Raw genomic sequence first — 54,923 nt, 5'->3', positions numbered from 1 at the left:
TGTTCGGCCTGGCGGGTGTTGCCGGCACATTGGCGGCAGCGCGCGCCGGTCGCCTGGCCGACCAGGGGCTGGGGGGGCGCACCACCGGTCTGGCGCTGGTTCTGCTGGTGCTGTCATGGCTGCCCACGGCCTTCGTCGGGCATTCACTGATGGCCTTCGGGTTGGGTGTGCTGATGCTGGACTTTGCCGTGCAGGCGGTGCATGTCACCAACCAGAGCCTGCTGCTGGCCGGGCGTGGTGCAATGGCCAGCCGGTTGATCGGCGCCTACATGTGCTGCTATTCGCTTGGCAGTGGAGTGGGGGCAGTGCTGGCGAGCTGGGTGTATGCCCATTGGGGTTGGGCAGCGGTGTGTGGGCTTGGGATGGGCATCAGCGCGGTGGCGCTGGGGTACTGGCTATTGCTGCAACGCGCGAGGGCGGCCGAAGCCGCCCTGCAGTGTTCAGGTCAGAACTTGTAACCAAGGCCGACCATGTACACCCACGGGTCGACATCGACGTCGACCTTGGTCTTGCTGTAGCCCAGTGCGCTCGGGCCGTTGACGCTGGCCTTGGTGTCGATGTCGACGTACCAGACCGATGCGTTGACCAGCAAGTTGTCGGTGATCATGTAGTCCATGCCCAGCTGACCGGCGATGCCGACCGAGTCTTGCAGCTTCAGGTTGCTGAAGCCCTGCTGCTTGCGTGCACTACTGAGGTCTTCGTCGAAGAACAGGGTGTAGTTGATGCCGACGCCGGCATACGGCTGGAACTTGGAAGTCGGTTCCATCGGGTAGTACTGCAACGACAGGGTCGGTGGCAGCTGCTTGATGTCGGCGAGCTTGCCGTCCAGGCCGCCGCCCAGGCCTTTGACGCCGACGGTGTGCTTGAACGGGGTGGCAGCCAGCAGCTCGAGGCCGATGTGGTCGGTGAGCATATAGGCGAAGGTCAGGCCCAGTTGGGTGTCGCTGTCCAGAGTCGCCTTGGTGCCCGAGACTTTGTTGCCGTCGAATTTCAGGTCGCCGCTGCTTTCGTTGGGAGCTGTGGTAATGGCACCTGCGCGGACGATGATATCGCCTGCCTGGTGGGCGTGGGCGACAGGGGCAGCGAGCGCCAGGGCCGCGAGGGCGGCGCTGAGCAAGGACTTGTTCATGGAAGCTCCCAGAGGACGTGAGTAATCGAGTAGTCCAATGGTACGGATGCCGTTAAACAGAAAGTTTGACCCAGCTCAAAGAAGCGTCGTCACGAATTCGAAACAGTTCTCATCTCAGCTCATAAGCGTATATTTTCTCGGCTTCCATCTGGTAGCCGGCATCGGCCAGTTCGCTGCTGGAGGCTCTAACCTGCAGCTTTCCCTCGATCCAGTAGGGCTGGTAGAGGTCTTCTACGCGCACGCCCATTTCGCTGAAGATGTGCACGATCTGGTTCGAGGGTGGTGGTGGCACGTGGATGCACGCGCCGTAGTAGGGGACCAGCAGGAATTCGGTGGTGCGGCCTTCTTCGCTCACCTCCAGCGGCACGATGTAGCCGGGCAGTTTGATCTGCTGGCCGTCGAGGCTTTTTACCACCGGGGCGTCGGGTGCCTGCTGGCGCGCCGGTGGGGCGGACTCGGCGGACAGGGCATTGCTGAGCTGCGACATGTCGTGCAGCGGCGCGAGTTGGGGCGGGATGACCGGGGCGCCTTCGGGGATGAGGGCGGGCCAGTCAAGTTCGCGGGGTTCCGAGGCCCACAGAGGCATCGCTACTGTCAGCAGCAGGATCAGCAGCGTATGCAGTGCTGGCCTCTTCGCGGGCATGCCCGCTCCCACAGGGTTCACCACAGGCTTCGAACCTTGTGAAAGCCCTGTGGGAGCGGGCGCGCCCGCGAAGAAGGCAGTGAGGTATTGGATCATTGCACGCCCTCAGAGGTGAATGGACAAGCCATCGGCCAACGACTGCCGATAGGCCCGCCACGCCGGCACGCTGCCCATCAACAGCGCAGCTCCCAGGATGATAGCCAGCAACGTCCATTCATGAGCGCTCGGCATGGCCAGCGGCAAATACAAACCATAGTTGGCTTGCACATACCCCTGCGCCAGGGCGATTCCCGCATACAGCAAGCCAAGCCCGGCAGCGATCCCGATCGCCGCCAGCGACAGTGCCTCCAGCACCAGAAGCCCTGCGATATGCCACGGCCTGGCGCCAACCGAGCGCAATATCGCCATCTCCCTACGGCGTTCGTTGAGGCTGGTGAGAATCGCCGTAAGCATGCCGATCAGGCCGGTCAGCACCACGAACAGCGACACCACGAACAACGCCTGCTCCGCGGTGCCCATCAGGCTCCACAGCTCCTGCAGGGCTACCCCGGGCAGGATCGCCAGCAACGGCTCGCTGCGGTATTCATTGATCTCCCGCTGCAGGCTGAATGTCGCGATCTTGCTGTTCAGGCCGAGCATGAACGCAGTGATGGCGGCAGGCTGCAGGTCCATGGTCCGTGCCTGCTCGGCGCTGATACGCCCGGCGCCACGGGCCGGCACACCGTTGTGCCAGTCGATGTGGATGGCTTCCATGCCGCCCAGGCTGATATGCAGCGTGCGGTCGACCGGCGTACCGGTGCGCTTGAGCACACCGACCACGGTGAACGGTTTGTCATCGTGCTTGACCAGGCTGATCGCGGCCACGCCGTGGGCAAGCACCAGCTTGTCGCCCAGCTTGTAGTGCAACGCCTCGGCCACTTCGGCACCCAGCACTACCTCGAACGGATCATCGGCAAACGCGCGGCCCTGGTTCAATTCCAGGTGCTGGCGGCGGCCGTACTGGTAATGGCTGAAGTAGTCGCCGGTAGTGCCCATCACTCGATAACCACGGTGCGAGTCGCCCAGCGAGATGGGGATGGCCCATTTCACCCGCGGGTCCTTGGCGTAGTGCTCATAGCTGTCCCAACGGATGTTGTTGGTGGCGTTGCCGATGCGGAACACCGAGTACAGCAGCAGGTTCACCGAGCCGGAGCGGGCGCCGACGATCAGGTCGGTACCGCTGATGGTGCTGGCGAAACTGGCCCGGGCCTCGGTACGGACCCGTTCCACGGCCAGCAGCAGGCACACCGACAGGGCGATGGCGAAGGCGGTGAGGAATGCGGTGAAGCGGCGGTTGGCCAGGCTGGCCAGGGCAAGGCGGAGCAGGTACATCAGGCCTCCCGGGGCTTGGCGGCACGGTTGAGTTCGGCCAGCGACAGGTGGCGGTCGAACAGCGGCGCCAGGCTCTGGTCGTGGCTGACGAACAGCAGGCTGGCACCGGCGGCGCGGCATTCATCGAACAGCAGGCGGATGAACGCTTCGCGGGTGTCGGCATCCAGCGCCGAGGTCGGTTCGTCGGCGATCACCAGTTCGGGTTGGCCGATCAGTGCGCGGGCGGCAGCGACCCGTTGCTGCTGGCCGATCGACAGGCTGTCGGCGCGGCGGGCGAGCAGGGTGGGGTCGTCCAGGCCCAGGTGGGCCAGCAGCGTGCCGGCTGCCTGGTCGACACTGCCATGGCGCTGCTCGGCGCGGGCCTTGCGGCTGCGCGAGAAGCGGCAGGGCAGCTCGACGTTTTCGCGTACCGAGAGGAACGGCAGCAGGTTGAACTGCTGGAAGATATAACCGGTGTGGTCGACCCGGAAGCGGTCACGGGCGCCTTGGCCCAGGCGGCCGAGGTCCTGGCCGAGCAATTGGATGCGGCCCTGGCCCGGTACGTTCACCCCGCCCAGCAGGCCCAGCAATGTGGTCTTGCCACTGCCGCTGGGGCCCTTGAGAAACAGGGCCTCGCCAACCTCCAGGCGGAATGCCGGAATATCCAGCAGCGCTGGCTGGCCGGGCCAGGCGAACACCAGGTCATGCAGTTCGATCAACGGCTGGCGCATTCAGAACGCGACCGCGGCCTTGGCCGGTGTGGTTTCCACGCCTTTCTGGCCATTGGGGCCGATCAGTTGAACGGTGATTTTCTGGGTAGCCGGGAATGCCTTGAACAGCGGAGCGAGGTCCACCTGCGTCAATTTGTCGGGGTTGGCGCAGGTCAGCTGGTAATGGGCGCCGATGTCGCTGTGCTGGTGCTCGTGCTCGTCACCATCGTCGTCGGCTTTCGGGGCATCACCGAACAGCGGGCTTTCCAGTTCCTGCTGGTCTTCCTTGCAGCCAGCGGCAGCGGGCAGGCCGAACAGCTTCAGTGGCTGCCCCAGCTGCTGGCGCACAGCCGCGACCTTGGCCTTGTCGGCGTCGCTGTTGGCGGCGTGTTCGAAGCCGACCAGGTTCATTGCCGGGCTGTCCAGCTCCAGCTCCAGGGTGTTGCCATCGAGCACGGCGTTGAGCTTGGCCACGCCATGCTCGTGGGCGCCGAGGGTGCCGTGGGCGTGGTCGTGATCATGGTCATCATCGTGGGCTTGGGCCACGGCCAGGGGCAGCAGGGCGAAGGGCAGGGCGAGCAACAGGCGACGCATGGACGACTCCGGAGCGGGCGGGAAGATTGGGTTATGTTATAACAACTTTTCCGGATGCTGCCAGCCTGCGTGGCGCAGGTTTCATGTTGGGGTAGGATGGTGGCATTGACTTGGGTTCAGGGAATGCAGCATGAGAATTCGTGGACAGATTGGTGACTGGCCTGTGGATCTGACCATCGAGCTGGCGCCTGAAGAGTGGGCGCAACTGGGGCGGCAGATCGAATTGCCCGCGGTGGCACAGACCGCAACAACGGAAACCGTGGCGACAACTCGTCAGGATGACGGGCAATGGACTGCTGCACGTGAGGTGTTGCGCCTGGCAGGGCAGATGAACGGGCCGGAATTGCTGGATCGGTTGGAGGGGCTGGCGGGGAGTACGGCGGCGGGTAAACGGCTGCTGGTGCGCTTGCGGCATAGCAGTGAAGTTAAGGTGGAAAGTGGCGTGGACGCGCCGGTGTATCACTGGGTTGGGTGAAGGCTTTCAGAATTTTGGGGCTGCTTTGCAGCCCATTCGCAGCACAAGGCTGCTCCTACAGGGACTGCGCAAAAATGGCGGCCACTTGATCTCTGTAGGAGCAGCCTTGTGCTGCGAATGGGCCGCAAAGCGGCCCCAAAATTCTCAGAACATCGCCGCCGACAGCTTGCGACGATATACGCCAACCAGCGGGTGATCCCCACCCAGCAACTCGAACACCTGCAGCAACGCTTTCTGCGGCAGCCCGTTCTCATAACCACGGTTACGCTGGAACAGCTTCAGCAACCCTTCCAGCGCCGCTTCATACTGCTGGCGCGCCAGTTGCTGGATGCTCAACTGATAGGCCGCCTCGTCATCCTGAGGGTTCTGTGCCAGGCGGCTTTTCAGGTCGGCCACTTCCGGCAGGCTGGCAGCCTGGCGCAGGAAGGTCAGCTGGGCCTTGGCGCCGGCCAGCGCGGCCTTGTGCTCGTCGGTCTTGACCGCATCCAGCACCACCTGGGCTTCACCCAGTTCCCCGCGCTCGGCCAGGCAACGGGCATACAGGATCAGCGCCTCGGCATTGCTGTTGTCCTCACCCAGCAGTGCCTGCAACAGTGCTTCGGCCTCGGCAAAACGGCTTTCGGCAAACAGCCCCTTGGCCTGCTCCAGCGGCGATGCGCTGGGTGCGGCGGGCAGTTGCACGTGTGGTTCGAGCATGGCGCGGATCGCCGATTCTGGCTGTGCACCGGCAAAGCCGTCCACCGGCTGGCCGTCCTTGAACAGCACCACGGTCGGCAGGCTGCGGATGCCGAACTGGGCAACCACCTGTTGCTCCACGTCACAGTTGATCTTGGCCAGCAGCAGCTCGCCCTGGTAACCCTCGGCGATCTTCGCCAGCAGTGGCATCAGTGCCTTGCACGGTGCGCACCACTCGGCCCAGAAGTCCACCAGCACCGGTTTGTGGAAGGAGTTCTCGATAACCAGTTGCTGGAAGGTGGCATCGGTAGCGTCGAAAATGTAAGGCGTGTCTTGGGTCATCGCGACTCTCGCAAACTCGTGGATAACACCACTATAAGGTGTCGCGGCTGGCGTGGTACAGGCTGACCCGGCGGAATTCGTGCGGCTCGGCCAGGTCCGGCAGGGTCAGCGCTTCCAGCACGCCCAGCTGCTGGTACAGCGGGTGGCTGAAGTCGCGTACCCGCGAGTCGGCCACCAGCGCCTGGCGCCCGCGGCCGAGGAAGGCATCCAGCAGCGGCAGGTTGGCGCGGTCGTACAGCACGTCGGCAACCAGGATCAGATCGAAGCGATCGTCTTCGGCGAAGAAATCGCTGCTGTAACCCAGTTCCACCCCGTTCAGCGCGGCATTCGCGCGGCAGGCATCGAGTGCCAGCGGGTCGAGGTCGCAGGCCACCACTTCCAGCGCACCGGCGCGGGCGGCAGCAATACCGGCGATACCGGAGCCGGCGCCAAAGTCCAGCACGCGCTTGCCGGCTACCCATTCCGGGTGCTCGGCCAGGTAACGGGCCATGGCCAGGCCGCTGGCCCAGCAGAAGCTCCAGTAGGGCGGTTCTTCAAGAATGCGCCGGGTCTCTTCGCTGCTGAAGGCGCGGTCCATGTTCTGGTCGTCGATCAGCCACAGCTTGAGGTCGCAGCCGGGCAGCGCGCTGACCACAAGACGCGCTTCGCCGATCAGGCCGCTGAGGGCCTGTTGCAGGGGCTGTTGTAGGGAGACTGGCGCCACTTACGGCGCCTTCTCGAAACGCAGCGGGCCGATGGCCTGGGTCTGGGCCTGGGTAATTCGCACCGGCGGCAGGTGCATGATCAGCTGGCCAGAGCTGCTGGCGCGGCCGCGCAGCTCGACCCGGGCACCGGCGGGGAAGGCCTCGGGGTTGAAGCGCAGTTGGTAGGGCAGGGCCTGGCCGGTGCCGGTCAGGTTGCTGCTGGCCAGCAGGCGTTGTGGGCGGTCGCGTTCATCGATGACCAGCAAGGCCAGCTCCACGTCGGCACCGGCCGGGATTGCCAGCAAGGTGCCGCTCAGCTCGCGCTGGTAGGCCGGCAGCGGGCCCAGTACTGCGGCCGGCTTGGCCGTGCGGGCTGGCGTGGGTGCCGGAGGGGTGTCGGGCTTCGGCCTGTCGCTGCCGCAGGCGGCGAGCAGGGCGGCGCAGCACAGCACGACTAGCGCTCGGTAGTGCATGGGGTAGTCCTTCACGGGCAGATTTCCCATGGATGTTAACCCCTTTGGCTTGTCTTGCCAGTGGGATGCGCTACCATGGCCCTCCCTTTTTTTGTTGCCTGCCACCATGCACTGTCCCTTTTGCGGTGCCAACGACACCAAGGTCATCGACTCTCGCCTCGTCGCCGAGGGCGAGCAGGTGCGCCGCCGCCGCGAATGCGTCGCCTGCGGCGAGCGCTTCACCACCTTCGAAACCGCCGAGCTGGTGCTGCCCCGGCTGATCAAGCAGGACGGCACGCGCCAACCCTTCGACGAAGAAAAACTGCGCGCCGGCATGCAGCGGGCACTGGAAAAACGCCCGGTCAGCGTCGAGCGCCTGGAAGCTGCGCTGGCGCATATCAAGAGCCGCCTGCGTGCCACCGGCGAGCGTGAAGTCAAATCGCTGGTGGTGGGTGAGATGGTCATGGCCGAGCTGCGCAAGCTCGACGAAGTGGCCTATATCCGTTTTGCCTCGGTTTACCGCCGCTTCCAGGACCTCGACGAGTTCCGCGAAGAAATCGACCGCCTGGCTCGCGAGCCAGCTAAAGAGTGACCATGCCCAGCCAAGCTGCCATCCTCGACGCCCACTACATGGCCCGCGCGCTGGAGCTGGCGCGCAAGGGCCTGTACACCACTCATCCGAACCCGCGCGTGGGCTGCGTGATCGTGCGCGATGGCGAGGTGGTCGGCGAAGGCTGGCATGTGCGCGCTGGCGAGCCGCATGCCGAAGTGCATGCCCTGCGACAGGCTGGTGAGCGTGCCCGTGGCGCCTGTGCCTATGTCACCCTCGAGCCGTGCAGCCACCATGGCCGCACGCCGCCGTGCGCCGAAGCGCTGGTCATGGCCGGGGTAGCACGGGTGGTAGCCGCCATGCAGGATCCCAACCCGCAAGTGGCGGGGCAGGGCCTGCGGCGCCTGGCCGAGGCCGGTATCGAAGTGGCCAGCGGCGTGCTCGAGGCCGAGGCCCGCGCACTCAACCCCGGTTTCCTCAAACGCATGGAGCACGGCCTGCCGTTCGTTCGCGCCAAGCTGGCCATGAGCCTGGATGGCCGCACCGCCATGGCCAGTGGCGAAAGCCAGTGGATCACCGGCCCGGCCGCCCGTTCGGCGGTGCAGCGCCTGCGCGCCCGCTCCAGCGTGGTACTGACCAGCGCCGCCAGCGTGTTGGCCGATAACGCGCGTATGACCGTGCGCGGCACCGGGCTGGGCCTGGACGCCGAAACCACCGCCCTGGCACTCAGCCGCACACCGCTGCGCGTGCTGGTCGATGGCCGCCTGCGCCTGCCGCTGGATGCACCGTTCTTCCAGGCTGGCCCGGCGTTGGTGGTGACCGCTGTCGCAGATGACCCGCGCTATGCCGCTGCCGGCCACGAACTGCTCAGCCTGCCGGGTGACAATGGCCAGGTAGACCTGCCGGCGCTGCTGCAGGCCCTGGCAACCCGTGGCGTCAACGAAATCCTGCTGGAAGCCGGTGCCGGCCTGGTCGGCGCCTTCGCCCGGCAAGGCCTGATCGACGAGTACCAGCTGTTCGTCGCCGGCACTTTCCTCGGTTCCCAGGCCCGCCCGCTGCTGGACTGGCCACTGGACAAGATGAGCGAAGCGCCGCGGCTGAAAATTACCGAAATGCGCGCAGTGGGCGATGACTGGCGGGTCACGGCCATCCCCCTGCCGGCGCCCGGCGTATAATGCCAGGCTTGCCACGCGCAAACCGTTTTTGAGGAAGACCCCATGTTCACCGGCATCATCGAATCCATCGGCACCATCCGCAGCCTGACCCCCAAGGGTGGCGACGTGCGCGTCTACGTCGAAACCGGCAAGCTCGACCTGGGTGACGTCAAGCTCGGCGACAGCATCGCCGTCAACGGCGTGTGCCTGACAGCCGTCGAACTGCCGGGTGACGGCTTCTGGGCCGACGTCAGCGTCGAAACCCTCAAGCGCACCGCCTTCATCGACCTCAAGAGCGGCAGCAAGGTCAACCTGGAAAAAGCCCTGACCCCCACCACCCGGCTGGGCGGGCACCTGGTCAGCGGCCACGTCGACGGGGTCGGCGAAATCATCTCGCGCAGCGATAACGCCCGCGCCATCCAGTTCCGCGTGCGTGCACCGAAGGAACTGGCCAAGTACATCGCTCACAAGGGTTCGATCACCGTCGACGGCACCAGCCTGACGGTCAACGAGGTCAATGGCGCCGAGTTCGAGCTGACCATTGTCCCGCACACCCTGTCCGAAACCATCATGGCCGACTACCGTGCAGGGCGTCGGGTAAACCTTGAGGTCGACCTGCTGGCCCGTTACCTGGAGCGTCTGCTGCTGGGTGACAAGGCCGCCGAACCGAGCAAGGGCAGTGGCATTACCGAAAGCTTCCTGGCCGCCAACGGCTTCTTGAAATCCTGATTGAGAAGGGGGTGCCGCGTGGCGCTCAACAGCATCGAAGAACTGGTCGAAGACATCCGCCAGGGCAAAATGGTCATCCTCATGGATGACGAAGACCGCGAAAACGAGGGCGACATCATCATGGCAGCCGAGTGCTGCCTGCCCGAGCACATCAACTTCATGGCCAAGCACGCCCGTGGCCTGATCTGCATGCCGATGACCCGCGAGCGTTGCGAAACGCTGAAGCTGCCGCTGATGGCGCCGCGCAACGGCTCGGGCTTCGGCACCAAGTTCACCGTGTCGATCGAAGCCGCCGAAGGTGTCACCACCGGCATCTCCGCCGCTGACCGTGCCCGCACCGTGCAGGCGGCCGCGGCCAAGGACGCCAAGGCCGAAGACATCGTTAGCCCAGGCCACATCTTCCCGCTGATGGCCCAGCCTGGCGGTACCCTGGCCCGTGCCGGCCACACCGAGGCCGCTTGCGACCTGGCGCGCATGGCCGGTTTCGAGCCGAGCGGCGTGATCTGCGAAGTGATGAACGACGACGGCACCATGTCGCGCCGCGCCGAGCTGGAAGTGTTCGCCGCCGAGCACGGCCTGAAGATCGGCACCATCGCCGACCTGATCCACTACCGCATGATCCACGAGCGCACCGTGCAGCGCGTCTCCGAGCAACCGGTGGAGAGCGAGCTGGGCGAGTTCAACCTGGTCACCTACCGCGACGCGGTGGAAGGCGACGTGCACATGGCCCTGACCCTGGGCAAGATCTGCGCCGAAGAGCCGACCCTGGTGCGCGTGCACAACATGGACCCGCTGCGCGACCTGCTGCTGGTCAAGCAACCGGGCCGCTGGAGCCTGCGCGCCGCCATGGCCGCCGTGGCCGAGGCCGGCAGCGGCGTGGTATTGCTGCTGGGCCACCCGCTGGACGGCGACGTACTGCTGGCGCACATCCGCGAAAGCGCGGGCGATGCACCCGCCAAGGCACCGACCACCTACAGCACCGTGGGTGCCGGTTCGCAGATCCTGCGTGACCTCGGTGTGCGCAAGATGCGCCTGATGAGTTCGCCGATGAAGTTCAACGCGATATCCGGATTCGATCTGGAAGTTGTAGAATACGTGCCCTCCGAGTGACTTGAGGCGGCAGTGACGCCCTCCAGCTCGAGTCCATACCCCTGTCGAGGCCGCCAGCATGCGGCCTCGCTCTTGAAGATGAGAATATCGGAATGACCCTGAAGACCATCGAAGGTACCTTCATCGCCCCCAAAGGTCGCTATGCTTTGGTGGTTGGCCGCTTCAACAGCTTCGTCGTCGAAAGCCTGGTAAGCGGTGCCGTTGACGCCCTGGTACGCCACGGTGTCAGCGAAAGCGACATCACCATCATCCGTGCCCCGGGTGCATTCGAAATCCCGCTGGTGGCACAGAAGGTCGCCCAGCAAGGCGCCTACGACGCGATCATCGCCCTGGGCGCTGTGATCCGTGGTGGTACCCCGCACTTCGAATACGTGGCGGGCGAATGCACCAAGGGCCTGGCCCAGGTGTCCATGGAGTTCGGTGTTCCGGTGGCCTTCGGCGTACTGACCGTCGACTCCATCGAACAGGCCATCGAGCGTTCCGGCACCAAGGCCGGCAACAAAGGTGCTGAAGCTGCCCTGTCCGCTCTGGAAATGGTCAGCCTGCTGGCGCAGTTGGAGGCCAAGTGATTAGCGACGAAAGCGATCGTTTCAACCCGCGCGATCCAAAACCTGCGGATGCCGGCAAGCCATCGAAGAGCGCCAAGCGCCGCGAAGCCCGCAAGCTCGCGACCCAGGCACTGTACCAGTGGCACATGGCGCAGCATTCGCTGAACGAGATCGAAGCGCAGTTCCGGGTCGATAACGATTTCACCGATGTCGACGGTGCCTATTTCCGCGAGATCCTGCATGGGGTCCCGGCAATCAAGGGCGAAATCGACAAAGCGTTGGTGCCGTGCATGACCATCGCATTGGAAGAGCTCGACCCGGTCGAGCTGGCCGTGCTGCGCCTGTCCACCTGGGAACTGATCAAGCGCGTTGACGTGCCGTACCGCGTAGTGATCAACGAAGGCGTGGAACTGGCCAAGGTCTTCGGCGCCACCGACGGCCACAAGTTCGTCAATGGCGTGCTGGACAAGCTCGCCCCGGCCCTGCGCGAAGCAGAAGTCAAGGCGAACAAGCGCTGATCCTGGCGCTTGCGGACCATGGGTGAGTTCGAGCTGATCAGCCATTACTTCGCCGCCGCGCCCTGTGCGCAAGGCGGTGAAGGCGTGGCCCTGGGCATCGGTGACGACTGCGCCCTGCTGAGCCTTCCCCCCGGCGAGCAACTGGCGGTGTCCACCGACACCCTGGTTGCCGGGGTGCATTTTCCGGCGGTGTGCGACCCCTGGTTGCTCGGCCAGCGCTCGCTGGCCGTGGCGGCCAGCGACCTGGCTGCCATGGGCGCCACCCCCATCGGTTTCACCCTCGCCCTGACCTTGCCCGAGGTCAGCGCCGACTGGCTGCAAGCCTATGCCAGCGGCCTCAACCGCATGGCCGGCCACTGCCAGCTGAGCCTGATCGGTGGCGATACCACCCGTGGCCCCCTGAGTATCACCATGACCGTGTTCGGCCGGGTTCCGGCGGGGCAGGCGTTGCGCCGTGGCGGGGCTCGCCCGGGCGACTTGCTGTGCGTGGGCGGTGAGCTGGGTAACGCGGCAGGGGCCTTGCCGCTGGTGCTGGGCCAGCGCCAGGCCGATGCCGCGCTGGCGCAACCGTTGCTCGACCACTACTGGTCGCCATCGCCACAGTTCGCCCTGGGCCAACTGCTGCGCGGGCGTGCCACCTCGGCGCTGGATATTTCCGACGGCTTGCTGGCCGACTGCGGGCATATCGCCAAGGCCTCCCGTGTGGCGCTCGAGGTGAACCTGGAGCAGGTACCGGTGTCAGCCGCTCTGCAGGGGTTCCTCGGTGCCGAGGCGGCCGTGCAGGCGGCGCTGACCGGTGGCGACGACTATGTGCTGGCGTTCACCTTGCCGCCAGCCGAGCTTTCATCCCTGCAGGCACAAGGCCTGGCGGCGTTCCATGTCATCGGGCGGGTGCTCGAAGGGCAGGGTGTCAGCTTGCGCGACCAGCAGGGCCGGGACATCACCCCGCGGCAACGCGGCTATCAACATTTTAGGGAGACACCGTGACCGATCACCCCAACCAGGTGCCTGCGGAGTTCGTTCCGCCTTCGGTCTGGCGCAACCCGTGGCACTTCATCGCCTTCGGTTTCGGTTCCGGCACCTTGCCCAAGGCGCCGGGCACCTGGGGCTCGCTGGTGGCCATACCGTTCATCCCGCTGTGGCAGATGCTGCCCGACTGGGGCTACTGGCTGTTGCTGGGCGTGAGCATGCTGTTCGGCTTCTGGCTCTGCGGCAAGGTCGCCAATGACTTGCGCGTGCACGACCATGAAGGCATTGTCTGGGACGAGATCGTCGGCATGTGGATAACCCTCTGGCTGGTGCCGGAAGGCTGGCAGTGGCTGCTGGCGGGGTTCCTGATGTTCCGCTTCTTCGACATCCTCAAGCCGTGGCCGATCCGCTGGGTCGACCGCCATGTGCATGGGGGCGTCGGGATCATGCTCGACGATATCCTGGCCGGCGTGTTTGCCTGGCTGGGGATGCAGGTTCTGGTGTGGGCGGTTGCCTGATACAGGGAGCGTGTGAATGGCCATGAGGACGGTGCTGCTGGCAATGCTGCTGAGCCTTGCCCCGTGGGCGGCTGCTGCCGAAGGTGTGCCGAAGCAGATCCACCTGGTCAGCGAAGAGTGGCTCGACTACACCAACGCCGACGGCACCGGGGTGGCCTGGGACGTGCTGCGCAAGGTGTTCGAGCCGGCCGGGGTCAAGGTGGTGACCCAGAGCGCGCCTTACAGCCGTGCGATCGGGCTGGTCAAGCGTGGCGAGGCTGACGCCTGGGTAGGCTCGTACAAGGACGAGAACGACGACAACCTGTACCCGCGCTGGCACTTCGACATGGACCACATCTACGCCCTGGGGCTGGTCAGCAAGCCTGTGCCTACCCAGCAGACCATAGGCCAGTACCGCCTGGCCTGGGTGCGTGGCTACGATTTCGGCAGCTACCTGCCCAATGTGCATGACTTTCGCGAAGTCCAGCGCCGCGAAGGCATTTTGCCGATGCTCGAGCATGACCGCGTGGACTACTACATCGATGCGCTGACCGAGGTCGACTACGTGCTCGGCCAGACCTCCCAACCCGAGCGCTTCCGCCGCACCCATGTGGCCGAGCTGCCACTGTACCTGGCCTTTGCCCGCAACGACCAGGCCAAGGCCCTGCGCGACCTGTTCGACAAGCGCATGGCCGAGCTGGTGCGCAGTGGCGAGCTGAAGCCGATCTTCGAGCACTGGCAGCAGCCGTATCCGTTCAGCCCGGATAGCAAACCGCATTGACCTGTGGGAGCGGGCGTGCCCGCGAAGAATCCACCGCGGTGGGAGGCACCGGCTACGCCGGTGTTCGCGGGCATGCCCGCTCCCACAGGATTGAGTACAGACCTCTGCTAAGCATCGAACTTTTCGATCTTAAGCCACGGTATTCAGCCAGCCCACATCCCCCAACCTGCTGATACAATCGGCCCACGAGAAATTTTCAACTTATTCCAGGAGCACAACGTGCCCGTCGTCTTTGTTGCCGCCTCTAAACTCCCGACTCCCTTCGCGACCTTCACCATGCATGGCTTCCTCGACGAAGCCACTGGCCGTGAGCACGTGGTGCTCAGCCTGGGTGACATCGCGGACGGCCAGCCGGTGCTGGGGCGCCTGCACTCCGAGTGCCTGACCGGCGATGCCCTGTTCAGCCAGCGCTGCGACTGCGGCTCGCAGCTGGAAGCCGCGCTGCAGGCCATTGCCCGTGAAGGCCGTGGCGTGCTGCTGTACCTGCGTCAGGAAGGCCGTGGCATCGGCCTGCTGAACAAGATTCGCGCCTACGAGCTGCAGGATGGTGGCGCCGATACCGTCGAGGCCAACGAGCGCCTGGGCTTTGCCGCCGACCAGCGCGACTACGCCATGTGCCTGCCGATGCTGGAGCACCTGGGCGTGAAGTCGCTGCGCCTGATGACCAACAACCCGCGCAAGGTCAAAGCCCTGACCGACATGAACATCGTCGTTGCCGAGCGCGTACCGCTGCACACCGGGCACAACCCGCACAACCGCTACTACCTGGCAACCAAGGCCGGCAAGCTGGGCCACATGCTGGGTAACGAGCACCAGGGCGAGGTGCCTCAGGCGTGACCCGCGCCGAGGTCAAGCGGCGCCTGGCGCTGGCCTGGTGGCAGTACCTGGCGGTGGGCCTGGTGCCGCTGCCAGTGATGGCCTGGGCCTTCGGTGGTGGTGATGCGCTGGCCTCGGTGCTGGCCATGCCACTGTTCATTGCCGGTGCGGCGACCATGTTCCTCAGCCTGCCGCGCTTCGGTGCCTACAAGCGCGCCCTCATCGCCACGTCCAAGGTGCTCGGCACTGGTGAAGAGCCCGCCGCCTGGATCGAGCTGGCGCGGGTGCGGCGCCTGGCCATGCTGTATGCTTGCTTCCCGGCCTGGGTCGCCGCCTTGTCGGTGCTGGTCGGCCTCGAGGCGGTGCCGCAGATCCTGCTGGCGTTGTCCACCGCAGTGGTGCTGTACCTCTATCGCATTCCACGCCAGCTCGGCTGATGCGCCTGCTGCCCGGCCTGCTGGCGCTGTTCGTCTGTTCCGCACTGGCCGCCGAACCCCTGCGGGTGGTCAGCCTGGCCCCGTCGATGAGCGAGATCATGCTCGAACTGCAGGCCGATGACCTGCTGGTAGGTGTGCTCGACGGTGGCGAACGGCCGGCGGCGCTGCGCGCGCTGCCCTCGGTGGGGCGCCAGGGGCAGCTGGACCTCGAACGCCTGCTCAGCCTGCGCCCCGACCTGTTGCTGCTGTGGCCGGGCAGCGTGCCGCCGGCCCAACGCGACCAGCTCAAGCGCCTGGGTATCGCTACGTACAGCGCAGAACCCCATGACATCGACCAGCTGATCGAGCAGATTGAAGCCATCGCCGAACGAATCGGCCGTGCCGAACAGGGCCATCGGTACGCCCAGGCCCTGCGTGACCGGCTGCGGCAGCTGCGCCAGCAGTATCGACGGGACGAGCCCCTGCAGGTGTTCTACCAGGTCTGGGACCGACCGCTGTATACGCTCGGTGGCCGGCAGGTGGTCAGCGATGCCCTGGCCGTTTGCGGCGCGCGTAATGTCTTCGCCGATCTCACCCAGCCGGCGCCGCAGGTAAATGTGGAGTCTGTGCTGCTGCGCAACCCGCAGGTCATTCTGGCGGGTGATGAGGCGCAGCTGGAGAGTTGGAAGGCCTGGCCGCAACTGCGTGCGGTTGCCGATGATCGTTTACTGGTGGTGCCAGACAAAGGCCTGGAGCGGCCCAGTGGGCAGATGATCGAAGCTACGGCGCGCTTGTGTGCGCTGCTCGAGGCTAACGCGCCAACGCCCAAGTGAGCTTTTGCGAGGGCTGCGCCCTCGATCGCGACGCAAGGCCGCTCCTACAAAGAACTGCGCGGTCCCTGTAGGAGCGGCCTTGTGTCGCGATGGGCCGCAAAGCGGCCCCAAAAAATCAAAGCCCGAGCCTGGCCATCCGAGCCTTCACCGAAGCCCCGATCCCGGCCGCATCAAGCCCACACTCAGCCAGCATCTGCGCAGGCTTGGCATGCTCGACATAGATGTCCGGCAACCCCAGGTGCAGCAGCGGTTTCACGATTGCCTGGCTGGCCAGGAACTCACCCACAGCCGCACCGGCACCGCCCATGATGGCGTTTTCTTCGATGGTCACCAGCAGCTCATGGTTTGCGGCCAGTTCCAGCACCAGTGCCTCGTCCAGCGGTTTGACGAAGCGCATGTCGACCACGGTAGCGTTGATCTGCTCAGCCACCTGCATGGCCTCGGCCAGTTGCACGCCGAACACCAGCAAGGCGACTTTTTCGCCCTGGCGACGGACCACGCCCTTGCCGATTTCCAGCGGTTTCAGGTCACCACTGATCGGCGCGTTCGGGCCGGTGCCACGCGGGTAGCGCACAGCCGCCGGGCCGTTGTACAGGTGGCCGGTGCTGAGCATCTTGCGCAGTTCGTTCTCGTCGCTTGGGGTCATCACCAGCATGCCCGGGATGCAGCGCAGGTACGACAGGTCGTAGCTACCCGCGTGGGTCGGGCCGTCTTCGCCGACCAGGCCGGCGCGGTCGATGGCGAACAGCACGTCGAGGTTCTGTACCGCCACGTCGTGGATCAGCTGGTCGTAGGCGCGCTGCAGGAAGGTAGAGTAGATCGCCACCACCGGCTTGCTGCCCTCGCAGGCCATGCCGGCCGCCAGGGTCACGGCATGCTGCTCGGCGATCGCCACGTCGAAGTAACGCTCCGGGTAGCGCTCGCTGAAGTCGACCAGGTCGGAGCCTTCCTTCATCGCCGGGGTAATGCCCACCAGGCGGTTGTCGGCGGCAGCCATGTCGCACAGCCACTGGCCGAACACCGCGGAGTATTTCGGGCCGCTGGCTTTCTTCGGTGCGGCGGGTTTGTCGGCCGGCTCCAGCTTGGTGATGGCGTGGTAGCCGATCGGGTCGATCTCGGCCGGGGCGAAGCCCTTGCCCTTCTTGGTCACCACGTGCAGGAACTGCGGGCCCTTGAGGTCACGCATGTTGCGCAGGGTGGCGATCATGGTCGGCAGGTCGTGGCCGTCGATCGGGCCGATGTAGTTCCAGCCCAGTTCTTCGAACAGTGTGCCCGGCACCAGCATGCCTTTGGCGTACTCCTCGGTGCGGCGGGCGATTTCCCAGGCGCCCGGCAGGCGCGACAGCACTTTCTTGCTGCCTTCGCGCATGCTCGCGTAGGTGCGGCTGGAGAGGATCTTGGCCAGGTAGTTGGACAGGCCGCCGACATTGCGCGAAATCGACATGTCGTTGTCGTTGAGGATCACCAGCATGTCGGCGTTGACTTCCTGGGCGTGGTTCAACGCCTCGAAGGCCATGCCGGCGGTCAGCGCGCCGTCGCCGATCACCGCGATCGACTTGCGGTCGCTGTTCTGCAGGCGGGCGGCAATGGCCATGCCCAGTGCGGCGCTGATCGAGGTGCTGGAGTGGCCGACGCCGAAGGTGTCGTACTCGCTCTCGCTGCGGCGCGGGAAGGCGGCGATGCCGTCCTTCTGGCGCAGGCTGAGCATGCGGTTACGGCGCCCGGTGAGGATCTTGTGCGGGTAGGCCTGGTGGCCCACGTCCCACACCAGCCGGTCGTCGGGGGTGTCGAAGACGTAGTGCAGGGCGATGGTCAGCTCGATGACACCCAGGCCGGCACCAAAATGCCCACCGGTCTGACCCACGGTGTAGAGCAGTTCCTGGCGCAGTTCGTCGGCCAGGGTCTCCAGGTCGGCTTCGGCCAGCCGGCGCAGGCCGGCAGGCGTGTCAGCGCGGTCGAGCAACGGCGTGACCGGGCGTTCGCGGGGGATCTCTTGAAACGTCGTGGGCATCAGGCGAGTCGTTATAGGTGTGTGAAGACGCGGCAGTTTACCCCATTGTAGGAAATACTGCCCATTCAGACGGGTGTCGCATGGGGCTGCTGTGCAGCCCTTCGCGGGCAAGCCCGCTCCCACAGGTGCAGCGCTGTCCTGTAGGAGCGGGCGTGCCCGCGAAGGGCCGCATAGCGGCCCCAGTCAAATCAGTTGCGGCGTTCGACGATGTAACGCGCCAACGCCCGCAGCGGTTCGGCCTTTTCGCCGAACCCTTGCAGTGCGACCAGCGCCTGGTCGCGCAGTTCGATCGCGTAGGCCTTCGCCGCTTCCAGGCCCAGCAGTGCCGGGTAGGTCGGTTTGTCACGGGCGATATCGGCCCCCTGGCGTTTGCCCAGGGTGGCGGTGTCGCTTTCCACGTCGAGGATGTCGTCCTGCACCTGGAACGCCAGGCCGATGGCCTGTGCATAGGTCTGCAGGGCATCCAGTTGCGTCTGTTCGGCGCGGGCGCTGGCCAGGGCGCCGAGGCGCACGCTGGCTTCGATCAGCGCACCGGTCTTGTGCCGGTGCATGAACTCCAGCGCTTGCTGGTCCAGCTTCAGGCCAACCGAGCCCAGGTCGATGGCCTGGCCACCGACCATGCCTGCCGGGCCGGCAGCCTTGGCCAGGGCCTGGACCATGGCCAGGCGAATGCTGTCGGCCTGCGGGCTCAGGCGCGGGTCGAGCAGGGCGCTGAAGGCCAGGCTCTGCAAACCGTCGCCGGCGAGGATCGCGCAGGCTTCATCGAAGGCTTTGTGGGTGGTCGGCTGGCCGCGGCGCAGGTCGTCGTCGTCCATGGCCGGCAGGTCGTCATGCACCAGCGAGTAGGCGTGGATCAGTTCCACCGCACAGGCTGCGCCGTTGGCCTGTTCGGCCGGGGCGCCCAAGGCTTCGCAGGCCGCGTAGGCCAGCAGCGGGCGGACGCGTTTGCCACCGTTCATCACGCTGTAGCGCATGGCGGCGTAAAGGCGTGCGAGCTCCTTGGTCGGGGCGACGAACAACGGTTCGAGGGCGGCGTCGACCCGTGCCTGGCAGCTGGCCTGGTAGGTGCCGATCATGCTTCCGGCTCCGCGTCGAAGGGCTGTGCTGCCAGTTCGCCATCGCGTTCCAGCAGGATCTGCACCTTCTGTTCGGCCTGGGCCAGGGCGCCCTGGCAATCGCGGGTCAGGGCGATGCCTTGCTCGAAGGCGGCCAGCGACTCTTCCAGCGACAACTCGCCGTTCTCCAGGCGCTCGACCAGTGCTTGCAGGTCTGCGAGGGATTGCTCGAAATCGAGGGAGGCTTTTTTGCGGGCCATGGCGACTGTCTCGGTGGCATTCAGAACGGCGCGACACTAGCAGAGCGGGGCGGGGGGAGCAAACTTCCGGCCACCCGATCGCTTAACGCGGTCAATTGTAGGAGCGGCCTTGTGTCGCGAAAGGGCCGCAAAGCGGCCCCAGGGTTTCAGCGCAGACGCACAAATTGCTGGGGCTGCTTTGCAGCCCTTTCGCGACACAAGGCCGCTCCTACAGACACTGTGTCAGTTTTGAACCCGGTGCGGGATCAGGCTGGCTCTGCTTCCAGCTCCAGCATGGCCTCACGGTACCGCGCCAGTTCCTCGATGGTCAGCACCGGCAGATTGTATTGCCGCGCATACACCGCCACCTGCTCGCCACGGGCCATCGTGCCATCGGGGTTCATCAGTTCGCACAGCACTGCCGCCGGGCGCAACCCGGCCAGGCGTGCCAGGTCCACCGAGCCTTCGGTGTGGCCACGGCGGGTCAGCACCCCGCCATTGCGGGCGCGCAGCGGGAACACATGCCCCGGGCTGACGATATGGCGCTGCTCCGCAGTGGAACGCAGTGCCGCGCCAATGGTGGTGATGCGGTCCTGGGCGGACACCCCGGTGGTAATGCCTTCCGCCGCCTCGATGGTGACGGTGAAGCCGGTGCCATGGCGGGCCTGGTTGTTCTGCACCATCGGTGCCAGTTGCAGTTCGTCGACGGTGGCCTCGTCCAGGCACAGGCAGACGATGCCGCTGCAATCGCGAATCATCATGGCCATGGTCTGCAGCGAGATGTTCTCGGCGGCGGCGATGATGTCCGCTTCGTCCTCGCGGTCGTCGTCGTCGAGCAGCAGTACAGGGCGCCCGGCCTGGAAGGCGGCGATGGCAGCGCTGACATTGGGGAATTGCGGGTGGTGCCTGGTGGACATGAAACGCTCCTCGTGAATGATCGATGAACGTCTCGGGGCGAACAAAATGCGCGCGCAGGGGCGCCCGGATGGCCCCTGCCTGACGCCTTCTTTCATCCGGACTATGACCGTCGGCTCTGGAGTCTCACCAGATCTGCTGACCCCCGGCATGGCCGGGGCGCTCGCGGGCTCATCTTTCGATTTACCGCCGGTGGGGACTTTCACCCCGCCCTGAAGACCCGCCAAGCATACAGCACATTGCCACCTCGCTGGCAACCCACGGCTCTACGACCTTTGGCGGTATCATTCGGCTATGCATTCGAGGAACAACCCCATGGACATTCTCCAGGTCGCCGGCGGCAAGCCGGTCAAGTTGTGGACCGACGGCGTGCCGGTGGAAGACGACGCCCGCAAGCAACTGCTCAACACGGCCAGGATGCCGTTCATCTTCAAGCACCTGGCAGTGATGCCGGACGTGCACCTGGGCAAGGGCTCGACCATTGGCAGTGTGATACCCACGGTTGGCGCGATCATCCCCGCCGCGGTGGGTGTGGATATCGGCTGCGGCATGATCGCCGCGCGCACGTCGCTGCACGCCCGCGACCTGCCGGACAACCTGCATGGCCTGCGCAATGCCATCGAGCACGCCGTGCCGCATGGAAAGACCTTCGGCAAACGTGACCAGGGCGCCTGGGCCGATGTGCCAGCCAAGGCGGACAAGGCCTGGGGGCAGTTGGCCGGGCGCTTCAAGGCCATCACCGACAAGTACCCGCGGCTGGAGAAGACCAATAACCGCCATCACCTGGGGACGCTGGGCGGCGGCAACCACTTCATCGAGGTGTGCCTGGACGAGGCCGACCGCGTCTGGTTCATGCTGCACAGCGGCTCCCGGGGTGTGGGCAATGCCATCGGCAACCTGTTCATCGAACTGGCCCAGGCCGACATGCGCCAGCACCTGGCCAACCTGCCGGACAAGGACCTGGCGTATTTCGAGGAAGGCAGCCGCCATTTCGCCGACTACGTCGAAGCGGTGGAGTGGGCGCAGGATTACGCCAGGCAGAACCGCGAACTGATGATGCTGGCGGTGGTCGGTGCGGCTCGCAAGGCGCTGGGCAAACCGTTTGAGGCCAGCCTGGAAGCGGTGAACTGCCACCATAACTATGTGCAGCGCGAGCAGCATTTTGGCCGAGAGGTGCTGGTGACGCGCAAGGGGGCGGTGTCGGCGCAGAAAGGGCAGTTGGGCATCATTCCCGGCTCGATGGGGGCCAAGAGCTTCATCGTGCGAGGGCTGGGCAACGAGGAATCTTTCTGTTCCTGCAGCCATGGTGCTGGCCGGATGATGAGCCGGACCAAGGCCAAGAGCCGCTTCACCGTGGAAGACCAGCGGCGGGCCACGGCGCATGTGGAATGCCGCAAGGACAAGGAGGTGATCGACGAGATCCCCATGGCCTACAAGGACATCGATGCGGTGATGCGCGCGCAGCAGGAATTGGTGGAGGTGGTGCACACCTTGCGGCAGGTGGTGTGTGTGAAGGGCTGACGGGGTGCTGCCTGTGCCGGCCTCTTCGCGGATAAACCCGCTCCCACAGGGATCGAGTGAACCTATGGGGCACAGGTTGCCATGAAAAGATGAAGCCTGTGATGGCGCAGGTTGCAACTGAAGGTGAAGCCTGTGGGGGCTCTGTGGGAGCGGGTTTACCCGCGAAGAGGCCAGTGCAGGTTATCGAGACATCCCTTCAATCACCCGCTTCAGCGAGGCCGGTAACATCGGCCCATGCCCCAGCCCGTCAATCCGCTCGAACCGTGCCTGCAACCCCGGCACCTTGGCCAGGTCTGCCACCAGCTCCCGCGCCGCCCGTTCTCCATCCCCTTGCACCGGCATGCGCGGGTTAGCCGGCTCCTCACTCCCGCGCATCAGCAACAATCGAGGCCGGCTGCTACCCAAGCGCTGGTCAAGCCCCTGCGCCTCACGCACGATCGCACCGTCATGCCACCACAGCGAAGGGCTGGCCGCCACATAGTCGCTGAAAGCCCCAGGCCGGGTGAACAGCGCATGCAGCACGGCCAACCCACCGTAGGAATGCCCCCACAACGTCTGCCGCTGCAGGTCGATCGGTGCCACACCCGCCACCAGCGGCCGCATGCGCTCGCTCAGCAGATCGAGGAACTCGTCCACGCCACCGCTCGGTTGCCCGGTCAACGGGTCCAGTTGCTCAGCCTGCCCAGGCAACGCCGGGGTGTAGTCATAGGTACGCCCGACCCGCTCGATCCGCTGATCGGTCTGGTACCCCACGGCCACCAGCAATGGCGCCTGGCCGGCGGCAAGCTTGCCCAGCAGCAGGCTGTCCAGCGCCCCCAGCGCGGCGTTGCCATCGAGCATCCACAGCACCGGGTAACCCGCCGCTGGCGCCGGGCGGTCTGGTTTGCCGACCCACAAGCGGTAATGACGCTGGCCATCGGCCGAGTCCAGGTCGAGCTGGCTGAAGCGGTAGGCCAGGTCCTGGCGCTGCAGCAGCGAGGTATCCATCCTCTGTTGATGCTCGGGCTGTGCCAGGGCGGCTGGGGTCGCAAGGGCCAGTGCCAAAACCAGTGTCAGGGTCATCTTGCTCATCAGGTGTCTCATCAGGGCTTTGCAAGGAGCGCAAGGCAGAAACGCCAAGATGATAATCAGTCCTGATTGAGCGTAAAGCGCATTAACTTTCTAAACAGTCCCGGGTCATCGGCAAAGTCATGTGCAGGCACAGGCCTGGGTGACCGTTGCTGGCCCACAAGCGACCGCCTTGCAGTTCGATGGCGCGGCGGGCGATGGCCAGGCCCAGGCCGAAGCCCGCGCCGCTGTCGGCCAGCCGCTGGTAGGGCTTGAAGATGCGTTCGAGCTCGGCGTGCGGCACCCCGGGCCCCTGGTCACTCAGGCGCAGGTGCCAGCAGTCGCCCTCCAACCAGCCATCCAGGCTGACCCGGCCCTCGGCCGGCGAGTGGCGGATGGCATTGCGCATCAGGTTTTCCAGGGCTTGGGCCAGGCTGTCCAGGTGGGCTTGCACCACGCAGTCGGGGCCGAGCGAGCAGGGCAGGCGGGCGCGGTCCCAGCCGCTTTCGAAGCAGATGTCCTGGCACAAGGCTTCCCACACCGAAACCATCAACACCGGTTCGGTCGGCAAGCTGGGCTGTTCGGTGTCCATCCAGGCCAGGTCCAGCGTGTCCTCCAGAAGCTTCTGCATGTCGGCGACCTCGCGGTCCAGGCGCTTGCGCAACTGGGCCGGCGGCAAGCCGCTGTCATGGGCGATGCGCAGCCGCGCCAGCGGCGTGCGCAGTTCGTGAGACAGCGTGCGCAGCAACAGGCGCTGCTGCTCCAGGCTCTGGCGCAGGCGCCCGGCCATGTGCTCGAAGGCCTGCGCCAGTTCGCCAAGCTCATCGCGCCGCTCCTGCAGGGGCAGGGCCGGGCTGTCGAGGTCGTCGGCACGCAGGGCGTCGGCGCGGTCGCGCAGGCGGTTCAGTGGCACCACAAGGTGGCGGTACAGCGCCAGAACCAGCAGCAGGGCGAGTAGCGTGGGGGCAACGCCATGGGTGATTACATGGGTCCATGGGGTCAGGCCGGTAGGCAACAGGTGTTCGGGCAGTTGCATTACCAGGCGACCGTGCTCGGGGTGTTGCGGGAACTCGATGCTGACGTAGGGCAGTTCATCCTGCAGGCGCCGGCTCATCGGCCAGTCGAGCTTGCGCATGAAGGTCAGGTGGCTGGCTTCCTCAGCGCTCAGTGGGGTGGTGCCAAGGCTCTGCAGGTGCGGCCCGACCAGCGCCACCCAAGTGCCCTCGGCCTGTTCCAGTTGCCTGCGCCAGGCCTCGGCACCCTCCGCGCCGCCTTGCTCCCAGGCCTGTTCGGCTTGCTGTGCAAAGCGCGCCAGGTAGTCCTGGTCGGCTTGGGACAGGAAGTAGGTACTGCGCTCCACCGACAGGCCCCAGGTCCAGATCAGCCAGGTCAGCAACAGGCAGAAGCCAACCTGCAGTACGGCCAGTTTCCATAGCAAGGGATGACGGCGCATCAGGCTTGTTCCGTGTCGACCAGGATGTACCCTTGGCCGCGTACGGCCTGGATCTGCAGGTGCTGGGCATCGATGTCGGCCAGCTTGCGGCGCAGGTTGCACACATGCACATCCAGGCCGCGATCCAGGCGGGTGTAGGCCCGGTGCAGCACGGTCTGGTAGAGGAATGGTTTGCTCAGGGCTTCGGCGGGGTGGGCCCGCAGGGTGGCCAGCAAGCGGAATTCGGACGCGGTGAGGCCGGCAGCCTTGCCGTTGTGGATAACGTCCTGGCGGTCCTGGTCGAGCATTACCTCGCCGACGTCGGCACGCAGCGCCGTACCACGATCGAACGCCACACGCCGCAGCAATGCATCGACCCGGGCGTCCAGCTCGGCCAGGCTGAAGGGCTTGGGCAGGTAATCGTCCGCGCCCCGGGTAAAGCCACTGATGCGATCCTGCTCGGCCCCCAACGCCGACATCAGCATGACCGGCACCGCCTGCTGCTGGCGCAACTCGTCGAGCAGGCTGAGGCCGTCGATGCCTGGCAGCATGATATCCAGCAGCACCAGCTCGAACTGTGATTGCTGTATGGCATTCAGGGCCTGGACGCCGGTGGCGCATGCGTGCACTCGGAAACCCCGGTTGAGGAAATGGCGTTCCAGGTCCTGACGCAGGCTTGCGTCGTCTTCGGCTAGGAGGAGTGAGGTGGGCACGGCGAGCCTTGAATGAGAATTCGTATCAGTTACGAATCATCCCATTGCCGGCAGGGCGAGGGCAACGCCTGGATGTGTTAAGAAGGTTAATCCTGCTGCACCCCCGATTTCCCTTCGGTATCGTTCGCAAAAAGCAACTTGTTTCGTTTGCGAATTACTACCATTTGGGGAAAGGGTGTGTCATGAGCAGTTTCAAAAGTTTGGGGGACTCGCGACGGGGTCGGGGCTGGCTGGTGCTGGGGCTGTTGGCGCCGTTTTCGTTGTCGGCACTGGCCGAGACGGTAGCGACTCAGGCGTCTGCCGAGGACAGCGCGCTTGACCTGCCGGCATTGACCATCGAAGGCAACCGCCTGTATGACATGCTGCCGTCGGAAGAAACTGGCGGCTACAGCGTGGATGCCGCCACCGTGGGCACCAAGACCCCCGCAGCGCTCAAGGACATCCCGCAATCGATCACCGTCTACACCCAGGACTACGTCAAGGACCGCCAGTTCGTGCACCTCGATGACCTGGCCAAGTACACCGCCGGCCTGCGAACCCTGACCAACGACAGTGGCCGTTCGTCGATCTACGCCCGTGGCTACGAGTACAGCGAGTTCAATATCGACGGCCTGCCGGCGCCCATGGCTAGCATCTTCGGTACAGTACCGTCACTGGCGGCATTCGACCGTGTCGAGATCATGCGTGGCCCGGCCGGGCTGTTCAGCAGCACCAGCGAACTGGGCGGCATCGTCAACATGGTGCGCAAGCGCCCGACCGCCGAGTTCCAGGGGCATGTCGAAGGCAGCTATGGCACCTGGGACACCAACCACGAAGAAATCGACCTGAGCGGGCCGCTGGATGATGCCGGCCGCGTGCGCGGGCGCTTCATCGCCTCGCGTGACGACACCAATGGCGAGGTCGACTACAACGCCAACACCAGCAACAGCTACTACGGTGCGCTGGACGTCGACCTGGACGACGCTACCACCCTGTCGTTCGGCCTGATTCATGAAGTGAAGAACATCACCCCGCACAATGGCTATCCGGCAACGCTGTCCGGCGAAGTGCCTGACTTCAGCCATTCGAAGTTCCTTGGGGCTGACTGGAATTACTTCGACGGCAAGACCACCGACTTGGTCGCCGAGCTGACCCACCGCTTCGACAACGGCGGCTATGGCCGTGTCGCAGCCCGTGGCTCGCATCGCGACACCAATTACCTGTACGCCTTCACCGCGACCAACGCCACCACTGGCGCGAACTCCGAGCGCGCCAGCGCCCGCGATTTCACCCAGGACACCTACTCGCTGGACGCCAGCTACAGCCAGCCGTTCGAAACCTTCGGCCAGGTCAGCGAATTCGTGGTCGGCAGCGATTACAAGAACTACGACACCGAGTACCTCAACGGCACAACCAACCTGGGCGCCATCAACGTCAATACATACTCGCCCAAGCAGTTCGCCAAGCCATCGCCCAACTACAGCACCGAGACCGGTATGCAGGAAGAGGAATACGGCCTGTACTCCAAGGTCACCTTCCGCCCGGTCGAGCGTCTGGCGCTGATCGCCGGGGGCCGCTTCAGCTGGTATCGCGGTGATTTCTACACCACTACCCTCAGCAGCGGCGCCACCACCAACGACAGCAAGCGCGTGGATGGCCACTTCACCCCGTATGGCGGCCTGGTCTACGACCTGACCGAAAACCATGCGCTGTACGCCAGCTATTCGCAGGTTTTCAAGCCGCAGTCCGACACCGACAGCAATGGCCGGGTGCTCAAGCCGCGTGAGGGCGAGCAGTACGAGTTCGGTCTCAAGAGCAGCTACTTCGGCGGCGACCTGAATACTCGCTTCTCGGTGTTCCGCCTGACGGACAAGAACCGCGCGACCACCGTGTATGACGCCGACGGTGTGGCTACCACTGACTCTGTTGCATCTGGCAAGACCCGTGTTAAAGGCGCCGAAGTGGAAGTGAGCGGCAAGCTGACGCCGAACTGGGAAGTGCTGGCCGGCTACACCTGGATGGAAACCGAAACCCTCAAGGGCGATGCCGAAACCACCTTCTTCATCATGCCGCGCAACCAGGCATCGCTGTGGAGCAAGTACACCATCAGCCAAGGGCCGCTGAACGGCCTGGCCATTGGTGGCGGTATTTCGGCGATGAGCAACTTCTATTCCGAGAACGGCGGTGTGCGCATCGACGCGCCAGGCTATGCGACGGTGGACGCAATGCTGTCTTATCCGGTTACCTCGAAGCTGACGGCCACCTTCAACATCAACAACCTGTTCGACCGGGACTACCTGTCGCGGGTGGGGTCGACCTCGACGTTCAACTTCTAAGGGCCGTCGCGGAGCATGATGGTTGGGGCGCGGTATGACTTCTGATAATCAGATTTTTCCCGTTGCGCGTAGGCCATTTCTGAAATAGCTTCCTAGCGCCCTTGAGCCATTGCGGTGGTGCTCCTGGCGGCCTAGTGTGGCCCAGTCGTTGCCAAATCAGCGACCGGGCCTGCAAGCCCGCTCAGAGAACGATTACCGATCACCAATAGCCAATGGCATGCCATTGCGCGCGCTTGATGGTGGCTGCGTACGGGAGGTTTTCGAACCTGCCGGTTTCGTTCTCTGCCGGTCTTGCAGACCTGTACGTGGCCGCCCCCCATCACACTGCAAGTAATGAGTGGCGGTTCTAGCCAATCAATTGAGAACCTCACCATGCTTAAGATTGTCCCCGATCCACCCCACGATATTCATTCCCTTGAAGACACCCTGATCCAGGCCACGGACTACGCGCTGTGCGCTGCGACCGTTGTGCATCGGGCCATGCTGCTGCAGCCCAAGTCGCCGGCGTCGGTTTTGATGATGACGTCGATGCATGAACTGGAGACGCTGCGGGCTTTGCTGGAGTCGGCATTGATTCAGGTGCAGATGCCCACTGGGCCCAGGACTTTGCACTGAGGCTTGAGTGATGTGTTGTCTGGGCGGGCCCTTTCGCGGGTAAACCCGCTCCCACAGGATCACCACAGTCTTCAAGACTTGCACAGTACCTGTGGGAGCGGGTTCACCCGCGAAAGGGCCCGTCCAGGCAGTCGAGAACTTTCAGGGGATTCAAAAATGACCACAGAAGACACCCATTTCACTGTCGGCAAGACCACGTTCTACCAAGGCGAACATGGCACCCACCCACTGTTCCGCATCGAGCCCGGCATCCCCTGCCGCGATGCCCGCGAGCAATCTTCGGAGCTGATGGGCTATGTCCGCGAACTGACCATCACCGGCCTGATGGATGAAAAACCGATGATGATCTGGGCTGCGCACTACCTGAGTGCGATGGCCAAGGCGCTGATGGATGATGCTGAGTTGGGTATGAAGCAGTGAGTGCTTGCCTTCAGTTCTTGTGGATGTGCGCCTTGCCATCGCGATGAGTATGCGCCTTTGAATGCCCCTCATCACGCTGGCCTGCGCCCGAGGCCTGCTCACCATGGTGGCCAGGCACGTTGCCGCGGTGCTGGCCTTCATGGTTGTGCATTTCACTCTCGCCGCCACCATGCTGGTGGCCGCCACTAGCCGCTACCATCGTTTTGTACTGCTGGGCGTTCAACTGGGGTAGCTGGTCCAGGAAGGCGACGATGCCCCAGATGTATTCATCGCCCATGCTCTTGCCCCAGGCCGGCATGCCGGAGGCCTTGATGCCGTGCTTGATGATCCAGAACGCCGCAGCGGGGTCGCCACCAATCCCTCTTTGGGTCAGGTTGGGGGGCGATGGATACAGAGCCTGGCTGAGCTCGGTCTTCTCGACGCCAGGGGCAAGGTGACAACCGATGCACATGGCATTGTAGTTACCGGCGCCGGTACCAATCAGCGTTTCATCTTTCAGGTCCGGCACCTGGATGTCCCTGGCCCGTACTGCGATCGAGCGGTCCCGTGCCATGGCCAGAAAGGCATGCACGGCGGGGAAATGGGGATCATCGGCCCCGACGTTAACCAGGCCGGAGTACGCAGCACCCAGTACGGCCACGCTGGCCACCGCGCCTGCTGCAACAAGCGTTGTTATTGTTCTTTTCATGTCTGGTTCTCAAAACCACATGCGGATACCGGCCACGAAACGCGCTTCATCCACATCACCACCCTCGTCGCGGATGAAATCGGCGGTTTTGCCGTAGGAGCGGTTCCAGGTGATGCCGATGTAGGGGGCGAACTGGCGGACAATTTCATAGCGCAGGCGCAGCCCGACTTCGGTATTTGCCAGGCCGGAACCCACGCCGCGCACAGGGTCGTTCTTGCCATAGAAATTGGCTTCAGCGGTCGGCTGCAGGATCAGGCGGTTGGTCAGCAGAATGTCATAGTCGCCTTCCAGGCGCGCGGCAGTCTGGCCGTTCTCGCCAATGAACGCGGTGGCTTCGGCTTCGAAGTCGTAAAGCGCCATGCCCTGGATACCGAACGCCGCCCAGGTCTGGGGGGATTCAGGCTTGAAGTCCTGGCGCACCCCGGCAACCACATCCCACCATGGGCTGATCGAGCGGCCGTACAGCAGCTGCAATTCGGCATCCTCGGTGACACCGTTGGTACGTTCACCTTCGGAGCGGATCCACAGCCGGTTGATATCGCCGCCTACCCAGCCAGAAGCATCCCAGGCCAGCGTGCTGCCTTCATCGGCGTTCTGGTACTCGAGTTGATCCAGCAGGAAAAAGCTGTTGACCGCACTGTCGTGCATCTGATGCCCGCCCAACGGGGGGAAGGCTGCCTGGCGGTCGGCATCGGTCAGCACCGGGATCGGGGTACGGCTGGTCGTCGGCGTATTCGCCGAGCCGTGGTTCATTTTCGAATGGTCCATCGCTTCATGGTTCATGGCTCCATGATCCATGGACCCATGATCCATGCCCGGCATGCTGCCATGATCCATCTTGCCGTGGTCCATCATCGAATGGTCCATTTCTTCAGCGGCGAAGCTGGGCGCAGCGCCCAGCACGCCGAGCGAAACGGTCAATGCCAGCAGCGATGGTCGTGCCAGGCTATTGAGCATCTTTCCCTGCCTTGGCTTTGTCGCTGCCATGGGATTCCATCATCTTGCCGTGGTCCATGCCTTGCATCGAGCCGTGGTCCATACCCTTCATCGAACCGTGGTCCATGCCCTTCATGGCGCCATGATCCATGCCCTTCATCGAACCATGGTCCGTGCCTTGAGCACCCTTGGCTTTTGCGCCATCGGCAGGCTGCTGGTTGTTGTCGCCGGACCACGACGGCGGGGCATGTACGGCAAACAGGCCGGCCATCACGGCAGAAAGGAAAAACGCGCTTCGTTTCATTGGTTTGCTCATCTCGGATCTCCAGTTCATTCGTCCACACGGACTTCGCGGAACATGCCCATTTCCATGTGGAACAGCAGGTGACAGTGATAGGCCCAACGCCCCAGGGCATCTGCCGTGACGCGATAGCTTCGTTTTGAGCCAGGCGGCATGTCGATCGTGTGTTTGCGCACCATGAAGTTGCCGTTTTCATCCTCCAGGTCGCTCCACATGCCATGCAGGTGGATGGGGTGGGTCATCATGGTGTCGTTGACCAGGGTGATGCGCAGGCGCTCGCCATACTTGAGGCGCAATGGCTCGGCATCGGAAAACTTGATGCCGTCGAAGGACCAGGCGAACTTTTCCATGTGGCCGGTGAGGTGCAGCTCGATTGTGCGACCAGGCGCGCGGCCGTCCGGGTCCGGGAAGGTACTGCGCAGGTCCGCATAGGTCAGCACACGGCGGCCGTTGTCACGCAGGCCGATGCCCGGATCGCCCAGTTTTGGTGTCGGGGTCATGGTTTGCATGTCGACCAGGGGGTTATTGGTCTCGGAGTCTGGGTGGCTCTGCATGGGCGCGCTGGTGTCAGCCATCTCGCCATGGTCCATGCCAGCCATGCTGCCGTGATCCATGCCTGCCATGTCGCCGTGATCCATGCCGGCCATGCTGTCGTGGTTCATGCCGCCATGGTCCATGCCCATATCGCTCATGGAAATGATCGGCCGTGGATCGACAGCTGGAGCAGGGGCTTGCAAGCCCTCGCGAACAGCCAGGGTGCCCCTGGAATACCCGGTACGGTCCATGGATTGGGCGAAGATGGTGTAAGCCTGCTCGCTTTCGGGCTCGACGATGACATCGTAGGTTTCGGCAACGGCGATGCGGAATTCGTCGACCGCAACGGGTTTGACATGCTGGCCATCCGCCGCAACAACCGTCATCTTCAGGCCGGGAATTCGCACATCGAAATACGTCATGGCCGAGCCATTGATGAAGCGCAGGCGGATTTTCTCGCCCGGCTTGAACACGCCCGTCCAGTTACCGTTCGGGGCCTGGCCGTTCATCAGGTAGGTGTAGGTGTAGCCGCTCACATCAGCGAGATCGGTGGGGCTCATTTTCATCTCGGCCCACATCTTGCGGTCGGCTACCGCCGCGGACCAGCCCATTTCGCTCACATCGTTGACGAAATCACCCACCGTGCGCTTGTGGTAGTTGTAGTAGTCGGACTGCTTCTTGAGCTTGGACAGCACCCGTGCAGGGTCTTCATCCGTCCAGTCGCTGAGCATGACCACGTAGTCTCGGTCATAGGTGAACGGCTCAGGCTCTTTCGCGTCGATGACCAGGGCGCCATACACCCCGACCTGCTCCTGGAAACCGGAGTGGCTGTGGTACCAGTAGGTGCCGTTCTGCTGGACCTTGAACCTGTACTCATACATGCCGTCGGGGGCGATGCCATGGAAGCTCAGGCCCGGCACGCCGTCCATGTTCGCCGGCAGGATGATGCCGTGCCAGTGGATGGAGGTGTCCTGTTGCAAGCGGTTGCGCACACGCAGCGTGACGGTATCGCCTTCGCGCCAGCGCAGGATGGGCCCGGGAATGGAGCCGTTGATTGCCATCGCTGTACGTGCAGTGCCGGTAATGTTGACCGGCAGCTCACCGATGTAGAGGTCGAAGTCGGTGCCGCTCAGCACATTCGGTTGGCCGGGGCTGGTCACGGCCCAGACCGGCGCGCGCCACATGCCCAGCCCGCCAAGCAGTCCGGTAGCGGCCAGGCCTTTGACGAAGGAGCGTCTGGTGGTTTTGCTTTGCATGCCGTTGCGTCCAGTCAGTCGAAAAGTTGCTGGTATTCAGGCGGTTGAACGCCCCAGCAGTGGGTCGAGAAGCCCCACAATCTTCCTCAACGCTAGCGGACCTGCGCTGTCAGCTGGCTGAGCTTCAGATTACTTTTCTGTCAGCTTGTGGTGGGTCAAATTCAGTAAGCGCGCCGCGCACTCTGTGGGAGCGGGTTCACCCGCGAAGAATGCGACGCGGTGTATGGCACCGGCTTTGCCGGTGTTCGCGGGTAAACCCGCTCCCACAAGGCCCTGCGAAATCTTTGGGCTATGTATTCTGTGGGAGATTACCCAGCCCTTTTGGGCTGCGCTGTCGCGCAGAGAACAAATATCGCTAGTTTGACGCGTCCTTTGTAGGAGCAGCCTTGTGCTGCGAAGAGGCCGGTGCAAGCAATAGAAAGGCTTTGTCAGTACCGGCCTCTTCGCAGCACAAGGCTGCTCCTACAGGACTTCACTGAACCGATGAGTCATGTGTTGTTCTATGGGAGCGGGCGTGCCCGCGAAGGGCTGCAAAGCAGCCTCAAGGGGCTCTTTGGCCTGGCCGCTACTCGATGTGCAGTGCCGCCACCGGATGCAAGCGGGCCGCCCGCACGGCCGGGGCCAGGCCGGCAAGAATGCCGAGCACCGCCGCCAGCAGCAGCGCCAGCAGCAGAAACAGCGGTTGCAGCGCCAAGGGCAGGCTCGGCATGGCCAGGTACAGTAGCCCCAGCAGCAGGCCCATCAACAGCAGGCCAAGCAGGCCACCGGCCAGGGACAGCAGCGTCGCTTCAGCGAGAAACAACCCAAGTACCTGCCGCGGACTGGCGCCAATCGCCCGCAACAGGCCGATTTCTGCCGTGCGCTCGCCCACAGTGGTCGTCATGATGGTGAGAATGCCGACGGCGCCGACCAGCAGCGAAATGCCCCCCAAGGCACCAATGGCCAGGCTCAGGGTGCCGAGAACGCGGTTGAAGCTGCGCAGCATGTCGTCCTGGGTGGTCAGGCTGAAATCCTCCGCACCGTGTCGTTCGCCGAGCACCTCGCGAATCTGCCGGCTCAATGCCCGTGAAGTGGTAGCGGCGCCAAACACCACATGGGCTTTGACCACCCCGGTGCGGTTGAACAGGCTTTCCGCCCAGTCCACCGGGATGTAGGCAATATCGTCGAGGTTGAAACCGAGCAACTGGCCTTTCTCCGCCATCACGCCGATCACCCGGAAACGCACGCCGCCGACGCGGATCAGCTCACCCAGCGGGTTGCGCGCCCCGAACAGTTCGGTACGCAGCTGATGGCCGAGCACCACATAGGGCGGCGAACGGCCGTCACGGGCCGGGGGCAGGAACTCGCCCAGGCTCAGTTGCATGCGCCAGGCCTGCGCCATCTGATGGCCGCCACCGAGAATGTCGCTGCGCCGGCTCAGTTGACCGAACTGGATATTCCCGCTGCCCTGAATGATCGGCACCGCTGCCTCGACATGCGGCAAGCGCCGCAGGGCGTCGGTGTCACTGATGGTCAGTGGTCGCACGCTGCCAAGCAGACCGCCGAGGCCGCTGGTCTGGGTCTTGCCCGGGCGCACGGTGATGATCCGCGTACCAAACTGCGAGAAGTTCTCCAGCACATAGCCGCGCACGCCTTCGCCTATGGCCGTGAGCAGCGCCACGGCGGCTATGCCGATCGCTACCCCGAGCAGGGTCAGCAGGCTGCGCAGCGGGCGGCAGGTCAGCGCCGAGCTGGTCAGCCGGAAACCATCTTGCCAGCGCATCAGTGCGCCCCCGGCGGGCGTAGCGCCGCCACCGGCTCCAGCGCGGAGGCCCGAGCGGCCGGCAGCCAGGCGAACAGCAGCGCCGTGCCGAGTGCCAGCAGCACTGCGCCAGCCCGCGCCCACCAGGGGGCATAGAGCGGCAGATCGAACGCCAGGCGCCCCAGCCAGAGCAAGGTTTCGGCCAGCAGCAGCCCTGCCAGTGCCCCTGTCAGGGCCAACAGCGCCGCCTCGCCGAGGAACAGCAGGCGCAGCTGCGCCGCCGTCGCGCCTATGGCTTTGAGCAGGCCGATCTCGGCGCTGCGCTGGCTTACTGCAATCCAGGTCACGTTCATGATCAGGATGCCTGCCACCAGCAGGCTGATCGCGGCAATGCCGGCCACCGCCAGGGTCAGCACCGCGAGTATCTGAGTGAAGGCGCTGAGCAGGCTGTCCTGGCTGACCAGGGTGACGTCCTCCTCACCCTCGTGGCGCTCCTTGAGCGCGGCGAGTATCAGCCGCTTGCTACGGTCGAGAAAGCTCGGACCATGCACCTCGACAAACACCCGCGACAACCCCTCGCTATTGAACAAGGCCTGGGCGCTGGCCACCGGGATGATCAACATCTCGGCGAAATCCATCCCCAGCGATTCGCCCCGCTCACCGAGAATGCCGACTACCCGGAAGCGCCGGTCGCCAGCGCGCAACCATTCACCCAAGGCCGGGCGAGCCCCGAACAGCTCGCGCCGGAGTTTGCCGCCGATCACGCAGACGGCTTCGGCCTGTTCAGGGTCCAGCATCGGCAGGGGTTGGCCCTGGACGACCGCCAGTTGGCGAATGGCGAAGAAGTCCCGGGTGGTGCCCAGCGTCAGCACCTCACGATTGCGGTTGCCGACTATCACCTCCATCTGCCCGGCCTGCTGCGGCGCGACCCGGCGGATGCCCGGCAACCGGGTGATGGCCTGGACATCCTGCAAGGTCAACTCGTGTGGCGTCAGCCCGGTGAGCGGCGGCATGCGCCCGGTGGTTTCCTTGCGCCCCGGGAAAACGATGAGGATGTCGCGCCCGAGCAGCGAGAACTCGTTCAGGACGAAGGCCCGCGCGCCCGCGCCAAGACCGGTGAGCAGGTTGACCGCGACCACCCCGATAGCGATGGCCAGCAGTAGCATCAGGCTGCGTGAGCGATGCCCACGCAAGGCACCTAGCCAGAAACCCAGGGCATCGGCAGCGCGCATCAGGCCAGCGCCCACTGCGGCGCAGTACTGTGGATCCGCCCGTCACGCATGTGCAGCTGGCGCTGTGCGCGGGCGCCCAGGCTGGCATCGTGGGTCACCACTATCAGGGTCAGGCCCTCGCCGTTGAGCTCCTCCAGCAGGCTGAAGACCTCTGCGCCAGCCTGGCTATCGAGATTGCCGGTGGGTTCGTCGGCCAACAGCAGCGCCGGTTGCATGACCATCGCCCGGGCGATCGCCACGCGCTGGCGCTGGCCACCGGACAGCTCGGCCGGGCGGTGGGCAATGCGCTCGCCCAGCCCCAGGCGTGCCACCAATTGGCTGCTGCGCTTGCGCCGTTGCGCCGCACCAATGCCGGCGAGGACCATCGGCAGCTCGATGTTTTCCAGCACCGTAAGCCGTGCGATCAGGTGGTAGGACTGGAACACGAAACCTATCAGTCGGCTGCGCAACTGGGCGTGGCGCGCCTCGCTCAGCGCCGCCGTGGCCTCGCCCAGCAGCCAGTATTCGCCGGCGCTCGGCGCGTCGAGCAGGCCGAGGATGTTCAGCAAGGTCGACTTGCCCGAGCCCGACGGGCCCATCACCGCCATGTAGTCACCGGCCGCGATGTCCAGGTCCAGGCCATCCAGCCCCATCACCTGCTGTTCGCCCAACTGGAAGCTGCGGCTGCCGCCGCGCAGGCGGATCATTTCTCGGTCTCCGCGGCATCCACCGGGATCACCGCCACGGTATCCTTGAGCCCTTCCTGCTCGTGGCTGGCAACTATGCGTGCGTCCTCGTCCAGTCCTGCAAGCACCTCGGTCCAGCGCCAGTTGCTCAGCCCGGTTTGCACCTGCACCTCGCGCAACACCCGGGCGCTCGGGTCATATCGCAGCACACGCTGCCCCTCCAGCAGGGTCTCGGTGGGGATGCGCAAGGCGCCCGCGTGCTGCTCCAGGAGGATCTCGACATCGGCGCTATAGCCGGTGAGCAGGGCCAGGTCTGCCGGCGGCTGGTCGAAGCGCACCTCGACATCGACGGTGCGCGCCTGCTTCTCCAGTTCGCGCACATAGGGCGCGATGCGGCTGACGCGGCCGGTGAAATGCTGACCCCGGAAGGCATCCAGGCTGATCCGTACGGCGGTTCCGGGGTGAACCCGGGCAGCGTCCACCTCATCGATCGGTGCCTCTACAAACAGGCAGCTGTCGTCGATCAGGTCGACTGCCGGCGGTGTAGGAATACCTGGCGGCGAAGGGGTGACGAACTCGCCGAGTTCGCCGTTGATTTCCGCAACGATGCCGGCGAATGGTGCACGCAGGGTTGTCTGTTCCAGCAGTGAACGCTGCAACTGCAGGCTGGCGTCGGCCTCGCGGATCAGCACGGCACTGGCACTGCACATCAGTTTCGCCAGGTTGGCCTTGGTCGCCGCCTGATCGAGGCGGTCGGCGGCAATCAACTTGCGGTCGGCCAACTGGCCCAGGCGATCAAGGTCGCGCCGGTCCAGCAGAGCTTGCTGGCAGCGCTGTTCGCGGGTGTTGCGCTGGGCCTCCAGCCGCGCCTCGGCTTCCTGCAGCCTGGCCTGTTGCTCGTCCTGCCGCAGGCGCATGAGCACCTGACCCGGCTGGACCCGCTGGCCCTCACTGACCAGCAACTCGGCAACCTGGCCACCGACATTGAAGGACAGGTGCGAGCGTCGACAGGACTTCAGCGTACCCGCGCGCGTGTTGGCCACCACCGTCTCCACCGGCCCCCGCTCAACTTCCAGCAGCCTGACCGGCACCGGCTGCGGTCGACTCAACCAGCCGCCCAGCACCACGAGACAAGCCAGGATCGACGAGCCAATCAATAGTTTGCGCATGGACTACACCTCCTCCCATATGGCTTGAGCCTAGATCAGGAGGGTGAAAGCTCCACGCGAAACGTCATTTATCCGACGATTTTCGGATGAGTGTTAGTGTGGTGTCAGATAAATGGCGAATGAGATTTTTTTCGCTCACGCAGCGGCGATTCCCCGGCGATGGAAAGGCCGCAGAAAGTTTCAGAGGATGAGAATGGCGGGCATTAAAAAGCCGGCTTGTGGCCGGCTTCTCGGGGACGCTTCCGACTAATTTATGGTAAGCCGCAATCGCCTTAACTGTGTGGCCATCAAGGGCCTGAAAGAGATGGCAGATGCCCGTGTGGGATATCGCCGAGCCCTCTGGACCGCGGCTCGCGCCGGTCGGGGCTGAATGTGCGGCGTAGCATACAAGGGCGCGCGCAGGATGCCCAGCAAAAAATGGCACAGGTTGTTTCAGTCGGGCCGTTGCTGGCGGAAATGCGACCAGTGGAACACCCAGCCCAGAATCTCCAGCCCTTGTGTCTGGCGCTGGGTGGTGGTGTAGCGTTCGACCGCATAGTTGCGCCGATCATGGCTGTGCAGGTACAGCGTGCCGTGCTGGCCGAGGCTGAGGTTGTTCACCCTGAGCACGCCGTTGTGCAGCAGGGCATAGGTTTCGCCCTCAAACACCTGGGTCATGCCCAGGTCGATGGCCAGGGTGGCCTGCAGCGGAATCAGCGGTGTCATGTTGCTGGCGGGCATCGCCAGGCAGATGGCGTTGTCGGCATGCACTCCCAACTCTTTCAGGGCTTTTGCGGGCAGGCACATGTGCTTGCCCGCCACGGGCGACAGCAGGCCGTTGTGCAGTTCGTAAAAGGGCACCTTCAGTGCCCGGCCGCCTTGCGCCGACAGCGGCGTGCGCGGGTTGGCGGGCGCCGGCCCTGGCGGGCAGGTGCGCAGGATCGGGTTGTGGTGTTTGGGGCCTTCGCCCGTGCGCAACCAGCGACGATGCACGCAGAACAGGTCGGCCATTTCGTCCAGCCGGGCCAAAGGCACGCCGCGCTTGAGCCAGTTGTTGACGTGCTGGGGGGTGACGCTGCGCTGGGCGGCGAAATCGGAAGAGGTCAGGCCACATTCGTGGAGGAGGGCTTTGAGTCGGTCGCCGGATGTGTTCATGGCGGCGAGTGTAGCGGCGGGGTGCCAGCAAGGATATGAACCGGATGTTGATGGGGCTTGTGTGAAAAGCGCCTGTTTGTAGGGCGTTGGAGTAGGACTGCGTAGGATTTATTACCGCATCAGACGTTGGCGCGGTAGCTGTAGGAGCGGCCTTGTGTCGCGACGGGGCGCGACGCGGCCCCAAAACCATCCCGCACGATTTACCTGAGAGACCGCATTTGCTGGTTTTACGGCCGCTTCGCACCCGATCGCGACACAAGGCCGCTCCTACAACCGACCGCGAAGGCAGGTCATTCAACAAGGGGGCCGCGAACGCAGGTCGCTGACGAATGGCCATAAAAAACCCCGCCGAGGCGGGGTTCTTCATGCAACCGGCATCAGCCCTTGTAGGCAGCAACCGATTTGGTGATCGCGGCACGGGCGGCGTCGGCGCCTTCCCAGCCTTCGATCTTGACCCACTTGCCCTTCTCGAGATCTTTGTAGTTGGCAAAGAAGTGCTCGATCTGCTGGATCAGCAGGGCTGGCAGGTCAGTGTATTCCTTCACGTCGACGTACAGCTGCGACAGCTTGTCGTGAGGAACAGCGATGACCTTGGCGTCGCCGCCGCCGTCGTCGGTCATGTTCAGCACGCCGACCGGACGGGCGCGGATAACCGAACCTGGGGCTACCGGGTAAGGGGTAACGACCAGCACGTCCAGCGGATCACCGTCATCGGCCAGGGTGTTCGGGATGAAGCCGTAGTTGGCTGGGTAGAACATCGGGGTAGCCATGAAACGGTCGACGAACAGGGTATCGCTGTCCTTGTCGATCTCGTATTTGATCGGCGCGTGGTTGGCCGGGATCTCGATGGCGACGTAGATGTCGTTCGGCAGGTCTTTGCCCGCCGGAATCTTGCTGTAGCTCATTGGGCAGTGCCCCCGTGTTTGACCAAAAAAGTGGCGGCGATTATAGGCACATTCTGCATGGGCATGCCACGCCTGGCCTGATGTGCGGCCCCGTCAGGCGTGGCTTTCGCGGTATTCCGGGTGTTCGGCCTGCAGCCGGCACAGGCGCGCCAGCGGGTCCTGGCGGTAGAACAGCGACAACTGGCGGTAGACCTGTGGATAAGCCTGTTGCAGCAGGTCGGGGGCACTAAAGAAGTACTCGCTGGTGACGGCAAAGAACTCCGCGGGGTTCTCCGCGGCATACGGGTCGATGGCGGTTTCGGCGTCGGGGTTGGCGTCCAGCTGGCGGTTGAGGTCGTCATAGGCCTGTTGCATGGCGGTTGCCCATTCATCCACGGGCATGCCGCTGTGCAGCGGCGGCAGGCCGTTGGCATCGCCATTGAGCATGTCGAGCTTGTGCGCCAGTTCATGGATGACCAGGTTGTAGGCCTCCCAGCCACCGCTTGCCAGCACGCCGTTCCAGGCGAGGATGATCGGGCCCTGCTGCCAGGCCTCGCCGCTGTGCTCGCCGTCCCATACGTGCTCCACGCCACTGGCATCGCGGTGGCGCTGGGGGCTCTTGAAGTCGTCGGGGTAGAGGATGATTTCGTGGAAACCCTGGTACCAGTTCAGCTCGCCCAGGTGCAGCAGCGGCAACTGTGCCTGGGCCGCCAGCAACAGGCGCTGCTCGTCGTCCGGCTCGACGCCGGGCAGGCAGGTGAGGTGCTTGTCGAGCAGGAACAGGATGCAGGCTTCACGCAGCCAGCGATCTTCTTCGTCCGTGATGCCGTCCAGCATCGGCAGGCGCTCGCGCACGGCCTGCCATTGCTGGGGGGTGATGGGGTAGCGCGCCAGGGTGCGCTTGCGCCGCCAGGCGCTGAACGACCACATCGGCAGGTTTCAGTGGGCCTTGGCCGTGCGGCCCAGGCGGCCACGCAGCAGGCCGAGGATCATCGGCACCAGCGACAGAATGATGATGCCCACCACCATCAGCGACAGGTGCTGCTTGATGAATGGCACGTTGCCGAAAAAGTAGCCCAGGGTCACCAGGCCGCCGACCCACAGCAGCGAACCGGCGACGCTGAAACCGAGGAAGCGCGGGTAGTGCATGTGGGCGATGCCGGCGACGAACGGTGCAAAGGTGCGCAGGATGGGCAGGAAGCGCGCCATGGTCACGGTCTTGCCGCCGTGGCGTTCATAGAAGTCGTGGGTACGCTGCAGGTAGTCGCGACGGAAGATCTTCGAGTTGGGGTTGTTGAACAACCGCTCGCCGGCCGTGCGGCCGATCACGTAGTTGGTGCTGTCGCCGAGGATTGCGGCGGCCATCAGCAGGCCGGCCAGCAGCAACGGGTCCATGCCGCCACCGGCGGCCACGGCGCCGGCAATGAACAGCAGCGAATCACCGGGCAGGAAGGGCATGACCACCAGCCCGGTTTCACAGAAGATCACGGTGAAGAGGATGGCGTAGATCCAGGGACCGTAATTGGTTACCAGCAGATCGAGGTAGGCATCGAGATGCAGGATAAGGTCCAGCGGGTTGAAATCCATGTACAGCACCTGTGTTCTTGGGCGTAGGCTCGGTTACCTGGGGATGGGTAAATTTTCACACATGACAGGTGGGCCATTATACGGCTAAGTCAGGAACATGCCCGGGGAGTTTGTAGCGGGGGGTTACGGCAGGGGTGTATTCCTGTACCGGCCCTTTCGCGGGCATGCCCGCTCCCACAGGGATATCACTGCTTCCTAAGGCTGTGCTGTACCTGTGGGAGCGGGCGAGCCCGCGAAGAGGCCGGTGCAGGTCAATCCTGGCTGATCGGCAGGATATAGCTCTTGAACTCGTTATCCTCACGAAACCCGATGGATTCGTAAGTCTTGTGCGCTACCTCATTGTCCGCACTGGTCGACACCCGCATGCGCACGGCGTTGGTTTCCTTGGCCATTTTCTTCGCCTCGCGCATCAGGTGGTCGGCCACCAGCATGCGCCGCGAGTCCTCGGCCACATAGATATCGTTGAGAATCCATACCCGCTTCAATGACAGCGATGAGTAGCTTGGGTACAGCTGGCAGAATCCCAGCAGTTTGCCGTCGTCATCATCGGGTAGCGCCAGGTAGATCACCGACTCATCCCGCTTCAGGCGCTTCTCCAGGAAACTGCGCGAGCTGTCAGGGTAGGGTAGCTGCCCATAGAACTCACGGTATTTGACGAACATCGGCGTGAGCAGATCGAGGTGTTCCAGGGTTGCCTTGATGATGCGCATGTGCGGCCCTCAGAGTCCATTAGGGGAAACAGCGGATTGCCATCAGCCTTCAAGGGCATGCTGCCCAATGCGCGGTGCAAGTGCAATCCGCCTTCCGTGACATGTTTTTTACCCTTTGCCGAGCAGGAAGTTACCTTTCTGGCCGGTGCTGTGTTCACTCTCCAGGCTATGGACCTCGGCTTCGTCCTTCAGATTCACTCCGGAAAGCTGGCGCCGGCAGGCTTCGCGCATCAAGTACAGCAAGCGGTGCGCCGCCATGCCATAACTCAGGCCCTCCAGGCGGATGTTGGAAATGCAGTTGCGGTAGGCATCGGTCAGGCCGACCTTCGGTGCATAGGTGAAGTACAGGCCAAGGCTGTCGGGCGAGCTGAGCCCCGGGCGTTCGCCGATCAGCATCACCGTCATTCGTGCGCCCAGCAGTTCACCAACCTCGTCGGCCACTGCCACGCGGCCCTGCTGCACCAGCACCACCGGGGCGCTGGTCCAGCCATCGGCGGCGGCCTGTTCCTCGAAACGCGCCAGGAACGGCAGGGTGTGGCGGTGCACGGCCAGTGCCGACAGGCCGTCAGCGACGACGATGGCCAGGTCGACCCCGCCGGGGTTGGCCTGGGCGTGCTGGCGCAGCGCGGCAACCGAATCTTCGTTCAGCCGTCGCCCCAGGTCCGGGCGTTGCAGGTACTGGTTGCGGTCGCTGGCGGCGCTGTGCAGCACCAGGCTTTCGCGCCCGCGGTCACTCAGCTGTGTAGCCAGGCCGGCATGGTCGAAGGCCAGGTGCACGGCGTCGCGGGCCTGGGCGTGGGCAAACTGGAAGTCCAGCTGCGCACCGGTCGGCAGGCTGGTGCCGGTGCGGCCCAGGGCTATGCGCGCCGGGGTCAGGTTGCGCAGGGCCAGCCAAGGGTTGTCGGGGGTAGGCGTGCGGTGGTCCATGGTCATCCCTATGCAAGCTGTGCCAAGGCCTGGCGGAAGGCCGGCGGCAGGTTGTCACCAAAGCGCACCCGGCCATCGGCCTGGGTGAAGATGCCGGTGCGGGCCAGCCATGCCTCGAATTCCGGCCCGGGCTTCAGGCCCAGGGTCTGGCGCGCGTACAGCGCGTCGTGGAACGAGGTGGTCTGGTAGTTGAGCATGATGTCGTCGGAGCCGGGGATGCCCATGATGAAGTTGATCCCGGCCACGCCCAGCAGGGTCAGCAGGGTGTCCATGTCGTCCTGGTCGGCCTCGGCGTGGTTGGTGTAGCAGATGTCGCAACCCATCGGCACTCCCAGCAGCTTGCCGCAGAAGTGGTCTTCGAGGCCGGCGCGGATGATCTGCTTGCCGTTGTACAGGTACTCCGGGCCGATGAAACCGACCACGGTGTTGACCAGAAACGGCTTGAAGTGGCGGGCCACGGCATAGGCGCGGGTTTCACAGGTCTGCTGGTCGACGCCGTGGTGGGCGTTGGCCGACAGCGCGCTGCCCTGGCCGGTTTCGAAGTACATCAGGTTCTGCCCGAGGGTGCCGCGTTTCAGCGAAAGGCCCGCTTCGTAGCCTTCCTGCAGCACGTTCAGGTTGATGCCGAACCCGGCGTTGGCCGCCTCGGTGCCGGCGATGGACTGGAACACCAGGTCCAGTGGCACGCCACGGTTGATCGCCTCGATCGAGGTGGTGACGTGGGTCAGCACGCAGGCCTGGGTGGGGATGTCGTAGCGCTGGATGATGGCGTCGAGCATTTCCAGCAGGGCGCAGATCGAGGCGATGCTGTCGGTGGCCGGGTTGATGCCGATCATGGCGTCGCCGTTACCGTACAGCAGGCCGTCGAGAATGCTGGCGGCGATGCCGGCTGGCTCGTCGGTGGGGTGGTTGGGCTGCAGCCGGGTCGACAGGCGCCCGCGCAGGCCCATGGTGCCACGGAACCGGGTGACCACGCGGATCTTCTGTGCCACCAGCACCAGGTCCTGCACGCGCATGATCTTCGACACCGCGGCGGCCATTTCCGGCGTCAGCCCGGGTGCCAGGTTGCGCAGGCTGTCCTCGTTGGCCTCTTCGCTCAGCAGCCAGTCGCGCAGGCCACCCACGGTCAGGTGGCTGACCGGGGCAAAGGCCTGGGCATCGTGGGTGTCGATGATCAGGCGTGTTACCTCATCATCTTCGTAAGGGATCAGCGCTTCGTTGAGGAAATGGGTCAGCGGGATATTGGCCAGGGCCATTTGTGCGGCGACCCGTTCGCCGTCGTTGCTGGCCGCGACGCCCGCCAGGTAGTCCCCCGAGCGGGCGGGGCTGGCCTTGGCCATCACTTCCTTGAGGCTGTCGAAGCGGTAGACCAGGTGGCCGACCGTGTGTACGAAACTTGCCATACAGACTCTCCAGAGCCGCGGGTTGCCCCGCGGCGGGTGGCGGCGATCAGTGCAGGGCCTCTTCGGCCTTCTGGATCGCGGCGAATTCCTCTTCCGGTGTACCCGCGACCAGGTGGTGGCGGCTGTAGAAAGCAAAGTAGGCAATTAATACCGCATAGATCACTGCGGCGCCAATCACCACCCGTGGGTCGACCAGGAAACCGGCGACCACGGCGATGCAGGCCAGTACCAGTGCCAGGCCCGAGGTGAAGATGCCACCGGGGGTGCGGTATGGGCGCTCCATCTTCGGCCGGCGGATGCGCAGGGTGATGTGCGCGGCCATCATCAGCACGTACGACAGGGTAGCGCCGAACACCGCTACCAGGATCAGCAGGTCACCCTGGCCGGTCAGCGACAGGGCAAAGCCGATGATCCCGGGGATGACCAAGGCCAGTACCGGGGCCTTGCTCTTGTTGGTTTCCGACAGCTTGCGCGGCAGGTAGCCGGCGCGGGACAGGGCGAAGATCTGCCGGGAGTAGGCGTAGATGATCGAGAAGAAGCTGGCGATCAGCCCGGCCAGGCCGACCAGGTTGACGAAACCGCCCATCCAGGTGCTACCGCCGTAGGCTTTGGACAAGGCCTCTACCAGCGGGTTGCCGGACGCTTTCAGTGCTTCGGAGCCTGCGCCGCCGGGGCCGACCACCAGGATCAGCAGGGCGAAGGCCAGCAGCACCAGCATGGCGCCGATCAGGCCGCGTGGCAGGTCACGCTTGGGGTTCTTGGTTTCTTCGGCAGCCAGCGGCACGCCCTCTACGGCGAGGAAGAACCAGATGGCATAGGGGATGGCCGCCCACACGCCGACATAGCCGAACGGCAGGAAGCTGCTGGCGCCCACGGCGTCCGTTTTGGCGATGTCGAACAGGTTGGCTGCATCAAAATGGGGCACCATGCTCACCAGGAACACGGCCAGGGCGATGGCGGCGATGGCGGTGATGATGAACATCAGCTTCAACGCCTCACCCACGCCAAAGATGTGGATGCCGATGAACACGATGTAGAACGCCAGGTAGATCATCCAGCCGCCGATGCCGAACAGTGACTGGCAGTAGGCGCCGATGAACACCGCGATGGCGGCGGGGGCGATGGCGTACTCGATGAGGATCGCCGTCCCGGTGAGGAAGCCGCCCCAGGGGCCGAATGCGCTGCGGGCAAAGCCGTAGCCGCCGCCTGCGGTGGGGATCATCGACGACAGTTCGGCCAGCGAGAAGCACATGCACAGGTACATGGTGGCCATCAGCAGGGTGGCGAGGAACATGCCGCCCCAGCCGCCCTGGGCCAGGCCGAAGTTCCAGCCGGCATAGTCGCCGGAGATGACGTAGGCCACGCCCAGGCCGACCAGCAGGACCCAGCCGGCGGCGCCTTTTTTCAGTTCACGTTGCTGGAAGTAGTCCGAGCCGACTTTTTCGAAATCGACGGAAGAGCCTGCCGGCGAGCCGGCGGAATGATCGCTTGGCATAGATTCACCTGTTGTTTTTCTTGGTGGCCGGACGGGTTCCGGGCCGATGGTGATGGGTACTGCAGGAAGCGAGCCAGAGCGGTTGGTGCACGGTTACCGCTCTGGGTTTTGTATATGCAGGCCTGGCCTCTTCGCGGGCTTGCCCGCTCCCACAGGGACTGCACAAGTTTCAAGACCGGCGCAATACCTGTGAGAGTGGGCGAGCCCGCGAAGGCCGCGACGCGGTTTAGAAGAAGCCCAACGGATTGATGTCGTAGCTCACCAGCAGGTTCTTGGTCTGCTGATAGTGGTCGAGCATCATCTTGTGGGTCTCACGCCCGACCCCCGACTTCTTGTAGCCACCGAACGCGGCATGCGCCGGGTACAGGTGGTAGCAGTTGGTCCACACGCGGCCAGCCTTGATCCCACGGCCCATGCGGTAGGCACGGTTGATGTCGCGGGTCCACACGCCGGCACCCAGGCCGAACTCGGTGTCGTTGGCGATCGCCAGGGCTTCGGCTTCGTCCTTGAAGGTGGTGACGCTGACCACCGGGCCGAAGATTTCTTCCTGGAACACGCGCATCTTGTTGTTGCCCTTGAGCAGGGTCGGCTGGATGTAGTAACCGGTGGCCAGCGAGCCTTCCAATTTCTCGACCTTGCCGCCGGTCAACAACTCGGCGCCTTCCTTCTGGGCGATGTCGAGGTACGACAGGATCTTCTCGAACTGCTGTTGCGAGGCCTGGGCGCCGACCATGGTGTCGGTGTCCAGCGGGTCGCCGCGCTTGATCTGCAGCACCTTCTTCATCACCACTTCCATGAACTGCGGGTAGATCGACTCCTGTACCAGTGCCCGTGACGGGCAGGTGCATACCTCGCCCTGGTTGAAGAACGCCAGCACCATGCCTTCGGCCGCCTTCTCGATGAAGCTTGGCTCGGCTTGCATGATGTCTTCGAAATACACGTTCGGCGACTTGCCGCCCAGTTCGACGGTGGACGGGATGATGTTCTCGGCGGCGCATTTCATGATGTGCGAGCCGACCGGGGTCGAGCCGGTGAAGGCGATCTTGGCGATGCGCTTGCTGGTGGCCAGTGCTTCACCGGCTTCGCGGCCAAAGCCTTGCACCACGTTGAGCACGCCTTTTGGCAGCAGGTCACCGATCACTTCCAGCAGCACGGTGATGCCCAGCGGGGTCTGTTCGGCCGGCTTGAGCACCACGCAGTTGCCGGCGGCCAGTGCCGGGGCAAGCTTCCAGGCGGCCATCAGGATCGGGAAGTTCCACGGGATGATCTGCCCGACCACGCCCAGCGGCTCGTGGATGTGGTAGGCCACGGTGCCTTCGTTGATTTCCGCGGCGCCGCCTTCCTGGGCGCGGATGCAGCCAGCGAAGTAGCGAAAGTGGTCGACCGCCAGCGGAATGTCGGCATTGAGGGTTTCGCGGATCGGCTTGCCGTTGTCCCAGGTTTCGGTGATTGCCAGCAGTTCGAGGTTCTGCTCGATACGGTCGGCGATCTTCAGCAGAACGTTGGAGCGGTCCTGCACTGAAGTGCGGCCCCAGGCGTCGGCCGCAGCGTGGGCGGCATCCAGGGCTTTATCGATGTCTTCGGCAGTGGAGCGAGGGAATTCAGCGATCAGCTTGCCATTCACCGGGGAGGTATTTTCGAAGTACTGCCCCTTTACCGGAGGAACGAACTCACCACCGATGTAGTTGCCGTAGCGGCTCTTGAAGGAAACCTTCGCGCCTTCGGTACCGGGATGTGCGTAACGCATGGTGTGTCTCCTGGCTATTGTGTTTGTTAGGGAGTTGGAAAGCGTAGAGCAAAGGTTGGGCCAGCGTTTCGAGCACCAGGCAAATCAATGACTTGGCTCGGTTCTTTGGGCCTGGCCCACGGTCGCTGTGCCAGCGCCGGTACGCGCGGGGGTGACACTTTGTGCCATTTGCGACACGTAACCGGAGGGTGCATTGCAAAGCCTTCCCGGGTGGAGGATGCTGGCGGGACTCTCTATCTGCGGAGAACTACAACAATGCAGAGCAATCATTTCAGTCGCCATGCCCAGCAAGTCCATACCGTCGCCCATGGTGGGGCCGGGGAGGGCGGCAGTGACCCGTCCATCGCCCGCTCCTGGCTGCGCTGCCTGGAGGACTACCACCTCGACCCGTCGGTGATCGAGGCTCCGGTGGTGCTCGAGCATGGGCGCCTGCTGGAAAGCCGCGAGCGCCTGCGCCAGGTGCTGCAGATTGCCGACCATGAAATGAACAGCCTGCACCAGCAGCTTTCCGGGGCCGGCCATGCAGTGCTGCTGACCGATGCCCGTGGGGTGATCCTGAATTGTGTCAGCGCGCCGACCGAGCGGCGCAGCTTCGAGCGCGCCGGCCTATGGTTGGGCGCTGACTGGAGCGAGGCGCGCGAGGGCACCAACGGCATCGGCACCTGCCTGGTCGAGCGCCAGGCGCTGACCATTCACCAGAACGAGCACTTCCGTGGTCGCCACACCGGCCTGACCTGCTCGGCCAGCCCGGTGTTCGACCCGCATGGCGAGCTGCTGGCAGTGCTGGATGTGTCTTCGGCGCGGCCCGACGTTTCCCGGCAAAGCCAGTTCCACACCATGGCCCTGGTCAACCTGTCGGCGAAGATGATCGAAAGCTGCTACTTCCTGCGCCATTTCGAACAGCAATGGCTGCTGCGTTTTCACCTGCAAGCCGAGTCGGTCGGCCTGTTCAGCGAAGGCCTGCTGGCGTTCGACGGTGACGGGCGCATCTGCGCCGCCAACCAGAGCGCGCTGAACCTGCTGGGCACGGTGCGTGGTGGCGTGCTGGGCAAACCGCTGGAACGCTTTTTCGCTTGCAGCCACGACGAACTGTTCAGCCGCGCCACGCCCGGTGGCAGCACGGCCTGGCCGCTGCATACCCTGGACGGGCGCCAGGTGTTCGCCAGCCTGCGTGGCCAGGCGCGCGCACCGGTGTGGTCGGTGCCGGCCGCCCAGCCGCGACCCGCACGGGAAGTGGAACCGCTTATCTGCCTGCTCGACCCGGCCTTGCAGAACGACTTCCGCCGCAGCGTGCGGGTGTTCGAGCGCGATGTGCCGCTGTTGCTGCGCGGCGAGACCGGCTGTGGCAAGGAGGCCTTTGCCCAGGCCGTGCACCAGGCCAGCGAGCGGCGCAGCAAGCCGTTCGTCGCCATCAACTGCGCCTCGATCCCGGAGAGCCTGATCGAGAGCGAACTGTTCGGCTACCGCGGCGGCAGCTTTACCGGTGCGCGCAAGGAAGGCATGCGCGGCAAGCTGCTGCAGGCCGATGGCGGCACCTTGCTGCTGGACGAGATTGGCGACATGCCACTGGCCCTGCAAACCCGCCTGCTGCGCGTGCTGGAGGAGCGCCAGGTGGTGCCGATCGGTGGCGAGCCGCAGGCGGTCGATGTGCGCATTGTCAGCGCTACCCACCGTGACCTGCTGGAACGGGTGGAGCAGGGCAGTTTCCGCGAGGACCTGTATTACCGGCTGAATGGCCTGGAAGTGGCATTGCCTGCGGTGCGCGAGCGCAGTGACAAGGCGCAGTTGCTGGACTTTCTGCTGCGTCAGGAGGCGCAGGGAGAACCGATCGATATCGAGCCCAGGGCGCGGCAGGCACTGCTCGACTTCGCCTGGCCGGGCAACGTGCGGCAGATGCGCAACGTGCTGCGTACCCTGGTGGCACTTTGCGAAGACTCCCGGATCATGTTCCCTGATCTCCCCGCCATTCTCCGCAACGGCACCGTCCCTGTAGGAGCGGCCTTATGTCGCGAAAGGGCCGCAGAGCGGCCCCAGGGTCCCAGCCGCGCCGACCAATTTGCAGGGGCTGCTTCGCAGCCCGATCGCGACACAAGGCCGCTCCTACAGGATGCGGAGCGGCAAGCATTGTTGGAGACGCTAGAGGCAAAACACTGGCACCTCACCCGTGTCGCCGAGCACTTGGGCATCAGCCGCAATACCTTGTATCGAAAACTGCGCAAACACGGCATCACCAGGGCCGACTGAGCGAAACATCTGGTGCGATTTGTCGCGCCCTGGGCTACCCTGCCTCGATGTTTTGCGAGGTCGACCATGCATATTCACATTCTCGGTATTTGCGGCACTTTCATGGGCTCGCTGGCGGTGCTGGCCAAGGAACTTGGCCACCGCGTCACCGGCTCGGACGCCAACGTCTATCCCCCGATGAGCACCCAGCTCGAAGCCCAGGGCATCGAGCTGACCCAAGGCTATGACCCGGCCCAGCTGGACCCGGCGCCAGACCTGGTGGTCATCGGCAACGCCATGTCGCGTGGCAACCCGGCGGTGGAGTACGTGCTGAACAAGGGCCTGCCCTATGTTTCCGGCCCGCAGTGGCTGGCCGACCACGTGTTGCAGGGCCGCTGGGTGCTGGCCGTTGCCGGTACCCACGGCAAGACCACGACCAGCAGCATGCTGGCCTGGGTGCTGGAACATGCCGGCATGAGCCCGGGCTTCCTGATTGGCGGTGTGCCACAGAACTTCTCGGTATCGGCGCGCCTGGGCGATACGCCGTTCTTCGTGGTCGAAGCCGACGAGTACGACAGCGCCTTCTTCGACAAGCGCTCGAAGTTCGTCCACTACCACCCGCGCACGGCGATTCTCAACAACCTTGAGTTCGACCATGCGGACATTTTCCCCGATCTGGCCTCGATCGAGCGGCAGTTCCACCACCTGGTGCGCACTATCCCCAGCGAAGGCCTGGTCATCCACCCCACCACCGAGCTGGCGCTGGAACGGGTGATCGGCATGGGTTGCTGGACCCCGGTGCAGACCACCGGTGAAGGTGGCCAGTGGCAAGCCCGTCTGCTCAGCCCCGACGGCTCGCGCTTCGAAGTGCTGTTCGACGGCGAAGCGCAGGGCGTGGTGGACTGGGCGCTGACTGGCCAGCACAACGTCGCCAACGCCCTGGCTACCCTGGCAGCGGCGCGCCATGTAGGCGTGGTGCCAGCCATGGGCATCGAAGGCCTGAGCGCCTTCAAGAGCGTCAAGCGGCGCATGGAGAAGGTTGCCGAAGTGCAGGGCGTGACCATCTACGATGACTTCGCCCACCACCCGACCGCCATCGCCACCACCCTCGACGGCCTGCGCAAGCGCGTCGGCGAGGCCCCGGTGATCGCCGTAATCGAGCCGCGCTCCAACTCGATGAAGCTCGGTGCCCACCGTGACGGCCTGCCGGAAAGCGTCAACGACGCCGACCAGGTGATCTGGTACGCCCCGGCCAACCTTGGCTGGGACCTGGCTGCAACCGCCGCGCAATGCAAAGTGCCCAGCGTGGTGGCCGACAGCCTCGAAGCGATCATCGAGCGGGTCAAGGGCCAGGCTCGCCCAGGCACCCATGTGGTGATCATGAGCAACGGCGGCTTCGGCGGCCTGCACGGCAAGCTGGCCGAGGCACTGAAGTGAGCGGGCCGGAACGCATCACCCTGGCCATGACGGGCGCCTCTGGCGCCCAGTATGGCCTGCGCCTGCTCGACTGCCTGGTGCGTGAGGACCGCGAGGTGCACTTCCTGATCTCCAAGGCCGCGCAACTGGTGATGGCTACCGAGACGGACGTGGTGCTGCCGGCCAAGCCACAGGCGATGCAGGCCTTCCTCACTGAATATACCGGCGCTGCCGACGGGCAGATTCGCGTGTATGGCAAGGAAGACTGGATGTCGCCGGTGGCCTCGGGCTCCGGCGCCCCGGCGGCAATGGTCGTGGTGCCCTGTTCCACCGGCACGCTGTCGGCGATTGCCACCGGTGCCTGCAACAACCTGATCGAACGTGCTGCCGACGTTACTCTCAAGGAGCGTCGCCAGCTGATCCTGGTGCCGCGCGAGGCGCCGTTCTCCACCATCCACCTGGAGAACATGCTCAAGCTGTCGCAGATGGGCGCGGTGATCCTGCCGGCGGCGCCGGGCTTTTATCACCAGCCGCAGACCATCGACGACCTGGTCGACTTCGTGGTGGCGCGCATTCTCAATCTGCTGAACATTCCCCAGGACATGTTGCCGCGCTGGGGTGAGCACCACTTCGGGGTGGATGATTGAAGCGAGCGCTGGCGGGTTCGCTGACGCTGGTGCTGCTTGGTGGCTGCGCCACGGTGCGCACGCTGGATGCCAACAAGCCCGGGGCACCGGTGGTGTATGCCGGTACCCGGTTGGACTTGTATGTGATCAATGGCGGGTGCTGCCCGCGGGATCATTACGGGGCTGATGCGCCGGCGTATCCCGGGCTGGACCTGCCGGGGAGCATGTTGCTGGATACCTTGTTGCTGCCGTTGTCGCTGCTCACGGCAGCCGGTGTAGGCTTCCAGGCCACCGGCGGCCTCTGAACAGATCGCGAACCTTTGTAGGAGCGGCCTTGTGTCGCGAAAGGGCCGCGAAGCGGCCCCAGCAATTGTTGCGCTAACACTAAAATCCGGGGGCCGCTGTGCGGCCCTTTCGCGACACAAGGCCGCTCCTACAAGTAGTACTGCGCAGGTCCAGGTCGATTATTTCTTGCCCAACCTGCGCAACTCATCCGACTCCACAATCCGCACACCGTCCTCTTCCTCCAGCGCCAGCCGCCACAGCGCCCGGGCCAAGGTACAAGCCTCGATCCCCCGATACTTCCCGGGTATCAGCTTGGCAAACGGCGAAGCCAACTGTTCGCCGAGCCGCGGCTGGACCCGCTCGCCCAGCAGCAACGATGGCCGCACGATGGTCAGCTGCGGCCAATCCTGGGCCTTGAGTGCCTCTTCCATCTCGCCTTTGACCCGGTTGTAGAAAACCGACGATTTCGGGTCGGCGCCCAACGCACTGACCACCAGCAGATGCCGTGCGCCCAACTCCCGGGCGCGCTTGCTGAACGCCACCACCATGTCCAGGTCCACCGCGCGGAAGGCCGACTCGGAACCGGCCTGCTTCAGCGTGGTGCCCAGGCAGCAGTAGGCGATATCGACCCGCCCGGCCAGCTGTGGAAGGAACACCGCCGGGTCGCCTACCGGGTTTTCCAGGTGCGGGTGCTCGGCCAGTGGCCGGCGGGTTGGCGCCAGTACGCGGGTGATGGTGGGCTCGTTGAGCAGGCGGTCGAGCAGGTGTTCACCTGTCAGACCCGTGGCACCGGCAAGCAGGACATGCTGAGGCGTCAAATACATGATGTCTCTCCCTTGTTACACACAAGCTTAGTGGTTGCCGGGCGTTTGCGCCTGTTCCCCCACGTTGGCCTGTGCGGCGTTACGCAATGCTTCTTCGGCCTGTTGGCGGCGCAGGTGCTGCCAGTGCTCAAGCACATTCGGCGGCGCCCACAGCTGCGGTTCGGAGGCCTCGAAACCTTCCCTTTGTTCTCTTTCGGCAACGCTGGCGCGCGCCAGTTCAAACGCCTGTTTCAGGTCGTCGGTCTGGTTCAGCGCTTCGGCGAACAGGGCATCGCCGAAGTAGGTGAAATCGGCTTCTTCCGAGCAACCGAAGGACACGCGGTCGGCCCGGGCGGCGGTCATGATCAGCGTGCGCTCATCCTTGAGCGGGGCGATATAGCCCCCTGAATAGCACGCGGATATGACAATGACCTTGTCGCGGTCCTTCAGCGGTGCCAGGGCGCTGGCGAGTTCGTCGGCGGACAGGTCGGCCAGCTGCAGGCGCGGTTGGTCGAACACCAGCTGGTGGTCGTGGCTGCCATGGCTGGTGAGGTAGATGAACACCAGGTCTTCGGGGCCGCTGCGCTCGGCCAGGGTGCGGGCGGCGCGGGTAAGGTTTTCACGCGTGGCCATGGGGCGGGTGGTCATGTGATCGCGGTGGTTGACCAAGGTCACCTGGCCACGGGCGCCAAAGCGCACCTTGAGCATGTTGCTGACGTAGTCGGCTTCGCGCATGAACACGCTCTGCTGGCCATCGCCGCCCACCACCAGGCTGTACAGCTGGACTGCTGGCGCCGAGCGCGGTACCCGGGCCAGCGCTTCGTCCAGCAAACGGCCCTGGTTGAGCAGCGCCAGGTCCAGCGGGTCGGGCAACAGTTTGCCGTTCTGGTCGCGTACGCGCACGCCGTTGCTCCAGGTGCCGCTTTCGACCTTGCCGTTGGCCAGGATCAGCCGGCCCTGGCCGTGGTAGGCATCGTTGAGGAAGCCGCCGATGTATTTGCTGCCGTCAGCCAGTTGCAGGCTGCCCCGGCCCGACAAGCGCCAGTCGGCAAAGGTGCCCTTGTAGTGGCTGCCATCGCTGCCCAGCAGTTCGCCTTCGCCGACCAGCGAGCCGTCCTTGAATTCGCCGATCCACACATCACCATCGGCATTTTCGTAGCGGCCACGGCCTTCCAGGCGGTTGTCCTTGAACTCACCGATGTACTGCTCGCCGTCGACGCTCTCGTAGGTGCCGCTGCCTTCCAGCTGGCCGTTGATGAAGTGGCCGCTGAACTGGTTGCCGCTGGCATCGCTGCGCACCCCGGCACCGTTGGGCTTGCCCTTGGCGAACAGGCCCTGATAGCGGCTGCCGTCGGCCAGTTCCAGCTCGCCGGCGCCTTCGTACAGGTCGTCCTTGAACTGGCCGCGGTAGGTCTGGTCGGCTTGCTTGAGGGTGCCTTCGCCGTCGCGGCGGCCGTGGCTGAAGGTGCCGGCATAGTGGCTGCCCGGGGTGTTCAGCTCACCTAGCCCCTGGAACAGCCCTGCGGCGAACTGGCCGCGGTAGACCTCGCCGTTGCGGCCGTGCCATTCGCCCTGGCCGTGCCATTGGCCGTCCTTGAAGGTACCGGCGTACCAGCTGCCGTTGGGGTAGTCGATCCGTCCCTCGCCTTGCAGCAGGCCATCGACCACCTGCCCCCGGTACCGCCCACCGTCAGGCAGGCGCGCGTCCGGCGGGAGCAGCGATTCGCCATCGCCGCAGGCGGCGAGCAGCAGGACCAGGGTGACGGGGAGCAGTGAACGCATGGCGAGAACCGGGCAATAGGTCTGCCGAGTATGACGCAGAATGGGATCCTGAAACAGCGAAGGCATGTGCTGGCGCAGCTCTCGAGCCTGCACTGCATCCAAAGCTGGCACGGAACCTGTGGGAGCGGGCGTGCCCGCGAACACCGGCGGAGCCGGTGCCATCCACCGAGCTGCCTGATTCGCGGGCACGCCCGCTCCCACAGGTTCCGCGGGGACTTTCAACTTTGCGTAATACCTGTGAGAGCAACTGTCTTGCTCAATTTCAAAAAGCTGGCGCGATCCCTGTGGGAGCGGGCGTGCCCGCGAACACCGGCGAAGCCGGTGCCATCCACCGAGTTGCCTGTTTCGCGGGCACGCCCGCTCCCACAGGTTCCGTGTTGCCTTTGAGGTGCAATCAGCGCACGCCCGGCGAAACGATGATCTTCACGTTCTCCTCCTTGTTGTTGACCAACTCCTCGAAGCCCAGCTCGACAATCTGCTCCAGCCCGATCCGCCCGGTCACCAGCGGGCGAATGTCCAGCCTGCCGTCAGCGATGAAGGCAATCACATCGGCAAACTCGCCGTTGTACGCCAACGCTCCCAGCACCTGCTTTTCGGTGGACACCAGTTCGAAGAAGTTGAACTCGCTAGGCTCCTCGAATATCCCCACCAATACGCACTTGCCCGCCTTGCGGATGGTGTCGATGGCCAGCTTGGCCGTGTGCTTGTTGCCGATGCATTCAAAACTCACATCCGCCCCCAGCCCGGCAGTCAGCTTGCGGATTTCCGCCAGGGCGTCGCACTGGCTTGGGTCCAGCACCACGCTGGCGCCAACCTCTTTGGCCTTGGCCTTGCGTGCCGAGGACATTTCCAGGGCGATCACCTGCGCCGCGCCTGCCGCCTTGGCACACATGATGGTGCACAGGCCGATGGTGCCGGCGCCGACCACCACCACCGTCTGGCCAAGCAGGCTACCGGCCTTCTTTACCGCATGCATGCCCACCGCCAGCGGTTCGATCAGCGCCCCGGCCTCTGCCGGGAAACCCTGCGGCAGCCGGTACAGCAGGTTGGCGGGCACGTTGACCAGTTCGGCAAAGGCGCCGTTGTTCATCAGGCCGGTGAAGGCCAGGCGCTCGCAGATGT

The 54,923-nt window shown here is 64.5% G+C and carries 56 protein-coding genes, 1 pseudogene and 1 riboswitch (2 of these 58 only partly in view); of the genes and pseudogenes, 22 read left to right on the top strand and 35 right to left on the bottom strand.

All coding sequences use genetic code 11. The features are described 5' to 3' along the window. Positions 1-458, top strand: a pseudogene (locus ACGLHT_RS13885) (MFS transporter); it begins 747 nt to the left of the window's first position. On the opposite strand, the gene ACGLHT_RS13880 reads toward ACGLHT_RS13885, so the two are convergent. The 5 genes from ACGLHT_RS13880 to ACGLHT_RS13860 form a co-directional block, all read right to left on the bottom strand. Then, positions 446-1,129, bottom strand: coding sequence for an OmpW family protein (locus ACGLHT_RS13880; RefSeq protein ID WP_046615944.1), 684 nt, complete (start codon positions 1,127-1,129; stop codon positions 446-448). The pseudogene ACGLHT_RS13885 and the gene ACGLHT_RS13880 overlap by 13 nt on opposite strands. Before the next feature lie 109 nt (positions 1,130-1,238). Beyond that, a complete protein-coding gene (locus ACGLHT_RS13875; RefSeq protein WP_025337514.1) occupies positions 1,239-1,751 on the bottom strand; it encodes a DUF3299 domain-containing protein in 513 nt (170 codons plus the stop codon). Between the two features lie 126 nt (positions 1,752-1,877). After that, the gene (locus ACGLHT_RS13870) at positions 1,878-3,143 is read right to left on the bottom strand and encodes an ABC transporter permease (protein WP_137162873.1); all 1,266 of its coding nucleotides are present in this window, start codon (positions 3,141-3,143) and stop codon (positions 1,878-1,880) included. Continuing rightward, on the bottom strand, positions 3,143-3,853 hold the full coding sequence (locus ACGLHT_RS13865) for an ABC transporter ATP-binding protein (RefSeq protein ID WP_137162874.1): 711 nt from the start codon (positions 3,851-3,853) through the stop codon (positions 3,143-3,145). The genes ACGLHT_RS13870 and ACGLHT_RS13865 overlap by 1 nt, the downstream gene beginning before the upstream one ends. Beyond that, positions 3,854-4,426: a DUF2796 domain-containing protein gene (locus ACGLHT_RS13860; protein WP_137162875.1), complete on the bottom strand. Its 573-nt coding sequence runs from the start codon at positions 4,424-4,426 to the stop codon at positions 3,854-3,856. 130 nt (positions 4,427-4,556) lie between these two features. On the opposite strand from ACGLHT_RS13860, the gene ACGLHT_RS13855 reads away from it, so the two are divergent. Then, positions 4,557-4,901, top strand: a complete 345-nt coding sequence (locus ACGLHT_RS13855; protein WP_137162876.1) for a hypothetical protein — start codon at positions 4,557-4,559, stop codon at positions 4,899-4,901. 144 nt (positions 4,902-5,045) lie between these two features. Here ACGLHT_RS13855 and trxA read toward each other — a convergent pair whose 3' ends face one another. The 3 genes from trxA to ACGLHT_RS13840 are packed head-to-tail and all read right to left on the bottom strand — an operon-like array spanning position 5,046 to position 7,074. Further along, positions 5,046-5,918 (bottom strand): thioredoxin, encoded by an 873-nt coding sequence (trxA, locus tag ACGLHT_RS13850; RefSeq protein ID WP_025337519.1) that lies wholly within the window; start codon positions 5,916-5,918, stop codon positions 5,046-5,048. A 31-nt stretch (positions 5,919-5,949) separates the two neighbouring features. Next, a complete protein-coding gene (locus ACGLHT_RS13845) occupies positions 5,950-6,621 on the bottom strand; it encodes a methyltransferase (protein WP_085693150.1) in 672 nt (223 codons plus the stop codon). Next, complete coding sequence (locus ACGLHT_RS13840) at positions 6,622-7,074, bottom strand: YbaY family lipoprotein (protein ID WP_025337521.1); 453 nt, start codon at positions 7,072-7,074, stop codon at positions 6,622-6,624. A 106-nt stretch (positions 7,075-7,180) separates the two neighbouring features. On the opposite strand from ACGLHT_RS13840, the gene nrdR reads away from it, so the two are divergent. From nrdR to ACGLHT_RS13780, 12 genes are all read left to right on the top strand, one after another. Further along, positions 7,181-7,645 carry a transcriptional regulator NrdR gene (gene nrdR, locus ACGLHT_RS13835; protein ID WP_003255402.1) on the top strand — a complete coding sequence of 155 codons (465 nt, stop codon included), beginning with the start codon at positions 7,181-7,183 and terminating at the stop codon, positions 7,643-7,645. A 2-nt stretch (positions 7,646-7,647) separates the two neighbouring features. Then, positions 7,648-8,778: a bifunctional diaminohydroxyphosphoribosylaminopyrimidine deaminase/5-amino-6-(5-phosphoribosylamino)uracil reductase RibD gene (gene ribD / locus ACGLHT_RS13830; RefSeq protein ID WP_274120396.1), complete on the top strand. Its 1,131-nt coding sequence runs from the start codon at positions 7,648-7,650 to the stop codon at positions 8,776-8,778. A 42-nt stretch (positions 8,779-8,820) separates the two neighbouring features. Next, positions 8,821-9,486 (top strand): riboflavin synthase, encoded by a 666-nt coding sequence (locus ACGLHT_RS13825; RefSeq protein WP_003255399.1) that lies wholly within the window; start codon positions 8,821-8,823, stop codon positions 9,484-9,486. Positions 9,487-9,504: 18 nt separating this feature from the next. Then, on the top strand, positions 9,505-10,596 hold the full coding sequence (gene ribBA, locus ACGLHT_RS13820; protein WP_016484697.1) for a bifunctional 3,4-dihydroxy-2-butanone-4-phosphate synthase/GTP cyclohydrolase II: 1,092 nt from the start codon (positions 9,505-9,507) through the stop codon (positions 10,594-10,596). Positions 10,597-10,688: 92 nt separating this feature from the next. After that, positions 10,689-11,165, top strand: a complete 477-nt coding sequence (gene ribE / locus ACGLHT_RS13815) for a 6,7-dimethyl-8-ribityllumazine synthase (protein WP_003255395.1) — start codon at positions 10,689-10,691, stop codon at positions 11,163-11,165. Then, complete coding sequence (nusB, locus tag ACGLHT_RS13810) at positions 11,162-11,662, top strand: transcription antitermination factor NusB (RefSeq protein WP_003255393.1); 501 nt, start codon at positions 11,162-11,164, stop codon at positions 11,660-11,662. The genes ribE and nusB overlap by 4 nt, the downstream gene beginning before the upstream one ends. A gap of 18 nt (positions 11,663-11,680) precedes the next feature. Beyond that, the gene (gene thiL / locus ACGLHT_RS13805) at positions 11,681-12,649 is read left to right on the top strand and encodes a thiamine-phosphate kinase (RefSeq protein ID WP_137162878.1); all 969 of its coding nucleotides are present in this window, start codon (positions 11,681-11,683) and stop codon (positions 12,647-12,649) included. Further along, positions 12,646-13,149 carry a phosphatidylglycerophosphatase A gene (locus ACGLHT_RS13800; RefSeq protein ID WP_004376077.1) on the top strand — a complete coding sequence of 168 codons (504 nt, stop codon included), beginning with the start codon at positions 12,646-12,648 and terminating at the stop codon, positions 13,147-13,149. The genes thiL and ACGLHT_RS13800 overlap by 4 nt, the downstream gene beginning before the upstream one ends. Before the next feature lie 16 nt (positions 13,150-13,165). After that, a complete protein-coding gene (locus tag ACGLHT_RS13795; RefSeq protein ID WP_137162879.1) occupies positions 13,166-13,909 on the top strand; it encodes an ABC transporter substrate-binding protein in 744 nt (247 codons plus the stop codon). A gap of 219 nt (positions 13,910-14,128) precedes the next feature. After that, positions 14,129-14,746: a GTP cyclohydrolase II gene (gene ribA, locus ACGLHT_RS13790; RefSeq protein ID WP_003260612.1), complete on the top strand. Its 618-nt coding sequence runs from the start codon at positions 14,129-14,131 to the stop codon at positions 14,744-14,746. Next, positions 14,743-15,162: an MFS transporter gene (locus tag ACGLHT_RS13785; protein WP_075044459.1), complete on the top strand. Its 420-nt coding sequence runs from the start codon at positions 14,743-14,745 to the stop codon at positions 15,160-15,162. The genes ribA and ACGLHT_RS13785 overlap by 4 nt, the downstream gene beginning before the upstream one ends. Next, positions 15,162-15,974, top strand: a complete 813-nt coding sequence (locus ACGLHT_RS13780; protein ID WP_137162880.1) for a cobalamin-binding protein — start codon at positions 15,162-15,164, stop codon at positions 15,972-15,974. The genes ACGLHT_RS13785 and ACGLHT_RS13780 overlap by 1 nt, the downstream gene beginning before the upstream one ends. Before the next feature lie 115 nt (positions 15,975-16,089). Here ACGLHT_RS13780 and dxs read toward each other — a convergent pair whose 3' ends face one another. The 4 genes from dxs to ribB all read right to left on the bottom strand — a co-directional run bounded on the left by dxs (position 16,090) and on the right by ribB (position 20,196). Continuing rightward, on the bottom strand, positions 16,090-17,985 hold the full coding sequence (gene dxs / locus ACGLHT_RS13775) for a 1-deoxy-D-xylulose-5-phosphate synthase (protein ID WP_025337527.1): 1,896 nt from the start codon (positions 17,983-17,985) through the stop codon (positions 16,090-16,092). A gap of 188 nt (positions 17,986-18,173) precedes the next feature. Next, on the bottom strand, positions 18,174-19,061 hold the full coding sequence (ispA, locus tag ACGLHT_RS13770) for a (2E,6E)-farnesyl diphosphate synthase (RefSeq protein ID WP_137162881.1): 888 nt from the start codon (positions 19,059-19,061) through the stop codon (positions 18,174-18,176). Beyond that, positions 19,058-19,300, bottom strand: coding sequence for an exodeoxyribonuclease VII small subunit (locus ACGLHT_RS13765; RefSeq protein ID WP_003255380.1), 243 nt, complete (start codon positions 19,298-19,300; stop codon positions 19,058-19,060). Before ACGLHT_RS13765 ends, ispA begins: the two co-directional genes overlap by 4 nt. Positions 19,301-19,545: 245 nt before the next feature. Then, a complete protein-coding gene (gene ribB / locus ACGLHT_RS13760) occupies positions 19,546-20,196 on the bottom strand; it encodes a 3,4-dihydroxy-2-butanone-4-phosphate synthase (RefSeq protein ID WP_137162882.1) in 651 nt (216 codons plus the stop codon). An 80-nt stretch (positions 20,197-20,276) separates the two neighbouring features. Next, a riboswitch (FMN riboswitch) is annotated at positions 20,277-20,418 on the bottom strand. A 91-nt stretch (positions 20,419-20,509) separates the two neighbouring features. Here ribB and ACGLHT_RS13755 point away from each other — a divergent pair. Next, positions 20,510-21,715 carry an RtcB family protein gene (locus ACGLHT_RS13755; RefSeq protein ID WP_137162883.1) on the top strand — a complete coding sequence of 402 codons (1,206 nt, stop codon included), beginning with the start codon at positions 20,510-20,512 and terminating at the stop codon, positions 21,713-21,715. Between the two features lie 180 nt (positions 21,716-21,895). Here ACGLHT_RS13755 and ACGLHT_RS13750 read toward each other — a convergent pair whose 3' ends face one another. The 3 genes from ACGLHT_RS13750 to ACGLHT_RS13740 all read right to left on the bottom strand — a co-directional run bounded on the left by ACGLHT_RS13750 (position 21,896) and on the right by ACGLHT_RS13740 (position 24,907). Further along, positions 21,896-22,786, bottom strand: coding sequence for an alpha/beta hydrolase (locus tag ACGLHT_RS13750; protein WP_274078665.1), 891 nt, complete (start codon positions 22,784-22,786; stop codon positions 21,896-21,898). An 82-nt stretch (positions 22,787-22,868) separates the two neighbouring features. Continuing rightward, on the bottom strand, positions 22,869-24,215 hold the full coding sequence (locus tag ACGLHT_RS13745) for a sensor histidine kinase (protein WP_137162885.1): 1,347 nt from the start codon (positions 24,213-24,215) through the stop codon (positions 22,869-22,871). Then, positions 24,215-24,907 (bottom strand): response regulator transcription factor, encoded by a 693-nt coding sequence (locus tag ACGLHT_RS13740; RefSeq protein ID WP_137162886.1) that lies wholly within the window; start codon positions 24,905-24,907, stop codon positions 24,215-24,217. Before ACGLHT_RS13740 ends, ACGLHT_RS13745 begins: the two co-directional genes overlap by 1 nt. Before the next feature lie 182 nt (positions 24,908-25,089). Between ACGLHT_RS13740 and ACGLHT_RS13735 the strand changes: the two genes are divergently transcribed. The 3 genes from ACGLHT_RS13735 (at position 25,090) to ACGLHT_RS13725 (ending at position 28,257) form a co-directional block, all read left to right on the top strand. After that, complete coding sequence (locus tag ACGLHT_RS13735) at positions 25,090-27,222, top strand: TonB-dependent siderophore receptor (protein ID WP_274120395.1); 2,133 nt, start codon at positions 25,090-25,092, stop codon at positions 27,220-27,222. Between the two features lie 372 nt (positions 27,223-27,594). Beyond that, a complete protein-coding gene (locus tag ACGLHT_RS13730) occupies positions 27,595-27,837 on the top strand; it encodes a hypothetical protein (RefSeq protein WP_137162888.1) in 243 nt (80 codons plus the stop codon). A gap of 156 nt (positions 27,838-27,993) precedes the next feature. Beyond that, a complete protein-coding gene (locus tag ACGLHT_RS13725; RefSeq protein ID WP_085693275.1) occupies positions 27,994-28,257 on the top strand; it encodes a DUF3077 domain-containing protein in 264 nt (87 codons plus the stop codon). Positions 28,258-28,267: 10 nt separating this feature from the next. On the opposite strand, the gene ACGLHT_RS13720 is transcribed toward ACGLHT_RS13725, so the two are convergent. The 17 genes from ACGLHT_RS13720 to ACGLHT_RS13640 form a co-directional block, all read right to left on the bottom strand. Then, the gene (locus ACGLHT_RS13720) at positions 28,268-28,945 is read right to left on the bottom strand and encodes a cytochrome c (protein WP_137162889.1); all 678 of its coding nucleotides are present in this window, start codon (positions 28,943-28,945) and stop codon (positions 28,268-28,270) included. A gap of 9 nt (positions 28,946-28,954) precedes the next feature. Continuing rightward, complete coding sequence (locus ACGLHT_RS13715) at positions 28,955-29,902, bottom strand: copper resistance protein B (protein ID WP_137162890.1); 948 nt, start codon at positions 29,900-29,902, stop codon at positions 28,955-28,957. After that, positions 29,892-30,215 carry a hypothetical protein gene (locus ACGLHT_RS13710; protein WP_137162891.1) on the bottom strand — a complete coding sequence of 108 codons (324 nt, stop codon included), beginning with the start codon at positions 30,213-30,215 and terminating at the stop codon, positions 29,892-29,894. The genes ACGLHT_RS13715 and ACGLHT_RS13710 overlap by 11 nt, the downstream gene beginning before the upstream one ends. Beyond that, positions 30,212-31,972 carry a copper resistance system multicopper oxidase gene (locus ACGLHT_RS13705; protein ID WP_137162892.1) on the bottom strand — a complete coding sequence of 587 codons (1,761 nt, stop codon included), beginning with the start codon at positions 31,970-31,972 and terminating at the stop codon, positions 30,212-30,214. Before ACGLHT_RS13705 ends, ACGLHT_RS13710 begins: the two co-directional genes overlap by 4 nt. Positions 31,973-32,537: 565 nt before the next feature. Next, positions 32,538-33,734 carry an ABC transporter permease gene (locus ACGLHT_RS13700; RefSeq protein ID WP_274120394.1) on the bottom strand — a complete coding sequence of 399 codons (1,197 nt, stop codon included), beginning with the start codon at positions 33,732-33,734 and terminating at the stop codon, positions 32,538-32,540. Further along, positions 33,734-34,945 carry an ABC transporter permease gene (locus ACGLHT_RS13695; RefSeq protein WP_274120393.1) on the bottom strand — a complete coding sequence of 404 codons (1,212 nt, stop codon included), beginning with the start codon at positions 34,943-34,945 and terminating at the stop codon, positions 33,734-33,736. Before ACGLHT_RS13695 ends, ACGLHT_RS13700 begins: the two co-directional genes overlap by 1 nt. Further along, positions 34,945-35,631 (bottom strand): ABC transporter ATP-binding protein, encoded by a 687-nt coding sequence (locus ACGLHT_RS13690; protein ID WP_274120392.1) that lies wholly within the window; start codon positions 35,629-35,631, stop codon positions 34,945-34,947. Before ACGLHT_RS13690 ends, ACGLHT_RS13695 begins: the two co-directional genes overlap by 1 nt. Further along, positions 35,628-36,779, bottom strand: coding sequence for an efflux RND transporter periplasmic adaptor subunit (locus ACGLHT_RS13685; protein ID WP_085617845.1), 1,152 nt, complete (start codon positions 36,777-36,779; stop codon positions 35,628-35,630). Before ACGLHT_RS13685 ends, ACGLHT_RS13690 begins: the two co-directional genes overlap by 4 nt. Positions 36,780-37,211: 432 nt before the next feature. After that, positions 37,212-37,913 carry an XRE family transcriptional regulator gene (locus tag ACGLHT_RS13680; RefSeq protein ID WP_274120391.1) on the bottom strand — a complete coding sequence of 234 codons (702 nt, stop codon included), beginning with the start codon at positions 37,911-37,913 and terminating at the stop codon, positions 37,212-37,214. A gap of 377 nt (positions 37,914-38,290) precedes the next feature. Then, the gene (gene ppa / locus ACGLHT_RS13675; RefSeq protein WP_003255365.1) at positions 38,291-38,818 is read right to left on the bottom strand and encodes an inorganic diphosphatase; all 528 of its coding nucleotides are present in this window, start codon (positions 38,816-38,818) and stop codon (positions 38,291-38,293) included. 93 nt (positions 38,819-38,911) lie between these two features. Beyond that, complete coding sequence (locus ACGLHT_RS13670; RefSeq protein WP_025337546.1) at positions 38,912-39,727, bottom strand: zinc-dependent peptidase; 816 nt, start codon at positions 39,725-39,727, stop codon at positions 38,912-38,914. A gap of 9 nt (positions 39,728-39,736) precedes the next feature. Further along, positions 39,737-40,384, bottom strand: a complete 648-nt coding sequence (locus tag ACGLHT_RS13665; RefSeq protein ID WP_025337547.1) for a DedA family protein — start codon at positions 40,382-40,384, stop codon at positions 39,737-39,739. Between the two features lie 251 nt (positions 40,385-40,635). After that, entirely contained in the window at positions 40,636-41,094 is a 459-nt protein-coding gene (locus ACGLHT_RS13660; RefSeq protein ID WP_003257044.1) for a GNAT family N-acetyltransferase, read from the bottom strand. A 108-nt stretch (positions 41,095-41,202) separates the two neighbouring features. After that, positions 41,203-42,021, bottom strand: a complete 819-nt coding sequence (gene eutC / locus ACGLHT_RS13655; RefSeq protein ID WP_025337548.1) for an ethanolamine ammonia-lyase subunit EutC — start codon at positions 42,019-42,021, stop codon at positions 41,203-41,205. Between the two features lie 8 nt (positions 42,022-42,029). Beyond that, entirely contained in the window at positions 42,030-43,424 is a 1,395-nt protein-coding gene (locus ACGLHT_RS13650; RefSeq protein WP_025337549.1) for an ethanolamine ammonia-lyase subunit EutB, read from the bottom strand. Positions 43,425-43,470: 46 nt separating this feature from the next. Then, positions 43,471-44,919, bottom strand: a complete 1,449-nt coding sequence (eat, locus tag ACGLHT_RS13645; RefSeq protein WP_025337550.1) for an ethanolamine permease — start codon at positions 44,917-44,919, stop codon at positions 43,471-43,473. Between the two features lie 226 nt (positions 44,920-45,145). Then, positions 45,146-46,666: an aldehyde dehydrogenase family protein gene (locus ACGLHT_RS13640; RefSeq protein WP_025337551.1), complete on the bottom strand. Its 1,521-nt coding sequence runs from the start codon at positions 46,664-46,666 to the stop codon at positions 45,146-45,148. A gap of 255 nt (positions 46,667-46,921) precedes the next feature. Between ACGLHT_RS13640 and ACGLHT_RS13635 the strand changes: the two genes are divergently transcribed. The 4 genes from ACGLHT_RS13635 to ACGLHT_RS13620 all read left to right on the top strand — a co-directional run bounded on the left by ACGLHT_RS13635 (position 46,922) and on the right by ACGLHT_RS13620 (position 51,236). After that, on the top strand, positions 46,922-48,910 hold the full coding sequence (locus ACGLHT_RS13635; protein WP_137162898.1) for a sigma-54-dependent Fis family transcriptional regulator: 1,989 nt from the start codon (positions 46,922-46,924) through the stop codon (positions 48,908-48,910). Positions 48,911-48,976: 66 nt separating this feature from the next. Continuing rightward, positions 48,977-50,326, top strand: a complete 1,350-nt coding sequence (gene mpl / locus ACGLHT_RS13630) for a UDP-N-acetylmuramate:L-alanyl-gamma-D-glutamyl-meso-diaminopimelate ligase (RefSeq protein WP_075044477.1) — start codon at positions 48,977-48,979, stop codon at positions 50,324-50,326. Further along, positions 50,323-50,952, top strand: coding sequence for a flavin prenyltransferase UbiX (gene ubiX, locus ACGLHT_RS13625; RefSeq protein WP_013970698.1), 630 nt, complete (start codon positions 50,323-50,325; stop codon positions 50,950-50,952). Before mpl ends, ubiX begins: the two co-directional genes overlap by 4 nt. Next, positions 50,949-51,236, top strand: a complete 288-nt coding sequence (locus ACGLHT_RS13620) for a YceK/YidQ family lipoprotein (protein ID WP_274120390.1) — start codon at positions 50,949-50,951, stop codon at positions 51,234-51,236. The genes ubiX and ACGLHT_RS13620 overlap by 4 nt, the downstream gene beginning before the upstream one ends. 159 nt (positions 51,237-51,395) lie before the next feature. Here the strand turns inward: ACGLHT_RS13620 and ACGLHT_RS13615 are convergent, their stop codons facing one another. The 3 genes from ACGLHT_RS13615 to ACGLHT_RS13605 form a co-directional block, all read right to left on the bottom strand. Next, positions 51,396-52,040 (bottom strand): oxidoreductase, encoded by a 645-nt coding sequence (locus tag ACGLHT_RS13615; RefSeq protein WP_085591948.1) that lies wholly within the window; start codon positions 52,038-52,040, stop codon positions 51,396-51,398. Positions 52,041-52,067: 27 nt separating this feature from the next. After that, positions 52,068-53,801 carry a C13 family peptidase gene (locus tag ACGLHT_RS13610; RefSeq protein ID WP_274078657.1) on the bottom strand — a complete coding sequence of 578 codons (1,734 nt, stop codon included), beginning with the start codon at positions 53,799-53,801 and terminating at the stop codon, positions 52,068-52,070. 394 nt (positions 53,802-54,195) lie between these two features. Then, a protein-coding gene (locus tag ACGLHT_RS13605) for a 2,3-butanediol dehydrogenase (protein WP_230386520.1) crosses the window boundary here: on the bottom strand, positions 54,196-54,923 show its 3' portion. Its footprint extends 337 nt past the window's final position; the window shows 728 of its 1,065 coding nt (coding positions 338-1,065); its start codon lies beyond the right edge, outside the window; it ends in the stop codon at positions 54,196-54,198.

Source organism: Pseudomonas sp. PsB (assembly GCF_043658375.1).
GTDB lineage: Bacteria > Pseudomonadota > Gammaproteobacteria > Pseudomonadales > Pseudomonadaceae > Aquipseudomonas > Aquipseudomonas putida_Z.
The sequence above is the reverse complement of the archived record's forward strand: the minus strand, read 5'-3'. Positions and strand labels throughout refer to the sequence as shown.

What these genes read in the sequence shown, in the direction of transcription:
- ACGLHT_RS13635 (WP_137162898.1), top strand. Translation starts at nt 46,922, where the DNA reads ATGCAGAGCAATCATTTCAGTCGCCATGCCCAGCAAGTCCATACCGTC.
- eutC (WP_025337548.1), bottom strand. Translation starts at nt 42,021, where the DNA reads ATGGACCACCGCACGCCTACCCCCGACAACCCTTGGCTGGCCCTGCGC.
- ACGLHT_RS13685 (WP_085617845.1), bottom strand. Translation starts at nt 36,779, where the DNA reads ATGCGCAAACTATTGATTGGCTCGTCGATCCTGGCTTGTCTCGTGGTG.
- ACGLHT_RS13840 (WP_025337521.1), bottom strand. Translation starts at nt 7,074, where the DNA reads ATGCACTACCGAGCGCTAGTCGTGCTGTGCTGCGCCGCCCTGCTCGCC.
- ACGLHT_RS13610 (WP_274078657.1), bottom strand. Translation starts at nt 53,801, where the DNA reads ATGCGTTCACTGCTCCCCGTCACCCTGGTCCTGCTGCTCGCCGCCTGC.
- ACGLHT_RS13780 (WP_137162880.1), top strand. Translation starts at nt 15,162, where the DNA reads ATGCGCCTGCTGCCCGGCCTGCTGGCGCTGTTCGTCTGTTCCGCACTG.
- ACGLHT_RS13795 (WP_137162879.1), top strand. Translation starts at nt 13,166, where the DNA reads ATGGCCATGAGGACGGTGCTGCTGGCAATGCTGCTGAGCCTTGCCCCG.
- ACGLHT_RS13680 (WP_274120391.1), bottom strand. Translation starts at nt 37,913, where the DNA reads ATGAACACATCCGGCGACCGACTCAAAGCCCTCCTCCACGAATGTGGC.
- ACGLHT_RS13745 (WP_137162885.1), bottom strand. Translation starts at nt 24,215, where the DNA reads ATGCGCCGTCATCCCTTGCTATGGAAACTGGCCGTACTGCAGGTTGGC.
- dxs (WP_025337527.1), bottom strand. Translation starts at nt 17,985, where the DNA reads ATGCCCACGACGTTTCAAGAGATCCCCCGCGAACGCCCGGTCACGCCG.
- ACGLHT_RS13670 (WP_025337546.1), bottom strand. Translation starts at nt 39,727, where the DNA reads ATGTGGTCGTTCAGCGCCTGGCGGCGCAAGCGCACCCTGGCGCGCTAC.
- ACGLHT_RS13710 (WP_137162891.1), bottom strand. Translation starts at nt 30,215, where the DNA reads ATGAACTGGAGATCCGAGATGAGCAAACCAATGAAACGAAGCGCGTTT.
- ACGLHT_RS13735 (WP_274120395.1), top strand. Translation starts at nt 25,090, where the DNA reads ATGAGCAGTTTCAAAAGTTTGGGGGACTCGCGACGGGGTCGGGGCTGG.
- ACGLHT_RS13665 (WP_025337547.1), bottom strand. Translation starts at nt 40,384, where the DNA reads ATGGATTTCAACCCGCTGGACCTTATCCTGCATCTCGATGCCTACCTC.
- ACGLHT_RS13720 (WP_137162889.1), bottom strand. Translation starts at nt 28,945, where the DNA reads ATGAAAAGAACAATAACAACGCTTGTTGCAGCAGGCGCGGTGGCCAGC.
- mpl (WP_075044477.1), top strand. Translation starts at nt 48,977, where the DNA reads ATGCATATTCACATTCTCGGTATTTGCGGCACTTTCATGGGCTCGCTG.
- eat (WP_025337550.1), bottom strand. Translation starts at nt 44,919, where the DNA reads ATGCCAAGCGATCATTCCGCCGGCTCGCCGGCAGGCTCTTCCGTCGAT.
- ACGLHT_RS13855 (WP_137162876.1), top strand. Translation starts at nt 4,557, where the DNA reads ATGAGAATTCGTGGACAGATTGGTGACTGGCCTGTGGATCTGACCATC.
- ribE (WP_003255395.1), top strand. Translation starts at nt 10,689, where the DNA reads ATGACCCTGAAGACCATCGAAGGTACCTTCATCGCCCCCAAAGGTCGC.
- ribB (WP_137162882.1), bottom strand. Translation starts at nt 20,196, where the DNA reads ATGTCCACCAGGCACCACCCGCAATTCCCCAATGTCAGCGCTGCCATC.
- ACGLHT_RS13750 (WP_274078665.1), bottom strand. Translation starts at nt 22,786, where the DNA reads ATGAGCAAGATGACCCTGACACTGGTTTTGGCACTGGCCCTTGCGACC.
- ACGLHT_RS13725 (WP_085693275.1), top strand. Translation starts at nt 27,994, where the DNA reads ATGACCACAGAAGACACCCATTTCACTGTCGGCAAGACCACGTTCTAC.
- ACGLHT_RS13870 (WP_137162873.1), bottom strand. Translation starts at nt 3,143, where the DNA reads ATGTACCTGCTCCGCCTTGCCCTGGCCAGCCTGGCCAACCGCCGCTTC.
- ACGLHT_RS13880 (WP_046615944.1), bottom strand. Translation starts at nt 1,129, where the DNA reads ATGAACAAGTCCTTGCTCAGCGCCGCCCTCGCGGCCCTGGCGCTCGCT.
- ispA (WP_137162881.1), bottom strand. Translation starts at nt 19,061, where the DNA reads ATGATCGGCACCTACCAGGCCAGCTGCCAGGCACGGGTCGACGCCGCC.
- ACGLHT_RS13640 (WP_025337551.1), bottom strand. Translation starts at nt 46,666, where the DNA reads ATGCGTTACGCACATCCCGGTACCGAAGGCGCGAAGGTTTCCTTCAAG.
- ACGLHT_RS13860 (WP_137162875.1), bottom strand. Translation starts at nt 4,426, where the DNA reads ATGCGTCGCCTGTTGCTCGCCCTGCCCTTCGCCCTGCTGCCCCTGGCC.
- ppa (WP_003255365.1), bottom strand. Translation starts at nt 38,818, where the DNA reads ATGAGCTACAGCAAGATTCCGGCGGGCAAAGACCTGCCGAACGACATC.
- ACGLHT_RS13705 (WP_137162892.1), bottom strand. Translation starts at nt 31,972, where the DNA reads ATGCAAAGCAAAACCACCAGACGCTCCTTCGTCAAAGGCCTGGCCGCT.
- nrdR (WP_003255402.1), top strand. Translation starts at nt 7,181, where the DNA reads ATGCACTGTCCCTTTTGCGGTGCCAACGACACCAAGGTCATCGACTCT.
- ACGLHT_RS13660 (WP_003257044.1), bottom strand. Translation starts at nt 41,094, where the DNA reads ATGCGCATCATCAAGGCAACCCTGGAACACCTCGATCTGCTCACGCCG.
- ACGLHT_RS13690 (WP_274120392.1), bottom strand. Translation starts at nt 35,631, where the DNA reads ATGATCCGCCTGCGCGGCGGCAGCCGCAGCTTCCAGTTGGGCGAACAG.
- ACGLHT_RS13615 (WP_085591948.1), bottom strand. Translation starts at nt 52,040, where the DNA reads ATGTATTTGACGCCTCAGCATGTCCTGCTTGCCGGTGCCACGGGTCTG.
- ACGLHT_RS13700 (WP_274120394.1), bottom strand. Translation starts at nt 33,734, where the DNA reads ATGCGCTGGCAAGATGGTTTCCGGCTGACCAGCTCGGCGCTGACCTGC.
- ACGLHT_RS13755 (WP_137162883.1), top strand. Translation starts at nt 20,510, where the DNA reads ATGGACATTCTCCAGGTCGCCGGCGGCAAGCCGGTCAAGTTGTGGACC.
- ACGLHT_RS13730 (WP_137162888.1), top strand. Translation starts at nt 27,595, where the DNA reads ATGCTTAAGATTGTCCCCGATCCACCCCACGATATTCATTCCCTTGAA.
- ACGLHT_RS13695 (WP_274120393.1), bottom strand. Translation starts at nt 34,945, where the DNA reads ATGCGCGCTGCCGATGCCCTGGGTTTCTGGCTAGGTGCCTTGCGTGGG.
- ACGLHT_RS13825 (WP_003255399.1), top strand. Translation starts at nt 8,821, where the DNA reads ATGTTCACCGGCATCATCGAATCCATCGGCACCATCCGCAGCCTGACC.
- ACGLHT_RS13715 (WP_137162890.1), bottom strand. Translation starts at nt 29,902, where the DNA reads ATGCTCAATAGCCTGGCACGACCATCGCTGCTGGCATTGACCGTTTCG.
- thiL (WP_137162878.1), top strand. Translation starts at nt 11,681, where the DNA reads ATGGGTGAGTTCGAGCTGATCAGCCATTACTTCGCCGCCGCGCCCTGT.
- ribD (WP_274120396.1), top strand. Translation starts at nt 7,648, where the DNA reads ATGCCCAGCCAAGCTGCCATCCTCGACGCCCACTACATGGCCCGCGCG.
- ACGLHT_RS13650 (WP_025337549.1), bottom strand. Translation starts at nt 43,424, where the DNA reads ATGGCAAGTTTCGTACACACGGTCGGCCACCTGGTCTACCGCTTCGAC.
- ACGLHT_RS13865 (WP_137162874.1), bottom strand. Translation starts at nt 3,853, where the DNA reads ATGCGCCAGCCGTTGATCGAACTGCATGACCTGGTGTTCGCCTGGCCC.
- trxA (WP_025337519.1), bottom strand. Translation starts at nt 5,918, where the DNA reads ATGACCCAAGACACGCCTTACATTTTCGACGCTACCGATGCCACCTTC.
- ACGLHT_RS13765 (WP_003255380.1), bottom strand. Translation starts at nt 19,300, where the DNA reads ATGGCCCGCAAAAAAGCCTCCCTCGATTTCGAGCAATCCCTCGCAGAC.